Source organism: Bacillus sp. HU-1818 (assembly GCF_022695965.1).
GTDB classification, from domain to species: domain Bacteria; phylum Bacillota; class Bacilli; order Bacillales; family Bacillaceae; genus Bacillus; species Bacillus atrophaeus.
Map to the genome: position 1 here is coordinate 230,687 of NZ_JAAPBE010000003.1, position 57,671 is coordinate 288,357.

Annotated in this window: 56 protein-coding genes, 2 pseudogenes and 2 other annotated features (2 of these 60 running past the window's edge); of the genes and pseudogenes, 46 read left to right on the top strand and 12 right to left on the bottom strand. The window is 44.4% G+C overall.

Annotated features, from left to right (window positions below):
- The 6 genes from ddcA to yihA all read left to right on the top strand — a co-directional run.
- Positions 1-655, top strand: partial view of a DNA damage checkpoint antagonist DdcA gene (ddcA, locus tag GXP75_RS11585; protein WP_242556854.1) — the 3' portion only. Its footprint begins 350 nt before the window's first position; the window shows 655 of its 1,005 coding nt (coding positions 351-1,005); the start codon falls outside the window, past its left edge; its stop codon occupies positions 653-655.
- Between the two features lie 216 nt (positions 656-871).
- Entirely contained in the window at positions 872-2,146 is a 1,275-nt protein-coding gene (gene tig, locus GXP75_RS11590) for a trigger factor (RefSeq protein WP_150223065.1), read from the top strand.
- A 272-nt stretch (positions 2,147-2,418) separates the two neighbouring features.
- Positions 2,419-3,684, top strand: a complete 1,266-nt coding sequence (gene clpX / locus GXP75_RS11595; RefSeq protein WP_061572642.1) for an ATP-dependent protease ATP-binding subunit ClpX — start codon at positions 2,419-2,421, stop codon at positions 3,682-3,684.
- A gap of 152 nt (positions 3,685-3,836) precedes the next feature.
- Positions 3,837-5,495: an ATP-dependent protease LonB gene (gene lonB / locus GXP75_RS11600; protein WP_242556855.1), complete on the top strand. Its 1,659-nt coding sequence runs from the start codon at positions 3,837-3,839 to the stop codon at positions 5,493-5,495.
- 213 nt (positions 5,496-5,708) lie between these two features.
- Positions 5,709-8,033 (top strand): endopeptidase La, encoded by a 2,325-nt coding sequence (gene lon / locus GXP75_RS11605; protein ID WP_242556856.1) that lies wholly within the window; start codon positions 5,709-5,711, stop codon positions 8,031-8,033.
- Positions 8,030-8,617: a ribosome biogenesis GTP-binding protein YihA/YsxC gene (gene yihA, locus GXP75_RS11610; RefSeq protein WP_010789392.1), complete on the top strand. Its 588-nt coding sequence runs from the start codon at positions 8,030-8,032 to the stop codon at positions 8,615-8,617. Before lon ends, yihA begins: the two co-directional genes overlap by 4 nt.
- Before the next feature lie 20 nt (positions 8,618-8,637).
- Here the strand turns inward: yihA and GXP75_RS11615 are convergent, their stop codons facing one another.
- Entirely contained in the window at positions 8,638-9,132 is a 495-nt protein-coding gene (locus GXP75_RS11615; RefSeq protein WP_214913792.1) for a hypothetical protein, read from the bottom strand.
- Positions 9,133-9,360: 228 nt separating this feature from the next.
- Between GXP75_RS11615 and hemA the strand changes: the two genes are divergently transcribed.
- The 8 genes from hemA (at position 9,361) to ysxE (ending at position 19,114) form a co-directional block, all read left to right on the top strand.
- Complete coding sequence (hemA, locus tag GXP75_RS11620; protein WP_214913790.1) at positions 9,361-10,728, top strand: glutamyl-tRNA reductase; 1,368 nt, start codon at positions 9,361-9,363, stop codon at positions 10,726-10,728.
- 7 nt (positions 10,729-10,735) lie between these two features.
- Complete coding sequence (locus GXP75_RS11625) at positions 10,736-11,566, top strand: cytochrome c biogenesis protein (RefSeq protein WP_061572647.1); 831 nt, start codon at positions 10,736-10,738, stop codon at positions 11,564-11,566.
- A gap of 37 nt (positions 11,567-11,603) precedes the next feature.
- On the top strand, positions 11,604-12,545 hold the full coding sequence (hemC, locus tag GXP75_RS11630) for a hydroxymethylbilane synthase (protein WP_242556857.1): 942 nt from the start codon (positions 11,604-11,606) through the stop codon (positions 12,543-12,545).
- Positions 12,535-13,326: a uroporphyrinogen-III synthase gene (locus tag GXP75_RS11635; protein WP_242556858.1), complete on the top strand. Its 792-nt coding sequence runs from the start codon at positions 12,535-12,537 to the stop codon at positions 13,324-13,326. The genes hemC and GXP75_RS11635 overlap by 11 nt, the downstream gene beginning before the upstream one ends.
- Positions 13,323-14,297: a porphobilinogen synthase gene (hemB, locus tag GXP75_RS11640; RefSeq protein ID WP_242556859.1), complete on the top strand. Its 975-nt coding sequence runs from the start codon at positions 13,323-13,325 to the stop codon at positions 14,295-14,297. Before GXP75_RS11635 ends, hemB begins: the two co-directional genes overlap by 4 nt.
- Before the next feature lie 28 nt (positions 14,298-14,325).
- Positions 14,326-15,618 (top strand): glutamate-1-semialdehyde 2,1-aminomutase, encoded by a 1,293-nt coding sequence (hemL, locus tag GXP75_RS11645; protein WP_106043966.1) that lies wholly within the window; start codon positions 14,326-14,328, stop codon positions 15,616-15,618.
- Positions 15,619-15,750: 132 nt separating this feature from the next.
- Positions 15,751-18,054, top strand: coding sequence for a LysM peptidoglycan-binding domain-containing protein (locus tag GXP75_RS11650; protein ID WP_396022463.1), 2,304 nt, complete (start codon positions 15,751-15,753; stop codon positions 18,052-18,054).
- 31 nt (positions 18,055-18,085) lie between these two features.
- A complete protein-coding gene (gene ysxE / locus GXP75_RS11655) occupies positions 18,086-19,114 on the top strand; it encodes a spore coat protein YsxE (protein ID WP_242556861.1) in 1,029 nt (342 codons plus the stop codon).
- A gap of 19 nt (positions 19,115-19,133) precedes the next feature.
- Here the strand turns inward: ysxE and GXP75_RS11660 are convergent, their stop codons facing one another.
- Positions 19,134-19,325: a hypothetical protein gene (locus GXP75_RS11660; RefSeq protein ID WP_061572654.1), complete on the bottom strand. Its 192-nt coding sequence runs from the start codon at positions 19,323-19,325 to the stop codon at positions 19,134-19,136.
- 167 nt (positions 19,326-19,492) lie between these two features.
- Positions 19,493-19,712: a binding site (T-box leader), on the top strand.
- Positions 19,713-19,771: 59 nt separating this feature from the next.
- On the opposite strand from GXP75_RS11660, the gene valS reads away from it, so the two are divergent.
- The 20 genes from valS (at position 19,772) to pheA (ending at position 37,852) form a co-directional block, all read left to right on the top strand.
- Positions 19,772-22,414 carry a valine--tRNA ligase gene (gene valS / locus GXP75_RS11665; RefSeq protein WP_242556862.1) on the top strand — a complete coding sequence of 881 codons (2,643 nt, stop codon included), beginning with the start codon at positions 19,772-19,774 and terminating at the stop codon, positions 22,412-22,414.
- A 58-nt stretch (positions 22,415-22,472) separates the two neighbouring features.
- Positions 22,473-23,771 (top strand): bifunctional folylpolyglutamate synthase/dihydrofolate synthase, encoded by a 1,299-nt coding sequence (locus GXP75_RS11670; RefSeq protein WP_242556863.1) that lies wholly within the window; start codon positions 22,473-22,475, stop codon positions 23,769-23,771.
- Between the two features lie 153 nt (positions 23,772-23,924).
- Complete coding sequence (locus GXP75_RS11675) at positions 23,925-24,671, top strand: prepilin peptidase (RefSeq protein WP_242556864.1); 747 nt, start codon at positions 23,925-23,927, stop codon at positions 24,669-24,671.
- 133 nt (positions 24,672-24,804) lie between these two features.
- On the top strand, positions 24,805-25,821 hold the full coding sequence (locus GXP75_RS11680; RefSeq protein ID WP_242556865.1) for an SPOR domain-containing protein: 1,017 nt from the start codon (positions 24,805-24,807) through the stop codon (positions 25,819-25,821).
- A gap of 146 nt (positions 25,822-25,967) precedes the next feature.
- On the top strand, positions 25,968-26,537 hold the full coding sequence (locus GXP75_RS11685; protein WP_061572659.1) for a Maf family protein: 570 nt from the start codon (positions 25,968-25,970) through the stop codon (positions 26,535-26,537).
- Positions 26,538-26,571: 34 nt separating this feature from the next.
- Positions 26,572-27,267, top strand: coding sequence for a RadC family protein (gene radC, locus GXP75_RS11690; protein WP_003325238.1), 696 nt, complete (start codon positions 26,572-26,574; stop codon positions 27,265-27,267).
- Between the two features lie 91 nt (positions 27,268-27,358).
- The gene (gene mreB / locus GXP75_RS11695) at positions 27,359-28,372 is read left to right on the top strand and encodes a cell shape-determining protein MreB (protein WP_003325239.1); all 1,014 of its coding nucleotides are present in this window, start codon (positions 27,359-27,361) and stop codon (positions 28,370-28,372) included.
- Between the two features lie 30 nt (positions 28,373-28,402).
- Complete coding sequence (mreC, locus tag GXP75_RS11700) at positions 28,403-29,275, top strand: rod shape-determining protein MreC (protein ID WP_010789375.1); 873 nt, start codon at positions 28,403-28,405, stop codon at positions 29,273-29,275.
- On the top strand, positions 29,272-29,790 hold the full coding sequence (gene mreD, locus GXP75_RS11705; RefSeq protein ID WP_061572661.1) for a rod shape-determining protein MreD: 519 nt from the start codon (positions 29,272-29,274) through the stop codon (positions 29,788-29,790). Before mreC ends, mreD begins: the two co-directional genes overlap by 4 nt.
- A 53-nt stretch (positions 29,791-29,843) precedes the next feature.
- Positions 29,844-30,524, top strand: a complete 681-nt coding sequence (minC, locus tag GXP75_RS11710) for a septum site-determining protein MinC (protein ID WP_061572662.1) — start codon at positions 29,844-29,846, stop codon at positions 30,522-30,524.
- A gap of 2 nt (positions 30,525-30,526) precedes the next feature.
- Positions 30,527-31,333, top strand: coding sequence for a septum site-determining protein MinD (minD, locus tag GXP75_RS11715; protein ID WP_061572663.1), 807 nt, complete (start codon positions 30,527-30,529; stop codon positions 31,331-31,333).
- Between the two features lie 167 nt (positions 31,334-31,500).
- Positions 31,501-32,295 carry a peptidoglycan DD-metalloendopeptidase family protein gene (locus tag GXP75_RS11720; protein WP_242556866.1) on the top strand — a complete coding sequence of 265 codons (795 nt, stop codon included), beginning with the start codon at positions 31,501-31,503 and terminating at the stop codon, positions 32,293-32,295.
- Complete coding sequence (locus GXP75_RS11725) at positions 32,288-33,154, top strand: M50 family metallopeptidase (RefSeq protein WP_061572665.1); 867 nt, start codon at positions 32,288-32,290, stop codon at positions 33,152-33,154. Before GXP75_RS11720 ends, GXP75_RS11725 begins: the two co-directional genes overlap by 8 nt.
- A 63-nt stretch (positions 33,155-33,217) precedes the next feature.
- Positions 33,218-33,290, top strand: a sequence feature (ribosomal protein L21 leader region).
- Between the two features lie 13 nt (positions 33,291-33,303).
- Positions 33,304-33,612 (top strand): 50S ribosomal protein L21, encoded by a 309-nt coding sequence (gene rplU, locus GXP75_RS11730; RefSeq protein WP_003325249.1) that lies wholly within the window; start codon positions 33,304-33,306, stop codon positions 33,610-33,612.
- A gap of 12 nt (positions 33,613-33,624) precedes the next feature.
- A complete protein-coding gene (locus GXP75_RS11735) occupies positions 33,625-33,966 on the top strand; it encodes a ribosomal-processing cysteine protease Prp (RefSeq protein WP_003325250.1) in 342 nt (113 codons plus the stop codon).
- 12 nt (positions 33,967-33,978) lie between these two features.
- Positions 33,979-34,263, top strand: coding sequence for a 50S ribosomal protein L27 (rpmA, locus tag GXP75_RS11740; protein ID WP_003325251.1), 285 nt, complete (start codon positions 33,979-33,981; stop codon positions 34,261-34,263).
- A gap of 317 nt (positions 34,264-34,580) precedes the next feature.
- Positions 34,581-35,159 carry a sporulation initiation phosphotransferase B gene (locus tag GXP75_RS11745; protein ID WP_106044021.1) on the top strand — a complete coding sequence of 193 codons (579 nt, stop codon included), beginning with the start codon at positions 34,581-34,583 and terminating at the stop codon, positions 35,157-35,159.
- Between the two features lie 33 nt (positions 35,160-35,192).
- Positions 35,193-36,479, top strand: coding sequence for a GTPase ObgE (gene obgE / locus GXP75_RS11750; RefSeq protein WP_061572667.1), 1,287 nt, complete (start codon positions 35,193-35,195; stop codon positions 36,477-36,479).
- A gap of 54 nt (positions 36,480-36,533) precedes the next feature.
- Positions 36,534-36,977, top strand: a complete 444-nt coding sequence (gene thrR / locus GXP75_RS11755) for a transcriptional regulator ThrR (RefSeq protein ID WP_082786787.1) — start codon at positions 36,534-36,536, stop codon at positions 36,975-36,977.
- 17 nt (positions 36,978-36,994) lie between these two features.
- Positions 36,995-37,852 (top strand): prephenate dehydratase, encoded by an 858-nt coding sequence (gene pheA, locus GXP75_RS11760; RefSeq protein WP_242556867.1) that lies wholly within the window; start codon positions 36,995-36,997, stop codon positions 37,850-37,852.
- Positions 37,853-37,878: 26 nt separating this feature from the next.
- Here the strand turns inward: pheA and GXP75_RS11765 are convergent, their stop codons facing one another.
- Together GXP75_RS11765 and GXP75_RS11770 are read right to left on the bottom strand one after the other, a co-directional pair.
- Positions 37,879-38,418, bottom strand: a complete 540-nt coding sequence (locus GXP75_RS11765) for a transcription repressor NadR (RefSeq protein ID WP_010789366.1) — start codon at positions 38,416-38,418, stop codon at positions 37,879-37,881.
- Positions 38,378-39,565, bottom strand: coding sequence for an IscS subfamily cysteine desulfurase (locus tag GXP75_RS11770; RefSeq protein WP_242556868.1), 1,188 nt, complete (start codon positions 39,563-39,565; stop codon positions 38,378-38,380). The genes GXP75_RS11765 and GXP75_RS11770 overlap by 41 nt, the downstream gene beginning before the upstream one ends.
- A 103-nt stretch (positions 39,566-39,668) precedes the next feature.
- Here GXP75_RS11770 and nadB point away from each other — a divergent pair, with 103 nt between their 5' ends.
- The 5 genes from nadB (at position 39,669) to GXP75_RS11795 (ending at position 45,266) form a co-directional block, all read left to right on the top strand.
- Positions 39,669-41,237, top strand: coding sequence for an L-aspartate oxidase (gene nadB / locus GXP75_RS11775; protein ID WP_242556869.1), 1,569 nt, complete (start codon positions 39,669-39,671; stop codon positions 41,235-41,237).
- Complete coding sequence (gene nadC, locus GXP75_RS11780) at positions 41,219-42,079, top strand: carboxylating nicotinate-nucleotide diphosphorylase (protein ID WP_061572672.1); 861 nt, start codon at positions 41,219-41,221, stop codon at positions 42,077-42,079. The genes nadB and nadC overlap by 19 nt, the downstream gene beginning before the upstream one ends.
- Positions 42,066-43,172 carry a quinolinate synthase NadA gene (gene nadA, locus GXP75_RS11785; RefSeq protein ID WP_242556870.1) on the top strand — a complete coding sequence of 369 codons (1,107 nt, stop codon included), beginning with the start codon at positions 42,066-42,068 and terminating at the stop codon, positions 43,170-43,172. The genes nadC and nadA overlap by 14 nt, the downstream gene beginning before the upstream one ends.
- A 133-nt stretch (positions 43,173-43,305) precedes the next feature.
- The gene (gene safA, locus GXP75_RS11790) at positions 43,306-44,523 is read left to right on the top strand and encodes a spore coat assembly protein SafA (RefSeq protein WP_242556871.1); all 1,218 of its coding nucleotides are present in this window, start codon (positions 43,306-43,308) and stop codon (positions 44,521-44,523) included.
- Between the two features lie 152 nt (positions 44,524-44,675).
- Positions 44,676-45,266, top strand: a complete 591-nt coding sequence (locus GXP75_RS11795; RefSeq protein ID WP_242556872.1) for a YhcN/YlaJ family sporulation lipoprotein — start codon at positions 44,676-44,678, stop codon at positions 45,264-45,266.
- Positions 45,267-45,400: 134 nt separating this feature from the next.
- On the opposite strand, the pseudogene GXP75_RS11800 reads toward GXP75_RS11795, so the two are convergent.
- The 5 genes and pseudogenes from GXP75_RS11800 to GXP75_RS11820 form a co-directional block, all read right to left on the bottom strand.
- A pseudogene (locus GXP75_RS11800) lies at positions 45,401-45,562 on the bottom strand (transposase); the annotation flags it as partial.
- 133 nt (positions 45,563-45,695) lie between these two features.
- On the bottom strand, positions 45,696-45,998 hold the full coding sequence (locus GXP75_RS11805) for a PTS sugar transporter subunit IIB (protein WP_003325264.1): 303 nt from the start codon (positions 45,996-45,998) through the stop codon (positions 45,696-45,698).
- A complete protein-coding gene (locus GXP75_RS11810) occupies positions 45,995-46,327 on the bottom strand; it encodes a PTS sugar transporter subunit IIA (RefSeq protein ID WP_003325265.1) in 333 nt (110 codons plus the stop codon). The genes GXP75_RS11805 and GXP75_RS11810 overlap by 4 nt, the downstream gene beginning before the upstream one ends.
- Before the next feature lie 20 nt (positions 46,328-46,347).
- Complete coding sequence (gene celB / locus GXP75_RS11815) at positions 46,348-47,631, bottom strand: PTS cellobiose transporter subunit IIC (protein ID WP_035175516.1); 1,284 nt, start codon at positions 47,629-47,631, stop codon at positions 46,348-46,350.
- Positions 47,618-48,952, bottom strand: coding sequence for a 6-phospho-beta-glucosidase (locus GXP75_RS11820; RefSeq protein WP_010789358.1), 1,335 nt, complete (start codon positions 48,950-48,952; stop codon positions 47,618-47,620). The genes celB and GXP75_RS11820 overlap by 14 nt, the downstream gene beginning before the upstream one ends.
- A gap of 163 nt (positions 48,953-49,115) precedes the next feature.
- On the opposite strand from GXP75_RS11820, the gene GXP75_RS11825 reads away from it, so the two are divergent.
- The 4 genes from GXP75_RS11825 (at position 49,116) to GXP75_RS11840 (ending at position 54,966) form a co-directional block, all read left to right on the top strand.
- Positions 49,116-49,850 carry a GntR family transcriptional regulator gene (locus GXP75_RS11825; RefSeq protein ID WP_061669859.1) on the top strand — a complete coding sequence of 245 codons (735 nt, stop codon included), beginning with the start codon at positions 49,116-49,118 and terminating at the stop codon, positions 49,848-49,850.
- A complete protein-coding gene (chbG, locus tag GXP75_RS11830) occupies positions 49,847-50,581 on the top strand; it encodes a chitin disaccharide deacetylase (RefSeq protein WP_003325269.1) in 735 nt (244 codons plus the stop codon). Before GXP75_RS11825 ends, chbG begins: the two co-directional genes overlap by 4 nt.
- Positions 50,582-51,020: 439 nt before the next feature.
- The gene (locus GXP75_RS11835) at positions 51,021-52,811 is read left to right on the top strand and encodes a glycosyl hydrolase family 18 protein (RefSeq protein ID WP_242556873.1); all 1,791 of its coding nucleotides are present in this window, start codon (positions 51,021-51,023) and stop codon (positions 52,809-52,811) included.
- Between the two features lie 64 nt (positions 52,812-52,875).
- A complete protein-coding gene (locus tag GXP75_RS11840; RefSeq protein WP_242556874.1) occupies positions 52,876-54,966 on the top strand; it encodes a glycosyl hydrolase family 18 protein in 2,091 nt (696 codons plus the stop codon).
- Between the two features lie 103 nt (positions 54,967-55,069).
- Here the strand turns inward: GXP75_RS11840 and GXP75_RS11845 are convergent.
- A pseudogene (locus GXP75_RS11845) lies at positions 55,070-55,412 on the bottom strand (trypsin-like serine peptidase); the annotation flags it as partial.
- Between the two features lie 119 nt (positions 55,413-55,531).
- On the opposite strand from GXP75_RS11845, the gene GXP75_RS11850 reads away from it, so the two are divergent.
- Positions 55,532-56,269 carry a YebC/PmpR family DNA-binding transcriptional regulator gene (locus tag GXP75_RS11850; RefSeq protein ID WP_242557146.1) on the top strand — a complete coding sequence of 246 codons (738 nt, stop codon included), beginning with the start codon at positions 55,532-55,534 and terminating at the stop codon, positions 56,267-56,269.
- Positions 56,270-56,433: 164 nt separating this feature from the next.
- Here GXP75_RS11850 and GXP75_RS11855 read toward each other — a convergent pair whose 3' ends face one another.
- Positions 56,434-56,835, bottom strand: coding sequence for a DUF5412 family protein (locus GXP75_RS11855; protein WP_242556875.1), 402 nt, complete (start codon positions 56,833-56,835; stop codon positions 56,434-56,436).
- Positions 56,836-56,961: 126 nt separating this feature from the next.
- Here GXP75_RS11855 and GXP75_RS11860 point away from each other — a divergent pair, with 126 nt between their 5' ends.
- Both GXP75_RS11860 and GXP75_RS11865 read left to right on the top strand, forming a co-directional pair.
- Entirely contained in the window at positions 56,962-57,093 is a 132-nt protein-coding gene (locus tag GXP75_RS11860) for a hypothetical protein (protein WP_395939638.1), read from the top strand.
- Positions 57,094-57,201: 108 nt separating this feature from the next.
- Entirely contained in the window at positions 57,202-57,384 is a 183-nt protein-coding gene (locus GXP75_RS11865; RefSeq protein ID WP_003325275.1) for a hypothetical protein, read from the top strand.
- A 37-nt stretch (positions 57,385-57,421) separates the two neighbouring features.
- Here GXP75_RS11865 and GXP75_RS11870 read toward each other — a convergent pair whose 3' ends face one another.
- A protein-coding gene (locus GXP75_RS11870) for a hypothetical protein (RefSeq protein WP_061572679.1) crosses the window boundary here: on the bottom strand, positions 57,422-57,671 show its 3' portion. 401 nt of this gene lie beyond the right edge of the window; 250 of the gene's 651 nt are visible here — the last part of the coding sequence; the start codon falls outside the window, past its right edge — the gene reads right to left on this strand; its stop codon occupies positions 57,422-57,424.

The window sequence follows — 57,671 nt, forward strand, 5'->3', positions numbered from 1 at the left end:
GCTTCCGGCGGAGAGCGCAGAACAATTTTATAAGCTGCTTGATTTCAGCCGGAAAATGACTGATCCGGAGCGTCAGGATGAAGCCTGGGCTGAAGAAGACGAGGACGGCCTGGACACAGAGAAACTGTTATCAAGCCCTGAGGAACAAATGAATTTGATCCATTCATTAAAAGACCGCAATTTGGCCAGCCATACAGGGCTGCTAAAAACAATCCTTCAGGATCCCGCCGCGCATCCGGTCATCAAAACAATGATTCTCCATTTAATGGCGGAGCATGACTATAACAAACCGGTCCATATCACAAAGTTCGGCGAATCCATGACGACTCTCCCAAGCGAAGCTGTACAGCCTGAAGCCGCGCCTATTTTACACCGTGTGCTCCGCTTGCTTGATAAGACGCTCGGAAATGAGAACCCGACCCTGTACGCTGCCGTTGAGGAGCTGTGGAGAAGGCATCTGTACGTCTTATATCCGTTTCAGCCCCAATTGCTTAGTGCCGAGCTGTGGGCGGCTGCTCTGCATAAAGTCGGTTATGAGATGCACGGAATTGAAATTGACAGAGAAGAACTGCACATGATGTATGAGTTCACCGACAGGGAACTTGAAGAAGCGTGTACGATGATCAAAAATATTGAAGAAATTTCTTATTTGTAAATCGCACCATATAGTTGAAAGCGTTATGTGTTATGTTATAATATAATGGTTGTATTTGTGTATAACGGGTTAAAGAATAGGAAATATGGTTGGACAGGCTTTCATTGTACATAATGATTCTGATCTTTAGCAGCTTTGTTTTTGTTGGACGAAGCCGTTACATTGCTTTAGAATGGAAAACCGACACAACCTGAATAGATTTTTGGAGGGAAACGCATGTCAGTAAAATGGGAAAAACAAGAAGGAAACGAAGGCGTTTTAACGGTTGAAGTAGATGCTGAAACGTTTAAAACAGCTCTTGATGATGCATTTAAAAAAGTAGTGAAGCAAGTATCAATTCCAGGCTTCCGTAAAGGAAAAATTCCTCGCGGATTATTCGAACAGCGCTTTGGCGTTGAAGCTCTTTACCAAGATGCTTTGGATATTTTACTTCCTGTAGAATACCCGAAAGCAATTGAAGAAGCGGGTATCGAGCCTGTAGACCGTCCGGAAATCGACGTTGAAAAAATCGAAAAAGGCGAAAGCTTGATCTTCACTGCTAAAGTAACTGTTAAACCTGAAGTGAAGCTTGGCGATTACAAAGGCCTAAACGTTGAAAAAGACGAAACGGCTGTAACTGACGAAGACGTCCAAAACGAATTGAAAGCACTTCAAGAGCGTCAAGCTGAGCTTGTCGTAAAAGAAGAAGGCACTGTAGAAGAAGGAAACACAGTTGTTCTTGATTTCGAAGGATTCGTAGACGGAGAAGCATTCGAAGGCGGAAAAGCTGAGAACTACTCACTTGAAGTTGGTTCAGGCTCATTCATTCCTGGCTTCGAAGAGCAGCTTACAGGCCTTGAAGCTGGCGCTGAAAAGGATGTTGAAGTGACATTCCCTGAAGAGTACCATGCTGAAGACCTTGCCGGAAAGCCTGCTGTTTTCAAAGTGAAAATCCATGAAATCAAAGCAAAAGAACTTCCTGAGCTTGATGACGAATTCGCAAAAGACGTAGATGAAGAAGTTGAAACTCTTGCTGAATTGACTGAAAAAACAAAGAAACGTTTAGAAGAAGCGAAAGAAAACGAAGCTGACGCTAAATTGCGTGAAGAGCTTGTTCTGAAAGCTTCTGAAAATGCTGAAGCTGACGTGCCTCAGGCTATGATTGACACTGAGCTTGACCGCATGATGAAAGAATTCGAACAGCGTCTGCAAATGCAAGGTATGAACCTTGAGCTTTACACTCAATTCTCAGGACAAGACGAAAACGCGTTAAAAGAGCAAATGAAAGAAGATGCTGCAAAACGCGTAAAATCTAACCTGACTCTTGAAGCAATCGCTCAAGCGGAAAATCTTGAAGTAACAGATGAGGAAGTAGATGCCGAGCTTTCTAAAATGGCTGAAGCATACAACATGCCTGTTGAAAACATCAAACAAGCGATCGGTTCAACTGACGCAATGAAAGAAGATTTAAAAGTTCGCAAAGCAATTGATTTTCTTGTAGAAAACCGTTAAGATGGTGCATAATAATAGTTATAACAAAACAGGGCGCGAATAATTCGTGCCTTGTTTTGTACAATTATGATATATCTCTTTTTCTTGGGGCAAGATAGATAATGCCGGGCTGATTTTTGTCATACATATAGAATGTGCAAGTAAGAAACACATCGTTACCGTCTTTTTGGAAAGTATGGTAAAATGCAATACATACTCGATCGTTTCAAGAATCATTTTCTTTTGCTCTGCCGGTAAAAGAAAAAAGTGAGACAAGATTAAGGGGTGAAAGAATGTTTAAATTCAACGAGGAAAAAGGACAATTAAAATGCTCGTTCTGCGGAAAAACACAGGACCAGGTTCGTAAGCTGGTTGCCGGACCTGGTGTTTATATATGCGATGAATGTATCGAGCTCTGCACGGAGATTGTAGAAGAGGAACTCGGAACAGAAGAAGAAGTAGAATTTAAGGACGTTCCGAAGCCGCAGGAAATTCGTGAAATTCTCAACGAATATGTTATCGGACAGGAACAAGCGAAAAAATCACTGGCTGTTGCCGTTTATAACCACTATAAGCGTATCAACTCCAACAGCAAAGTGGACGATGTTGAGCTGTCAAAAAGTAACATTTCAATGATCGGACCGACGGGAAGCGGTAAAACCCTTCTTGCCCAAACTCTGGCCCGTATATTAAATGTACCGTTTGCCATTGCTGACGCTACATCATTAACGGAAGCCGGATATGTCGGTGAAGATGTTGAAAACATCCTATTAAAGCTCATCCAAGCAGCCGATTATGATGTGGAAAAAGCGGAAAAAGGCATTATCTATATTGACGAAATCGATAAAGTTGCAAGAAAATCTGAGAATCCGTCTATTACACGCGATGTGTCCGGTGAAGGTGTGCAGCAGGCATTGCTGAAAATTCTTGAAGGCACAGTGGCAAGCGTGCCGCCTCAAGGCGGACGTAAGCACCCGCATCAGGAGTTTATCCAAATCGACACAACAAACATTCTGTTTATTTGCGGCGGCGCCTTTGACGGGATCGAACAGATCATTAAACGCCGTTTAGGCCAAAAAGTGATCGGATTTGGATCAGATAACAAAGTTGCAGATCTGGAAAAAGAAGAGCTTCTCTCAAAAGTACTTCCTGAAGATTTGCTTCGTTTCGGGTTAATTCCTGAATTTATCGGTCGTCTTCCAGTCATTGCAAGCCTTGAACAGCTTGACGAAACAGCGTTGGTTGAAATTTTAACTAAACCGAAAAACGCTCTTGTCAAACAATATAAGAAAATGCTTGAGCTTGATGACGTTGAGCTTGAGTTTGAAGAAGACGCTTTAGCTGAAATTGCCAAAAAAGCGATCGAGCGCAAAACAGGCGCGCGTGGACTTCGTTCTATTATTGAAGGCATCATGCTTGATGTAATGTTTGATCTGCCTTCCCGTGATGATATCGAAAAATGTGTCATTACTGGAGCAACAGTGGCAGACGGTGAAGCGCCGCGTCTTGTGTTAAAAGACGGCACAGTTATCAATAATGAAGATAAAACATCTGCATAATGCGTCTAAAAAGCCTCCTGAGTGGTGACATTCAGGAGGCTTTTTTCTCGTGTAAACTCTTCTCAAAAACGTTTATTCAGCTCTTGTCTGGGAGATACTAGCAGGCAGAGGAATAAATTGATACATAAATCGTTTTTTCAGGAGGGACCATCATGAGTTGGACAGGGATCGCATTATTTATTCAGCTGTTTTTTGGGATTGTCATCGGATTATATTTTTGGAATTTGCTGAAAAACCAAAGGACACAGAAGGTTACAATAGATAAAGAATCGAAAAAGGAGATGGAGCAGCTGCGTAAAATGCGCTCTATCCGCTTATCAGAGCCTTTATCAGAAAAAGTTCGGCCTAAAAGCTTTCAGGACATTGTCGGACAGGAAGATGGGATTAAAGCTTTAAAAGCCGCATTGTGCGGGCCTAATCCGCAGCACGTTATCGTCTACGGGCCTCCGGGCGTCGGCAAAACAGCTGCGGCCCGTCTTGTGCTGGAAGAAGCAAAAAAACATAAACAATCACCCTTTAATGAACAAGCTGTTTTTGTAGAATTGGATGCGACGACAGCCCGTTTTGACGAAAGGGGAATTGCAGATCCGCTCATCGGCTCAGTGCATGATCCGATTTATCAAGGAGCTGGTGCAATGGGGCAGGCCGGAATTCCGCAGCCGAAGCAGGGGGCTGTGACGCATGCCCACGGAGGGGTGCTGTTTATTGATGAAATCGGAGAGCTGCACCCTATTCAAATGAATAAAATGCTCAAGGTGCTAGAGGATCGCAAAGTGTTCTTGGACAGCGCTTATTACAGTGAAGAGAATACGCAAATCCCCAATCACATCCATGATATTTTTCAAAACGGGCTTCCGGCTGATTTTCGCCTTATTGGGGCGACAACGAGAATGCCGAACGAGATTCCGCCGGCGATTCGTTCCCGCTGTTTAGAAGTGTTTTTCCGGGAGCTTGAGAAAGACGAGCTGAAAGCAGTTGCGAAAACAGCGGCAGATAAGATTCAAAAAGACATTTCTGACGAGGGGCTTGATTTATTAACGAGCTATACACGAAACGGGCGAGAAGTTGTCAATATGATTCAAATCGCTGCCGGTATGGCAGTCACTGAAGAACGAAAGGACATTACCATTGAAGATGTTGAATGGGTCGTCCATTCCAGTCAGCTGACTCCTAAACACGAACAGAAAATCGGTTCCGCCCCGCAAGTCGGGATCGTAAACGGACTTGCTGTTTACGGGCCTAACAGCGGCTCATTGCTCGAAATTGAAGTGAATGTAACGGCTGCTCAGGATAAGGGGTCAATTAACATCACCGGGATTGCGGAAGAAGAGAGCATCGGCAGCCAATCCAAATCAATTCGCCGGAAAAGCATGGCGAAAGGCTCAGTGGAAAACGTGTTAACCGTTCTCCGCACAATGGGAATCAAACCGACGGATTATGATATTCATATCAATTTTCCCGGCGGCATTCCGATTGACGGACCTTCCGCGGGTATAGCGATGGCGGCGGGGATTTTTTCTGCGATTCATAAGATTCCGATTGACAATAAGGTTGCGATGACAGGAGAAATCAGCTTAAACGGGCTTGTAAAGCCAATCGGCGGTGTAATTCCTAAGATTAAAGCGGCGAAACACTCCGGTGCACAGAAGGTCATCATTCCTTATGACAATAAGCAGTCGATTCTCAAACAAATTGATGGCATCACTATTATAACGGTCAAAACGTTCCAAGAGGTGCTGGATGCGGTGTTAATTGATCCGCCTTCTGAGCAAAAACCATTTCCCATCGAAATCAATCAAGAATCCGTTTAACCCTATTATAATAATAGGGTTTTTTTCATGAAGGTCATCTTTTCCTTTTTCAGATTAGAAAGAAAGGGTATACTACGAGGAGACTGCTTTTTAGAAAATCGAACCGGATGGATACATGTTGTCAATTTCGGAACTATGAAATCCTGGAATTGTACAAGGATGAAAAAGTTGTATTATAATGGTTCATACTAAAGTCACGGAGGTGTCAGTCACATGGCAGAAGAATTAAAACGCAGCATCCCGCTCCTCCCTTTAAGAGGCTTATTGGTGTACCCGACGATGGTTTTGCATTTAGATGTGGGCCGTGATAAGTCGGTTCAGGCTCTTGAACAGGCAATGATGCATGATCATATGATATTTTTAGCCACTCAGCAGGATATTTCTATAGACGAACCGGGTGAAAATGAAATTTTTACTGTCGGCACCTATACAAAAATCAAACAGATGCTGAAACTTCCGAACGGAACAATCCGAGTTCTGGTTGAGGGGATACAACGCGCGCAAATCACTGAATACACGGAACTGGAAGAGTATACAACAGTTGATATTCAGCTCATTCACGAAGATGATTCGAAAGACGTAGAAGACGAAGCGCTGATGCGTACCTTGTTGGACCATTTTGACCAGTACATAAAAATTTCTAAAAAAATATCGGCTGAAACCTATGCCGCTGTTACTGATATTGAAGAGCCCGGCAGAATGGCGGACATCGTCGCTTCGCATCTTCCGCTGAAATTAAAGGACAAACAGGATATTTTAGAAACGGCTGCTGTAAAAGACAGGCTGAACAAAGTAATTGATTTGATCAATAATGAAAAAGAAGTGCTTGAAATTGAGAAGAAAATCGGCCAGCGCGTCAAACGGTCGATGGAGCGCACGCAAAAGGAATATTATTTGCGCGAACAGATGAAGGCGATTCAAAAAGAGCTTGGCGATAAAGAAGGGAAAACGGGCGAGGTCCAAACCTTGACAGAAAAAATCGAACAAGCGGGCATGCCGGACCATGTCAAAGAAACGGCGCTGAAAGAATTAAGCCGTTACGAAAAAGTCCCGTCCAGTTCCGCGGAAAGCTCTGTGATCCGCAATTATATCGACTGGCTTATTGCGCTCCCTTGGACGGATGCGACAGAAGATAAGCTTGACATAAAAGCAGCCGGTGATCTTTTAGATGAAGAGCATCACGGACTGGAGAAAGTAAAAGAACGGATTTTGGAATACTTAGCCGTTCAGCAGCTGACAAAATCATTAAAAGGTCCGATTCTTTGTCTGGCGGGGCCTCCGGGAGTCGGGAAAACATCTCTGGCAAAATCCATTGCGAAAAGCATGGGCCGCAGCTTTGTGAGAATCTCGCTTGGCGGTGTTCGTGATGAATCAGAAATCCGCGGACACAGACGAACCTATGTCGGTGCGATGCCGGGGCGTATTATTCAGGGAATGAAAAAAGCCGGCAAGCTGAATCCGGTTTTCTTGTTAGATGAAATTGATAAGATGTCTTCGGATTTCAGAGGCGACCCTTCGTCTGCTATGCTTGAAGTGCTGGATCCGGAACAAAACAGCACATTCAGTGATCACTACATTGAAGAAAACTTTGATTTATCGAAAGTTCTTTTTATCGCAACGGCTAATAATCTGGCAACGATTCCGGGCCCTCTCAGAGACAGAATGGAAATCATCAATATATCAGGATATACTGAAATAGAGAAGCTTGAAATTGTAAAAGATCATTTACTGCCGAAACAGCTTAAAGAGCACGGTCTGAAAAAAGGAAACTTGCAATTACGCGATCAGGCGATTCTTGATATCATCCGTTACTATACGAGAGAAGCAGGGGTCAGAAGCCTTGAACGCCAGCTTGCCGCAATTTGCCGTAAAGCTGCCAAATCAATCGTAGCAAAGGAAAGAAAGCGGATTACGGTGACTGAAAAAAATCTTCAGGATTTTATCGGCAAACGGATTTTCAGATACGGCCAAGCGGAAACGGAAGATCAGGTGGGGGTCGTCACGGGATTGGCCTACACGACGGTCGGAGGAGACACGCTGTCCATTGAAGTATCGTTATCACCTGGGAAAGGCAAGCTCATTTTGACCGGAAAGCTTGGGGATGTGATGAGAGAATCGGCACAGGCGGCATTCAGTTATGTCCGTTCAAAAGCTGAAGAGCTCGGAATCAAACCTGATTTTCATGAGAAATATGATATTCACATCCATGTTCCGGAAGGAGCGGTCCCTAAAGACGGGCCGTCAGCGGGAATAACAATGGCCACAGCACTTGTTTCCGCTTTAACAGGGCGCCCGGTATCCCGGGAAGTCGGGATGACAGGAGAAATTACGCTGAGAGGCCGCGTGCTGCCGATCGGCGGACTGAAAGAAAAAGCGCTCGGCGCACATCGTGCGGGTCTAACCACAATTATTGCGCCGAAGGACAACGAAAAAGATATAGAAGACATACCCGAAAGCGTCAGAGAAGGGTTAACCTTTGTGTTAGCGTCACATCTAGACGAAGTCTTGGAGTATGCTTTAGTGGGAGAGAAAACATGAAAGTAACAAAGTCAGATATCGTGATCAGCGCAGTAAAACCGGAACAGTACCCTGAGGGGGGCCTGCCGGAAATTGCGCTGGCCGGAAGATCAAATGTAGGAAAGTCATCTTTTATCAATTCATTAATCAATCGTAAAAATCTTGCCAGAACATCATCTAAACCGGGAAAAACACAAACCTTGAATTTTTATATCATAAACGATGAACTTCATTTCGTGGATGTACCTGGTTATGGCTTTGCCAAAGTCTCAAAAACAGAGCGTGAAGCGTGGGGCAGGATGATTGAAACCTATATCACCACACGTGAGGAATTGAAAGCCGTGGTGCAGATCGTTGATTTGAGGCACGCCCCGTCAGCAGATGATGTGTCAATGTATGATTTCTTAAAGCATTATGGCATTCCTGTCATTATTATCGCTACGAAAGCGGACAAGATTCCGAAAGGGAAATGGGATAAACACGCAAAAGTGGTCAGACAAACGCTTAATATCGAGCCGGAAGACGAGCTGATTCTGTTTTCCTCTGAAACGAAAAAGGGGAAAGATGAAGCGTGGGGAGCCATTAAAAAAATGATAAACCGGTAGAGACTTTCTCTGCCGGTTTTTTATCGTATAGTTTTTTTTCTTTTTATCAATAATAACAATAAACTGATCGCAATAAACACAAACGGCCAGTACTCTTTAAAAAGCGCCGTCGGGATATGCGCAGAATCAAGCCAAGCTGTAATCTGTTTGAAAAAGTACAGAAACAGGGAAAAACAAATCATCGAAATGGCTTCAAATACATATTCTTTTTTTTGAATAGTTGACGCAAGCAGAGAGAAGCCAATAACGAATATAATCATTTCAAAATCATCCGGCCACCAATCTAATGACAGTTTCGCGAAAAAGTGCAAACCCATTCCGAAAAGAACCATGCCAATAAAGAAATGAGAGGCTGCCGCTTCTTTTTTACCTTGATAAATAAACGCGGCGCCTAAAAGCATAAGAAGAACGGGCCATTGATCTTGGCCTGAAAATAATTCTAATTGACCGCTTTGAAGCCATGCGTATAATGACGAGGCCAGCAGCAGACAAGGAAATAAAATTGATTTTTTCATTGGATCACCTTCTTGTTTGATGAGCGGATTTTTGGTAAATCTCTGCTGTTTTTGGTATTTTCAATAGGAACCTGCTTCCTTCGTGAAGCTTTTTATAATATAGCATAACATTTTTGAAATCTGTTCACATTTTCTAAAAGAAACTATGTTATAATCATTATAAATAATGAATTCTATGTTAGAATGATTATAAATAAAAGTTGGGTGTTGGGGGTGCAATAAAAGGCTATGCATATTCTTGTTGTGGGAGTAGATTATAAATCAGCCCCAATTGAAATACGTGAAAAAGTAAGTTTTCAGCCGGATGAGCTGGCAGAAGCGATGCTTCAATTAAAAGAAGAAAAGAGCATTCTAGAAAATATCATTGTGTCGACCTGCAACCGCACTGAAATTTATGCGGTCGTGGACCAGCTTCATACCGGCCGTTATTATATAAAAAGATTTTTAGCCGAGTGGTTTGGGCTAAGCAAAGAAGATCTATCGCCGTTTTTAACCTTTTATGAAAGCGATGCGGCTGTAGAGCATTTATTCCGGGTGGCCTGCGGACTTGATTCCATGATCATCGGCGAAACACAGATTCTCGGTCAAGTTCGTGCGAGTTTTAAGGCGGCCCAAGAAGAGAAAACGATTGGCACCGTTTTCAATGCGCTGTTTAAACAGGCTGTAACGGTGGGCAAACGGACACATGCTGAAACAGACATCGGCTCAAACGCGGTTTCAGTCAGTTATGCTGCCGTTGAACTTGCAAAGAAAATCTTCGGCACTCTTTCCGGGAAGCACATTTTAATTCTCGGTGCGGGAAAAATGGGCGAGCTGGCCGCTGAAAATCTTCACGGGCAAGGAATCGGCAAGGTGACTGTCATTAACCGAACTTATATGAAAGCAAAAGAACTTGCAGACCGTTTTTCCGGAGAAGCGCAAAGCTTGAACCAGCTTGAAAGCGCGCTGTCAAAAGCCGATATTTTAATCAGTTCTACTGGGGCGAATGATTTTGTCGTGTCAAAAGAAATGATGGAACGGGCGAATAAACTTCGAAAAGGGCGTCCGTTATTTATGGTGGATATCGCTGTGCCGAGAGACCTTGATCCTGCTTTAAGCGATGTCGAGGGCGTTTTCCTTTATGACATTGACGACCTTGAAGGAATCGTCGAAGCCAACTTGAAGGAGCGCCGTGAAACAGCTGAAAAGGTTGAACTGTTTATTGAAGCGGAGATTGTTGAGTTTAAACAATGGCTGAATACACTCGGTGTGGTTCCGGTCATTTCGGCGTTGCGAGAAAAGGCGCTTTCCATTCAATCAGATACAATGAACAGCATTGAACGAAAACTGCCCCATTTGAGCACGAGAGAGAAGAAATTGCTGAATAAACATACAAAAAGCATTATTAATCAAATGCTCCGTGATCCGATTTTGAAAGCGAAAGAGATTGCGGCTGAGGCTGATTCAGAGGAAAAGCTTGCTTTGTTCATGCAAATTTTTGATATTGAAGAAGCATCAGGGCGGCAAACGGAGAAAAGCGCGGATGGCCGTCAACCGGTCCATACGTTTAAACAGGCTGAATCAAAAGCGGGCTTTGCCCCACTTGTAAGTGAGTGAAGGCTCAATGATTGATACAGCAATGGCAAGACTTAATGAGGGCACCATTGTCATTTATGCACTTAGCGTACTCTTTTATTTTATAGACTTTCTTCAACACAACCGGAAGGCTGGGAAAATGGCCTTCTGGTTGCTTTCTATTGTCTGGACTCTTCAAACTGTCTATCTATCCTACTTTATGTGGGTGACAGGAAGGTTCCCGGTCTTAAATGTGACAGAAGCCCTTTATTTTTATGCGTGGGTGCTTGTCACCTTGTCTCTTGTGCTGACAAAGCTTTTGCGTGTGGACTTTATTGTGTTTTTTACTAACGTTATCGGGTTTTCTATGATAGCCATTCATACGTTTTCACCGACGGAGCAGCATTCTGCGGCTTTTTCCGGACAGCTTGTCTCGGAGCTTTTGGTTATCCATATTACAATGGCGATCCTCTCATACGGGGCCTTTTCGCTTTCCTTTGTGTTTTCAGTGCTTTACCTATTTCAATACAATTTGTTGAAAAAGAAAAAGTGGGGAAAATGGCTGCTGAGGATTGAGGATTTATCAAAGCTCGATTATATGGCATATGTTCTGAATGTCATCGGGGTTCCGATGCTTTTGCTGAGCTTGATTCTCGGCGTAATTTGGGCGTATGTCTCGATTGAAACGCTGTATTGGTTTGACGCCAAGGTGATGGGCTCGTTTATCGTGCTGCTTTTATACAGCTACTACTTATATATCAGATTGATTAAAGAGCTTCAGGGAAAAGTAGCAGCGCTGTGGAATACTGCTTGTTTTCTCGTGCTGATGATTAATTACTTTCTGCTCGGAAGCCTGTCGCAATTCCATTGGTTCAGCTAAAATAACGGTTCCCAAACAGATTCGGGAGGAAAGATAAATGAGAACGATTAAGGTAGGTTCCAGACGGAGCAAACTCGCGATGACCCAAACTAAATGGGTGATTAAAAAACTGGAGGAAATAGATCCCTCCTATACATTTGAAATTAAAGAAATTGTGACGAAAGGCGACCGTATCCTTGATGTCACATTGTCAAAAGTGGGCGGCAAAGGGCTGTTTGTGAAAGAAATCGAGCAGGCGCTTTTGAACGAAGACATTGATATGGCGGTCCACAGCATGAAGGACATGCCGGCTTCATTGCCGGAAGGTCTTACTATCGGGTGTATCCCGAAACGGGAGGACCCGCGTGATGCGCTGATATCAAAACGTCATCAAAAACTTTCTGACATTAAGGAAGGCGGAGTGATCGGCACAAGCAGTCTGAGAAGAAGCGCTCAGCTGTTAGTCGAGCGTCCGGATCTTACAATTAAGTGGATTAGAGGCAACATAGATACGAGGCTTCATAAGCTGGAAACAGAGGATTACGATGCGATCATTTTAGCGGCCGCCGGTCTGTCCAGAATGGGCTGGAAGGATGATGTCGTCACGGAATTTCTCGAGCCGGAGCGCTGTCTCCCTGCTGTCGGCCAAGGCGCGCTTGCGATTGAGTGCAGAGAATCGGATGAAGCGCTGCTGCGGCTGTTCTCTCAATTTACCGACGAATATACAAAACGCACTGTATTAGCCGAAAGAGCCTTTCTGAATGCAATGGAAGGCGGCTGTCAGGTACCGATCGCCGGTTATGCGACAATAAATGATCAAGATGAAGTCCAGTTAACAGGGCTTGTCGCTTCACCTGACGGAAAAACGATTTTCAAAGAGAAGGTGGCTGGGAACGATCCTGAAGAAATCGGCAAACGCTGTGCGGCGCTTATGTCGGATAAAGGAGCCAAAGCATTAATCGATCGTGTCAAACAGGAGCTTGATCAGGATGCGGAGTGATGATCTTCCTTTAGAAGGAAAGACCGTACTTGTCACCCGCAACAAAGCGCAGGCGGCTTCGTTTCAACAGAAAGTGGAGGCGCTCGGCGGATCGGCTGTTTCAGCTTCGCTTATTACATTTCAGAAAGCTTTACCCAATGAATATGCAAACAAGCTTCAAAAGGATCTTTCTGAACCGGGATGGCTTGTCTTTACCAGTGTAAACGGCGCTCAATTCTTTTTTTCCTACCTGAAGGAAAACGGACTGCCTCATCCGGTGCAGAAAAAGATTGCCGCTGTCGGGGAGAAGACAGCCAGGTACTTGCAAACCCGTCATGTAACGGTGGATGCAATGCCGGATACATATATTGCGGAGTGCTTGGCTGACACATTAAAGCAGCATGCATTAATAAGTGAGCGGGTCACGGTCATAAAAGGCAATTTATCACGGGGTGTGATAAAAACAGAGCTGGAGCCTCTTGGTTTTCAGGTCAGAGAATGGGTGTTGTATAATACCGTTCCCGATGAACAAGGCATAGCTGAGCTGAGACAAGCTGCTGGCCGTTCTTCATTTGATTATATTACATTTACAAGCTCATCCTCTGTGCATACATTTATGCACGCGCTGGGAAATGGAGAAAGAGTCTGGGAGAATGACAGGACGAATTATATCAGCATCGGCCCTTTAACACAGGAGGCACTGATGCAGTATGGCATTTCGTCTCATATCCCCGAGACATTCACGGTAGAAGGAATGCTGACATTGATGTGCAGCATGTCAAGAAAGGAAGGATTAAGATGAACCAAACGTTTAACAGACACCGCCGTTTGCGCGCAAACGCAAGTATGAGAGAATTAGTAAAGGAAACACGTTTGCATCCGTCGGATTTTATTTATCCGATTTTTGTCGTGGAAGGGCTTGAGGGAAAAAAAGCCGTCCCTTCAATGCCGGACGTTTATCATGTATCATTAGATATACTGAAGGACGAAATGGCTGAGCTTGTCAATCTCGGCATTAAGTCTGTCATCGTATTCGGAATCCCTGAAGAAAAAGACAGCTGCGGCACTCAGGCTTTCCATGATCACGGAATTGTGCAAAAAGCCATTGCTGAAATCAAAAAGCATTTCCCTGAGCTTATCGTCATCGCTGATACTTGTTTATGTGAGTATACGGACCACGGGCATTGCGGCCTTGTCAAAGAGGGGGAAATTCTGAATGATGAATCACTTGAGCTGTTAGCGCAAACCGCGGTAAGCCAAGCTAAAGCGGGTGCGGACATTATTGCGCCATCAAACATGATGGACGGCTTTGTCGCAGCTATCAGAGAAGCGCTCGATCAAGAAGGATTCGTCAATATTCCGATTATGTCTTATGCTGTAAAATATTCAAGTGAATTTTACGGCCCGTTTCGTGATGCGGCTGACAGCACACCGCAATTCGGCGACCGTAAAACGTATCAAATGGATCCTTCCAACCGTCTGGAAGCGCTTCGTGAAGCGGAGTCAGACGTTGCCGAAGGCGCAGACTTTTTAATCGTCAAGCCGTCTATGTCTTATTTAGACATCATGCGTGACGTGAAAAATCAATATAACCTTCCGCTTGTGGCTTATAATGTAAGCGGGGAGTATTCGATGGTGAAGGCTGCGGCACAAAACGGCTGGATCAAAGAAAGAGAAATGGTGTTAGAAATTTTAACAAGCATGAAGCGTGCAGGAGCGGACCTTATTATGACGTACCATGCAAAAGACGCAGCCAAATGGCTTGCGGAGTAATTATTTCATTTGACGGGAGTTGAGGCAGATGAGAAGCTATGAAAAATCAAAAGCCGCTTTTAAGGAAGCTCTAAAACTAATGCCGGGCGGGGTGAACAGCCCTGTGCGCGCCTTTAAATCAGTAGATATGGACCCTATCTTTATGGAGCGTGGAAAAGGATCAAAAATCTTTGACATTGATGGAAACGAATATATTGATTATGTCCTGTCTTGGGGTCCTTTAATTCTGGGGCACACAAACGATCAGGTTGTGGAAAGCCTCAAAAAAGTCGCTGAATATGGGACGAGCTTCGGCGCTTCGACAGAGGTGGAAAATGAGCTTGCGAAGCTGGTCATAGACCGTGTGCCTTCATTGGAAATTGTTCGGATGGTCAGCTCGGGAACCGAAGCGACTATGAGTGCACTCCGTTTGGCAAGGGGTTATACGGGAAGAAATAAAATTCTCAAATTTGAAGGCTGCTACCACGGGCACGGCGATTCTCTGCTTATTAAAGCGGGTTCCGGTGTAGCGACGCTCGGTCTGCCTGACAGCCCGGGGGTTCCGGAAGGCGTGGCAAAAAATACAATTACTGTGCCGTACAATGATATGGAAAGTGTTAAACTTGCTTTTCAAGAGTACGGTGAAGATATCGCCGGTGTCATCGTTGAGCCGGTAGCCGGAAATATGGGAGTTGTTCCTCCGCGTGAAGGCTTCCTTCAAGGGTTGCGCGATATCACTGAACAGCACGGCTCGCTGTTGATCTTTGATGAAGTCATGACCGGATTTAGAGTGGACTACCAGTGCGCGCAAGGCTATTTTGGAGTGACGCCCGATTTGACATGTTTAGGCAAGGTCATTGGCGGCGGGCTTCCTGTCGGCGCGTATGGCGGAAAAGCGGAAATCATGGAGCAGATTGCACCAAGCGGTCCGATTTATCAGGCCGGCACGTTATCAGGCAACCCGCTCGCTATGACCGCGGGGCTTGAAACGTTAAAGCAGCTCACTCCTGACTCCTATAAAGCATTTATCAAAAAAGGCGACAGATTGGAAGAAGGCATTTCAAAAGCGGCTGAAACTTACGGGATTCCGCATACGTTTAACCGCGCCGGTTCGATGATCGGTTTCTTCTTTACTAACGACCCTGTCGTTAACTATGAGGCAGCCAAATCATCTGATTTGAAGCTGTTCGCCAAGTATTATAAAGGAATGGCAAACGAAGGTGTGTTCCTCCCGCCATCACAGTTTGAGGGACTCTTCCTGTCGACTGCGCATTCTGATGAAGACATTGAAAAAACAATCCAAGCGGCTGAAAAAGTATTTGCTGAAATCAGTCGGGCGTAATCTATGCATAACCGGTATAAGGCCTTCCTTGTACCGGTTTTTTCTGTATTCCCCATTCATATTTCCCCCCCTTCAGACATACACCTTTAGTGACATCTAATTTTAAGGATTAGGTGAAAGGAGGATATGAACTTGCCGCATAATCATCGTTTGCAATTTTCTGTAGAAGAATCAATCTGTTTCCAAAAAGGACAGGAAGTTTCTGAATTACTTTCTATTTCATTAGATCCTGATATTAGGGTGCAGGAAGTAAATGATTACGTATCAATCAGAGGATCGCTAGAACTTACAGGTGAGTACAACATAGATCAAAGCAGAGATTTTGAAGAACTGATTACGGAAAAGCGGTTTGTAGAGGAAGTCAGGACAAGAGAGGACGGAACGGCAGAGCTGACCCATTGCTTCCCTGTTGACATCACCATTCCAAAAAATAAAGTGAGCCATTTAAATGATGTGTTTGTGTTTATTGATGCGTTTGATTATCAATTATCAGAGTCACGCCTTTTAACCATCCAAGCTGATTTAGCCATTGAGGGTCTGCTTGATGAAAATGAGATCAGGCAGCCTGAAGCTCCTCTGTATGCTGCGCCGGAATTTTTGCAGGACAAAGATGAGGATAACCATACATCTGAGTCGCCGTCACTAAATAATCGAGAGCCAGAAACTGATGAAAATCAAGCGGAAGACTCCGCCCCGCCGGATCCAGAAGCTGTACTTCGTCAAGAGTCGGAAGAAGCAGAAGAGAATGCAGCGGAAGATTTCGCATCGCTCGCCCCAGAAGCGGGTCTGCGCCAACAGTCGGAAGAGGGTACGGAAAATTCCTTATCCCCGTCCCCAGAGATTGAATTGCGTCAAGAGGTCAAAGAAAAAGAGAGGGCAGCAGAAATCTCTTCCTCGCCGCCTGAACCAGCACTGCGTCAAGAGACGGAAGAAACAGCGGAAATGAGTGCAGCAGAAGAAGCTGCGCCGCCGGTTAGAGAAGCAGAGCTGCACCAAGAGGCCGAAGCAGAAAAGCAAGCAGGAGAAATCACTGCCACGCCGCCTGAAACAGTACTGCGTCAAGAGACTGAAGAAAAAGCGAAAATGAGTGCAGCGGAAGAGGCCACGCCGCCGGTTCGAGAAGCAGAGCTGCGCCAAGAGGCCGAAACAGAAAAGCAAGCAGGAGAAATCACTGCCACGCCGCCTGAACCAGCACTGCGTCAAGAGCCGGAAGAAACAGCGGAAATGAGTGCAGCGGAAGAGTCCTCGCCGCCGGTGCCAGAAACAGAGCTGCGTCAAGAAGCCGAAGCAGAAAAGCAAGCAGGAGAAATCACTGCCCCGCCGTCTGAACCAGCACTGCGTCAAGAGTCGGAAGAAACAGCGGAAATGAGTGCAGCGGAAAATGTTGCGCCGTCGGTGCCAGAAGCAGAGCTCCGTCAAGAGGCCGAAATAGAAAAGCAAGCAGGAGAAATCACTGCCACGCCGCCTGAACCAACACTGCGCCAAGAGCCGGAAGAAACAGCGGAAATGAGTGCAGCGGAAGAGGCTGCGCCAGTGCCAGAAGCAGAGCTGCGCCAAGAACCGGAGGAAAAAGAAGAGAAGGCTGCGGAAGTTTACTCCGCGCCGCTGCCTGAGACTGTACTGCGTCAAGAGGCGGAAGAAGAAGCAAGTGTAGCGAAAATCACTGCCCCGCCGCTGCCTGAGGCTGCGCTACGCCAAGAATCGAAAGAAGAAGCGGAAGCGTCTGCTCAGCCGGCTTCTGAGCCAGTGCTTCGCCAAGAGGAAAAGAAGGAGCTTGAACCGCTTCTGCGCGTCGGCACGAAAAAACGTTCGGAGGAAAAGACTGATTCGGAATCTGAACCTAGTCTGCATGCCGAACAGGAACCATCTGATAAAGCGGGTGAGAATAGCTTTGCGGAAAATCAGTCATTGACTGAAGAGCCTGAGGCAGACCTGACACCTGCTTATCGCGCATTTTTACCTGAACATGAACCAGAGGAACACTCACTCTACTCAGCGCCTAAGCTATTAGAGGAGAAAGAGGAAGAACGAGAGGAAGCCGGTTTTGAAATCGAAGTGAGAAAAACATCATCAGCTGAAAAGGCCGATGAAGAGTTTCATCCTGAATTTTCCTTTCAGCTGTCCCATACGCCAGAATCGGGAAGTAAAGAACCGGCGGCTCATACAAAAAGAGTGCCAACAGCTGAAACGGAGGAACCGCAAGCTAGAGAAAATAATAATTCTCTCTATTTAACAAAACTTTTCACAAGAGAAGAAGAAGAGTTTTCAAGAATGAAAATATGCATTGTTCAGCAGCAGGATACGATTGAACGTGTGTGTGAACGGTATGATATCAGCTCACAGCAGCTGATCAGAATGAATGCTTTATCATTGGATGCAGATTTAGAAGAAGGGCAGATTCTCTATATACCGGAATACAACAACAGCCATGCATAAATCCGAGTGATTTGAAAATGTGGTGAATGGAATGGAAGATGTCCAAACGGTTCTTGCGGAATATGGGCTGACAGCGGAATTTATAGAACCTGTCAGTCCGCGTGTATGTAAAGTGTATACAAATTACGGGATTTTTGCGCTGAAACAGCTCGAAGTGAAACGAAGCAGGCTTTTTACAGATCAAATGCTGGCGCTGGAGGAAAAAGGTTTTCGTTCTTTTGTACCTATATACAGAACGAATTCGGGTGAATTTTTTTCAGGCGGTATGCAGACTCGGAATGTTTATTATTATTTGATGCCTTGGCTCCAATATGATCAAGCGGAAGAACGGGATCAAAAGCATGAATATCTGTTTAGAGAAACTGCGCGTCTTCATGAGAGGACTGTGCAGGAAATCAAAATCAGCGGCGAGGATATTAGACACCATTATGAGAACACGAAGAAAAAGTGGGAGAATGAAAAGCTAAGTTATGAGCAGTTTGTAGATCAGGCAGAAAAAGAATGGTACCTTTCACCGTTTGAACTGCAGGCTGTCACATGTTTTTCCGAAACGATCTCTGCTGTGAACTTTGCGATTGACCGGCTTGGAGACTGGTATGAAGCCATGAAGGAAAAGAGTGATTACAGAATTGTCATGAATCATGGGAGCCTGTCAATCCATCATTTTTTGTATAACGATGCGGGATCAGGCTTTTTTACAAATTTCGAGAAAGCCTCTGTCGGTCCGCCTCAAAATGATTTGATCGGCTTTTATGAGAGAACGTTCAGAAGCTATCCTAAATCTTGTCCGGAGTGTCTTGACTGGTTTTATACGTATCATAAAGCTTTTCCTCTATATGAATCAGAAACCAGCCTTTTTCTCAGTTATATGGCTTACCCCGCTGCTTTATATAAAGTGCTGAACCGCTACCAAACCAATCAAAGGCTTCATGAAAAAGAGGAATGCGCCCATTTGCTGAGGGCTTATTGGCAGATGAAAAATACGGAACCCTTCGTTATGAAGGTTCATCAGATTGAACAAGAGAAAAAATTTCAAACTGAAAACGGGTCTGCGTCTTAATGGCGCGGACCCGTTTTGATTACAGCCACTCCAAATGAAACGCGCAAGCGAAAAATATTAATATCCCGAGCAGCAAAACATCAAAAGTTGTCGGAAAGATGATAGTCCTGATTGCTTGAAAGACTGCTATCGGAATAATGACTTGCGCGGAGGCGTGACGTATCTGTCTGACCCACGGCGGCAACGAATATGAGTTGATTTTTTTTCTCACAATGTATCCCCCTCTTCGTATATGCAAGCATCATATGTAACCTTGGGCGATGGGTGCATGCCCATTTTTGTATAGGCAGACGGGTTTTTGGAAAAGATGATTGACGAATAGAAAACACTTTTACTATAATAAAGAGCATAAATGAAGTATATAACGAGCTGATATATACACCTGCTTGGAACGGGAAGAGTACAAAAAAGACGCATGCAGAGAGAGAAGCCGCTTGCTGAAAGGCTTCTTATGACAGTCTTATTGGAAGGTCGCCCGGGAGCAAAATTTCTTGAACTCGAGTAGAGAAATTCGGGGCGCACCCGTTATCCGTTTAAGTGCATGAATGTATTGTTCATGAAAAAAGGTGGTACCGCGAAAGAGCTTTTCGTCCTTTACAGGGATGAAGGGCTCTTTTTTAGTTGCTCAGCCATTTCTAAACATGCTGGAGGGTTACGATGGAAACGAATGAACAAACAATGCCGACGAAATATGATCCGGCGGCAGTTGAAAAGGACAGATATGATTTTTGGTTAAAGGGAAAATTCTTTGAAGCAAAAAACGATAAAACAAAAGAGCCTTACTCTGTGGTTATCCCGCCGCCAAACGTAACAGGCCGGCTTCACTTGGGTCATGCGTGGGATACGACGCTGCAGGACATTGTGACACGGATGAAACGGATGCAGGGCTATGACGTTCTGTGGCTTCCGGGGATGGATCATGCCGGGATCGCCACTCAGGCTAAGGTTGAGGCAAAGCTGCGTGAAGAGGGCACAAGCCGCTATGATTTAGGCCGTGAGAAATTCCTTGAAGAAACGTGGAAGTGGAAAGAAGAGTACGCTGAATTCATCCGCAGCCAGTGGGCGAAAATGGGCCTTGGCCTTGATTATTCACGTGAGCGCTTTACGCTAGATGAAGGCTTAAATAAAGCTGTGCGAGAAGTATTTGTGAAGCTTTATGAAAAAGGCTTGATCTACAGAGGGGAATACATCATCAACTGGGACCCTGCGACAAAGACTGCGCTATCCGATATTGAAGTCATTTACAAAGACGTTCAAGGCGCTTTCTATCATATGAGCTATCCGCTGTCTGACGGATCAGGAACAATTGAAATCGCCACAACCCGCCCTGAAACGATGCTTGGCGATACGGCAGTGGCGGTCCACCCTGAAGATGAACGCTACAAACATCTTATCGGGAAAACGGTCATTCTGCCGATCACAAACCGAGAAATTCCGATCGTCGGAGATGATTATGTCGATATGGACTTTGGTTCAGGCGCCGTTAAAATTACGCCTGCGCATGATCCGAATGATTTCGAACTCGGCAATCGACACAATTTAGAACGAATTCTTGTTATGAATGAAGACGGCACGATGAACGAAAACGCTTTACAATATAACGGCATGGACCGTTTCGACTGCCGCAAAACGCTAGTTAAGGATTTGCAGGAGGCCGGCGTCCTGTTTAAAATCGAGGACCATATGCATTCTGTGGGACATAGTGAACGGAGCGGCGCAGTTGTCGAGCCATACCTATCAACCCAATGGTTTGTACATATGCAGCCCCTTGCCGATGCAGCAATTAACTTGCAGGAAAAAGAAGAAAAAGTGAACTTTGTTCCTGACCGCTTTGAAAAAACGTATTTGCACTGGATGGAAAATATCCGCGATTGGTGCATATCCCGTCAATTATGGTGGGGACACCGCATTCCAGCTTGGTATCATAAAGAAACCGGAGAAGTGTATGTCGGTCTGGAAGCGCCGGAAGACAGACAAAATTGGGAGCAGGACAATGATGTGCTTGATACGTGGTTCAGCTCAGCGCTATGGCCGTTCTCGACAATGGGCTGGCCTGATATCACTGCGGAAGACTTCAAACGATATTACCCGACGGACGTTCTTGTAACAGGGTACGATATCATTTTCTTCTGGGTGTCTCGTATGATTTTCCAAGGAATTGAATTTACTGGTGAGCGTCCGTTTAAAGATGTCTTAATTCATGGTTTAATCCGCGATGAACAAGGCAGAAAAATGAGTAAATCGCTTGGCAACGGTGTCGATCCGATGGATGTCATTGATCAATACGGCGCTGATTCACTGCGTTATTTCTTAGCGACCGGAAGTTCACCGGGCCAGGATCTTCGTTTCAGCTATGAAAAAGTGGAATCAACATGGAATTTCGCCAATAAAATTTGGAACGCCTCCCGTTTTGCTTTAATGAACATGGATGGCATGACTTACGATGAGCTTGATCTCTCTGGCGAAAAAACTGTGGCAGATAAATGGATATTAACGCGTTTGAATGAAACGATCGAGAGCGTGACTCAACTCGCTGACAAATATGAATTCGGTGAAGTCGGACGCCATTTGTACAACTTCATATGGGACGACTTCTGCGATTGGTACATTGAAATGGCGAAGCTTCCGCTGTACGGTGAAGATGAAGCCGCTAAGAAGACAACCCGTTCAATTCTTGCTTATGTGCTAGATCAGACGATGCGTCTGCTTCACCCGTTTATGCCGTTTTTAACGGAGGAAATTTGGCAGCACCTTCCTCACGAAGGGGAATCCATTACAGTCAGCGCATGGCCTGTTTCAGTACCGGAACATACCGACACAGAAGCGGCAGCGGATATGAAGCTTCTCGTAGAGCTTATCCGTTCTGTGCGTAATATCAGAAGCGAAGTCAATACGCCGATGAGCAAGCAAGTCGAGCTGTATATTAAAACAAGCACAGAAGAAATCGCAGCACGCCTTGAAGCGAATCGCTCATACGTTGAGCGTTTTACGAATCCGAGTATGCTGAAAATCGGCATTGATATCGAGTCTGCCGATAAAGCAATGACAGCTGTAGTGACTGGTGCAGAGGTCATTCTCCCGTTAGAAGGGCTGATTAACATAGATGAAGAAATCGCCCGTCTGCAAAAGGAATTCGATAAGCTGACAAAAGAAGTCGAACGTGTCCAAAAGAAACTTGGAAATGAAGGCTTTATCAAAAAAGCTCCTGCACACGTCATTGAAGAAGAACGTGAAAAAGAAAAAGATTATGTGACAAAACGCGATGCTGTTCAAGCAAGAATGGCTGAGCTGAAAGGCTGATAAAAGCCGGGGCGGTTTCTTCGGAAGCCGCCTTGTCCTATAAAAAGAGGGGATTTAAGTGTTTACTACCTATGAGGAAGCGATAAGCTGGATTCACGGGCGCCTGAAATTCGGCGTAAAGCCCGGAATTGAGCGAATGAAACGGCTGATGAAAGGCCTGGAGCATCCTGAAAAAAAGATCCGCGCTCTGCATGTGGCGGGGACAAATGGAAAAGGGTCCACCGTGGCGTTTATCCGTTCATTTTTACAGGAAGCAGGTTATTCAGTCGGAACTTTTACATCACCGTTTATCATCACATTTAATGAACGGATCAGTGTGAACGGCGCACCGATTTCTGACGGGGAATGGACTATGCTTGTCAATGAAATAAAACCCCTTGTCGATGAGCTTGACCAAACAGAACTTGGGCCTCCTACAGAATTTGAAATCATTACGGCCTGTGCGTTCCTATATTTTGCAAAGCACAGCTCTGTTGATTTCGTTATTTTTGAAACCGGTCTGGGGGGAAGATACGACTCCACGAACATTGTCGAGCCGATTTTAACTGCCATTACGAGCATCGGGCATGACCATATGAATATTTTAGGAAACTCTATAGAAGAAATCGCCGGCGAAAAAGCGGGGATTATTAAAACAGGGATTCCGATCATTACGGCCGTTGCGCAGCGGGAAGCCTTGCGGGTGATCCAAGACGAAGCCGCTGAAAAATCAGCCCCGTTTCAGTCTTTGCATGAGACTTGCACTCTTTTTGACGAAGAAGCACTGTCTTCAGGCGAACGCTTTTCATTGAAGACCGGCGAAAAGCTGTATGAAGAGATGCAGACATCCTTAATCGGGACACATCAAAGACAAAACGCCTCTTTAGCGATATTGGCTGCCGAGTGGCTTAACAGACAAAAACAGGCAAGCATCAGTGACGCGGCATTACGGCAAGGATTAAGGAAAGCAGCATGGCCGGGCAGATTTGAGCTCGTGAAGGAAAATCCTTCTGTGTATCTGGACGGCGCACATAACAAAGAAGGAATCGATAAACTGATTGAGACGGTTAAGCAGCGGTTTAGCGATAAAAAGGTAAACATCGTATTCAGTGCTTTAAAGGATAAGCCTTTTTACGAAATGATCAAAGCTATGGAAGAGGTTGCACATTCCATCCATTTTGCGTCCTTTGATTTTCCGCGGGCATCCCTTGCCAAAGACCTTTATGATGCAAGCGATATATGTAATAAAACCTGGGATGAGGATCCTGACCATGTGATCAAATGGATAGAAAGCAAAAAAGAAGATCCAAATGAAATTATCATTGTCACCGGTTCCTTGTATTTTATCTCTGACATTAGGAAAAGAATAATATCATAGCGGTTATTCTTATGAACCGGCAGAACAGACAGGCTATCTGTCTATTTTGCCGGTTTTTTCATGGTGAAATTCTCATTTTGTACATGAAGGGTAAAGTGGCTTTCTATGCTACAATCCACACCAGAACTAAAGACAGAAAAGGTGTGTTGTTTAATGGTTTTTGTCATGTTTATCCTTGGTCTCATATTCGGGTCCTTTTTCTATGCGGCAGGCTGCCGTATCCCCTTACAAATCTCCATTATAAAACCGCGCTCATCCTGTTCATTTTGCCGCCATCCGTTGTCTTATGCTGAATTAATCCCGGTTTTCTCTTTCTTTCTGCAAAAAGGCAGATGTAAAAGCTGTTCACAAAAACTGTCGTTGATGTATCCGGCAGCAGAGCTTTGGACAGCATGTTTGTTTACGGCAGCTTATCTGCGTTTCGGTTTATCCGGGGAACTTGTTGTTGCGCTGCTGCTCATATCCTTGCTGAGCATTATCGTGGCTTCAGATATTCACTATATGCTGATCCCCGACAGCGTTCTGGTGTTTTTTCTCCCTTTTTTGATAGCAGGAAGAATGATTGCACCGCTTCATAATTGGTATGATAGTTTATCAGGAGCCGCAGCCGGTTTTTTCATGTTGGTCTTGATTGCCATACTCAGTAAAGGAGGAATCGGGGGCGGCGATATTAAGTTATTTGCCGTTTTGGGGATCGCACTTGGTGTTAAAATGCTGATCGCAGCCTTTATCCTTGCTGTCTTTATAGGTATGCTGTACGGTGCATGCGGTACGCTGTCAGGAAAGCTCGATCGTAAACAGCCGATCCCCTTCGCCCCTGCGATAGCTGCCGGAAGCTTGGTGAGTTATCTGTACGGTGAAGAAATATTATCACTCTATGTCAAAATCGCCATGTTCTGACCCCGCTGAAAAATTTGACGAACGGTTTTTGGACAAGGCGACAAAAGTCTTGTTCTTTTTTTTTTCGCCTATGCTAAAGTGTGAAGCATGAAAAGTCCATAGAACGGTCAAAGAAAGCGAGGGGGAAGTGAAAATGAGAAAACGGAAAAGCAAAAAAAACGGAAAAGCTTCAGAAAAAGCCCTTAAGGTGACGATTAACGGAAAAGAAGAAACTGTGTTTGAAGATGATCATTCAGAAGAAAAGCAGGACAAATCCGTAACTTTTTCTAATTGGGAGGAAAGAAGGAAGGCAGAACAAGAGATCGCGGCTTCCCAGGAAGAGACATCAAAGATTGACGAAGATGAATTCAACTGGGATTCTCAAGAGGATGAAGTGTTTAAAGAAGACCCGAAAGTTGTTCCGCCGTATAAAAAGAAGAAAAAAGCAGGGGCTCCCTTGCAATCTAAAAAGAAAACAGGAACGGGCAAGCCTGTGAAAAGACTGGTCACAACTGTCGCGTTTGCAGCGGTGTTAGGAACAGGGCTGGGTCTTTTTGCTTTAAATCTTTCTGGAAATAAAGAAGCGTCGGCACCCGCGGCGGCAAGCCAAGGTTCACAAGGGCAAACAGCGAAAGCGGGAGATGCGGCGGCAGATAGTCAAACTGGCAGCGGTGCAGAGCAAACGGGCCAGGCGGACGGTACATACAAAACATATGCTGTGCAAGCAGGTAAATTCTCTTCTGAAACAGGGGCCGAAACGTTAGCCAAGCAGCTGACCGAAAAAGGGTACTCAGCCGTTTCTTTATCAAAAGATGACGGGTATACCTATGTGATAGCCGGTCTAGCAGCGGAAAAAGATATGTCGCAAAAATTAGGACAATCGTTAATTGATAATGATTTTGAAGCATGGGGAGGAAAAGAACTGTCCTTGTCCATAGATCAGGGTATGACGGATTCCTTCAAGGAAACATCAGAACTCTCAGCGAAAGCCATTATTGGCAGTGAAGTGCCAAAATCGAGTGTGGAGAAAATAGAAAAATCGCTCAGCAAAACAGATGCGGATAAAACAGAACAAAAAGAAGCGATCCTTCAGGCTTTAAAGGAATTAGAAGACCCAAGTGCGGAATCCGGCTGGAAAGCCCAGCAGCTTTTGTTGGGACTAATCAAATAAATGAATGCCAGAGCTGCGTCCTTGTGACGGGCTTTTTTCATTTTGTCATGAAAAAGTTATTTTTCTGAAATTGTGGTTAACTCTATCATTTGGTAGTATAAACAAGTATCTTTTTTTCTTAAGCAAACCCTGAAAGGATGACTATCATGACAAAGCGGCTTATTCTGGCATCACAATCTCCGCGAAGAAAAGAACTCCTCAATCTTCTCCAGCTGTCCTACAGCATTATCGTCAGCCAAGTGGAGGAAAAATTAAACCGAAACCTTTCACCGGAAGAAAACGTCCAATGGTTGGCAAAACAAAAAGCTGAAGCTGTAGCTAAGGATTATCCGGATGCTGTCGTTATCGGCGCCGACACGATTGTCTGCCTGGACGGCGAGTGCCTCGGCAAACCTCGAGATAAAGAAGATGCGGCCGATATGCTGCGGAGGCTTTCGGGCCGAAACCATGTTGTATTGACAGCCGTCAGTATCCAATCTCATGATCACAGCGAAACTTTCTATGAAACAACTGAAGTAACGTTCTGGCCGCTTAGCGAAGAGGACATATGGACTTATATTGAAACGAAAGAACCGATGGATAAAGCAGGTGCGTACGGCATTCAAGGAAAAGGCGCGCTTTTTGTAAAAAAAATAGACGGGGATTATTATTCAGTCGTAGGGCTTCCAATATCGAAAACGATGAGGGTCCTGAAAGATTTTGATATAGAGGCCTGATTTTCAAAACGAGAAGGGGAAGACAAAGGGGGGCTTGATCATTCATGATCTGCCGTTAAAACTCAGAGATTTCCCGGAAAAAGAAAAACCAAGAGAACGGCTGCTCCAATACGGGGCTGAAAACTTAGCCAACAATGAATTGCTCGCCATTTTGTTAAGAACAGGTACAAAAAAAGAATCTGTCATGGACCTTTCAAATCGGCTTCTGCACTCATTTGAAGGTTTGCGTCTGCTAAAGGAAGCCTCTGTTGAAGAGCTTTCCGGCATCTCAGGAATCGGCTTAGTGAAGGCTGTTCAAATTTTGGCAGCCATGGAGCTGGGCAGCCGCATCCATAAACTTGCCAATGAAGAAAAATACGTCGTCCGTTCCCCGGAAGACGGGGCAAACTTCGTGATGGAGGACATGCGTTTCTTAACCCAAGAGCATTTTGTCTGTTTATATTTAAATACAAAAAATGAAGTCATCCATAAACGCACTATATTTATCGGAAGTCTGAATTCATCTATTGTCCATCCCCGGGAGGTGTTTAAAGAAGCTTTCAAACGCTCAGCCGCTTCCTTCATCTGCATTCATAATCATCCTTCCGGCGATCCTACTCCGAGCAGGGAAGATATTGAAGTCACAAGACGGCTGTTTGAATGCGGAAATTTAATCGGCATTGAACTGCTTGACCATTTAGTCATCGGCGACAAAAAATTTGTGAGTTTAAAGGAAAAAGGATATTTGTAACACTTTTTTTTTCGTTAAATTAAGCTATAATAGAGTTTATGAGTTTTTCCCTTTAGGGTATTTTTGCTTTAAGAAAGGAAGATACATACATATGTTTGGAATTGGTACAAGAGACCTTGGTATAGATCTTGGAACAGCGAATACGCTTGTGTTTGTAAAAGGTAAAGGAATTGTTGTGAGAGAGCCGTCAGTTGTGGCGCTGCAGACGGATACGAAGTCAATCGTCGCCGTCGGGAATGACGCGAAAAACATGATCGGGAGAACGCCGGGAAATGTTGTGGCCCTTCGTCCTATGAAAGACGGCGTTATCGCTGACTATGAAACAACGGCAACAATGATGAAATATTACATCAATCAGGCCATTAAAAATAAAGGCATGTTTGCGAGAAAACCCTATGTCATGGTTTGTGTCCCTTCAGGCATTACAGCGGTCGAGGAACGCGCTGTCATTGATGCAACAAGACAAGCCGGAGCTCGCGACGCTTACCCGATTGAAGAGCCGTTTGCTGCTGCGATCGGTGCGAATCTTCCTGTTTGGGAACCTACAGGAAGCATGGTCGTTGATATCGGAGGCGGCACGACGGAAGTGGCGATTATCTCCCTCGGAGGCATCGTAACGTCACAATCCATCCGTGTCGCAGGTGATGAAATGGATGACGCGATTATTAGCTACATCAGAAAAACATACAACCTGATGATCGGAGACCGCACCGCTGAAGCGATTAAAATGGAAATCGGATCTGCTGAATCTGCCGAAGAATCAGACAAAATGGAAATTCGCGGCCGCGACTTGCTGACTGGCCTGCCGAAAACGATCGAAATTACAGGAAAAGAAATTTCTAATGCATTGCGGGATACCGTATCTACCATTGTTGAAGCGGTGAAAAGCACGCTTGAAAAAACACCGCCGGAGCTTGCTGCCGACATCATGGACAGAGGAATTGTATTAACCGGAGGCGGGGCCCTTCTCCGCAACCTTGACAAAATTATCAGTGAAGAAACAAAAATGCCGGTTCTGATCGCCGAAGACCCGCTTGATTGTGTTGCAATCGGCACAGGAAAAGCACTGGAGCATATCCATCTTTTCAAAGGGAAAACAAGATAATCGGGAGTTAAATAGAAGAGGTGTAACACGATGCCGAATAAACGGTTAATGCTATTACTTCTGTGTATTATCATATTGGTGGCTATGATTGGATTCTCGCTGAAGGACGGCCGAAAGACCACCTGGCCCGAAAAACTTATCGGTGATACGACGGGAGTATTTCAAAATATTTTTCACACGCCTGCCGAATTTTTCGCAGGAATATTTGAAGACATTGATGATCTGAAAAACACATATGAAGAAAATGAACGGCTGAGAAAGAAGCTTGACGGACAGACGCAATATGAAGCCAAACTTCAGGCGCTCAAGGATGAAAATAAATCCCTGCGTGACGAACTCGGCCATGTAAAATCAATTAAAGATTACGATCCGATTTTAGCAACAGTCATCGCGCGAAATCCGGATAAATGGTACACGCAGATTACGATTAATAAGGGCACTCAGCAAAAAGTGGCAAAAGATATGGCTGTCACTAATGAAAAAGGTGCTTTAGTCGGTAAAATTAAAAGCTCGGGGCTGAATAACTTTACTTCTGCGGTGCAGCTTTTAAGCGATACTGACCGAAATAATCGGGTTGCGACAAAAATTTCAGGGAAAAAAGGCAGCAAAGGCTACGGTTTAATCGAAGGCTATGATACGAAGAAAAAAACGCTCACGATGAAAATCCTTGATCCTGACGAAAAACGAGAAGTGAAAAAAGGCGACCTTGTGGAAACATCAGGAACAGGGGGAGTATTCCCTGAAGGGCTGACAGTCGGAGAAGTGACTGAGGTAGAGCCTGATGCCTATGGTTTAACAAAAATTGCACACGTGAAACCTGCTGCAGATATATATGACCTGAACAATGTCATCGTGGTAAAACGTGATGTGCCGGCTGTTGATTCAAAGGAGGAAGGATCGTGAAACGTTTCCTTCTGCCTTTGATTATGCTGGTGGTTTTTTCTGCAGAAAGCATCTATACCGATCTGGTGAAACTTCCTTTTGTCACGGATGATCAAATGGCCGTTCCGCATTTTCTTATGATCGTGCTGATCTTTATGTCTGCATATATAAACAAAAAGCATGCAGTTGTCTATGGTTTCATTTTCGGCCTTCTATATGATATAAATTATACAGGGCTGCTTGGGGTTTATATGTTTGGATTTGCGGGCCTATGCTACTTAGCTGCAAAAGCCTTTAAAGTGCTGCAAACAAATGCATTTGTTGTGATGCTGGTGGCAGTGGTGGCCGTTTGTGTGCTTGAATTTTATGTGTATGGCATTCAGTCGTTAATAAATAAAGACATTATGTCATTTAATGACTTTGTCATTCAGCGGTTTTTACCGACAGCTATACTGAATATTGCAGGTGCGATCGTTCTTATTGTACCTTTTAGATTATTTTATATGAGTCTAAAGAAAGAATTGCGAGACGAGTAAAAAAGGATTTTAGCTTTTTTTGACGAAATGAGTATGTTGTTGAGGTGAACATTGTGAAGACCAGAAAGCAGCAATATGTAACAATAAAAGGAACAAAGAATGGTTTGACATTGCATCTGGATGATTCGTGTTCTTTTGATGAGCTTCTGGACGGTCTTCAGAATATGCTGTCAATCGAACAATATACCGATGGTAAAGGTCAGAAAATCAGTGTTCATATTAAACTCGGAAATCGTTATTTACATCAGGAGCAAGAAGAACAGCTGATTGAATTAATAGCGTCAAAGAAAGATTTATTTGTTCATTCTATTGTCAGTGAAGTTATCACTAAAAAAGAAGCACGGCGTATGAAAGAGGAAGCGGAGATTATTTCCGTTTCTAGAATTGTCCGTTCTGGCCAAGTGCTTCACGTGACGGGTGATTTGCTGCTGATCGGAGACGTGAATCCGGGCGGAACGGTTCAGGCCGGGGGAAATATCTTTGTTCTTGGATCTTTAAAAGGAATAGCCCACGCCGGATATAACGGGAACAAACAGGCTGTGATCGCCGCTTCTGAAATGCTGCCGACACAATTGAGAATCAGTCACGTATTAAATCGCTCCCCAGACCACATTCAACAAGGGAACGACATGGAATGTGCTTATTTAGATACAGACGGAAATATGGTCATTGAACGCCTTCAACATTTGGCTCATTTAAGACCTGATCTAACAAGGCTTGAGGGAGGAATGTGAAATTGGGTGAGGCTATCGTAATAACTTCGGGAAAAGGCGGAGTAGGTAAAACAACAACATCTGCAAACCTCGGTACCGCCTTAGCCATTTTAGGGAAGCGCGTATGTTTGGTAGATACAGATATAGGGCTGCGCAACCTTGATGTCGTAATGGGTCTTGAAAATAGAATCATATACGACTTAGTAGACGTTGTAGAGGGCAGATGCAAAATGCATCAGGCGCTTGTGAAAGACAAGCGTTTTGATGACCTGCTTTATTTAATGCCGGCAGCGCAAACGAGCGACAAGACAGCTGTTGTTCCTGACCAAATAAAGACGCTGATTCAGCAGCTCAAGCAAGAATTTGACTACGTGATTATAGACTGTCCTGCGGGTATCGAGCAGGGATATAAAAACGCGGTCTCCGGAGCTGACAAAGCAATTGTCGTAACGACACCTGAAATTTCAGCGGTCAGAGATGCTGATCGTATTATAGGTTTACTGGAGCAAGAGGAAAATATCGAGCCGCCTCGTCTCATTGTGAATAGAATCAGGAGTCACCTGATGAAAAACGGAGACACCATGGATGTTGATGAAGTCGTTCATCACTTGTCGATTGATTTGATTGGAATCGTTGCCGATGATGATGAAGTCATTAAAGCCTCGAATATAGGCGAGCCGATTGCAATGGATTCAAAAAATCGCGCTTCTATCGCATACCGCAACATTGCCCGCCGTATTCTAGGAGAATCTGTTCCTTTACAGGTGCTTGAAGAGCAAAACAAAGGAATGATGGCTAAGATTAAATCCTTTTTCGGAGTGCGGTCTTAATTTTATTTTTCATAGAATGGCAGAAAAAGATCTGACATGAAAGCGATGGCTTTGTCAGATCTTTTTTTTGTTTTGAGTTAACGTTTTTCATCCTTGGGTTTAAACGAATATTTGCTGTGGACAAGACATATTATGTACAAACCCAACGAATGCAAAGGATGATGGCTATGACTCACAGAGCAGATGAGATTAGAAAAAGATTGGCGAAAAAAAGAAAACAGCAGGCTGGATCAAAGCGTCCCTCTATTCAGACGGTTTCCGAAAAAAAGAAGCCGCCGTCTTGGGTAATGATGCCGGAGCATGAAAAACATGGGGCACTTCCGGCGTACGAGGATGAAATCCCGCCATTCAACGGAAAACACCCTTTGTTCAAAACTGATTCAATCATATTAAAATGCCTGCTGTCGGCTTGTCTTGTCCTTGTATCTGCTATAGCCTATAAAGCAAACTTTGAACCGTTACACCAGATCAAGCCGGCTATTGCCCAAACCTTTGGGAAAGAATTTCAATTTGCATCAGCAAGCAATTGGTTTGAAGCGAAATTCGGAGACCCTCTTGCTTTTCTCACTCCTGAAACGAAGAAAGAAGATAGCCAGGTAGAAGTGGGCCAAGACCTTGCTGTACCGGCTTCAGGGAAAATCCAGCAAGATTTTCAGGATAATGGCGAGGGGATAACAGTTGAAACAAGCAGTGATACGATAGACAGTATGAAAGAAGGCTACATCATCGAAGTGAATAAAGACAGTGAGACAGGTTTGACCGTTAAGGTGCAGCACGCCGACAATACATACAGCATATACGGACAGCTAAAAGATGTTGATGTAGCTTTGTATGATTTTGTCGATAAAGGCAGCAAACTCGGCACGATTAAGCTGGATGAGAAAAATAAAGGGCTCTATTATTTTGCCATCAAAGAAGGAGACACATTTGTCGATCCGATTCAGGTGATTACATTTGAATAAATGGCTGGACCTTATCATGAGAATTCATGTTCACCCTTTTCTTTGGATCATCATAGGGATTGGGCTGGTGACGGGACGGATTAAAGAAATATTGTGTCTGCTTGTCATAGTATTGATCCATGAGCTGGGGCACGCTGCTTTGGCGGTTTTTTATTCATGGCGGATCAAACGTGTTTTTTTGCTGCCGTTTGGAGGAGCCGTGGAGGTTGAAGAGCATGGAAACAGGCCGCTGAAAGAAGAATTTGCGGTGATCATCGCCGGCCCCTTACAGCACATATGGCTCCAACTCGCCGCTTGGATACTCGCGAGCTTCGAGATCATAGAGCCGCACACGTTTGAGATGTTTACATTCTATAACCTGACGATTCTTTTCGTGAATCTGCTGCCGATTTGGCCGCTTGATGGCGGGAAAATCGTATTTCTTTTGTTATCTAAGCGATTTGCCTTTCAAAAAGCGCATTGGCTCTGTTTAAGAACTTCGCTGGGCTGTGGTTTGCTTCTTGGCTGCTGGATTTTATTTGCGGTCCCCATGCAAATCAGTGCATGGGTGCTGTTTGTTTTTCTCGCGGCTTCATTATTTGATGAACATCGGCAGCGGCATTATACACACGTAAGGTTTCTGTTAGAAAGATATTACGGAAAAAAGCGTGATGTCGAAAAATTAATTCCGCTTACGGTAAAGGCTGAGGACAAAGTGTATCATGTGATGGCTAAATTTAAACGCGGCTGCAAACATCCGATTATTATTGAAAAAGCCGGCGAGAAGGTCAGTGAGCTGGATGAAAACGAAGTGCTTCACGCTTATTTTGCGGATAAACGGACAAATTCCTCAATGGAAGATCTTTTGCTTCCTTATTAGTGAGGAAATAGATTGACATAAGCCCTCTATTTTGATATATTTTTTAATGTTATGGATGTAGCACCATTGCTACAACCGCTCAGCGCAGGTGATAAGTGCTTATGCCCCCTGCTGTCTGGCGAGTCTTAGTCTAATAGGAGGTGCAGAGAATGTACGCAATCATTAAAACAGGCGGAAAACAAATCAAAGTTGAAGAAGGTCAATCTGTTTATATCGAAAAACTTGCTGCTGAAGCAGGCGATACAGTGACTTTTGAAGACGTTTTGTTTGTTGGCGGAGACAATGTGAAAGTCGGCAACCCTACAGTTGAAGGCGCAACAGTTACAGCTAAAGTTGAAAAACAAGGCCGTGCTAAAAAGATCACTGTTTTCAGATACAAAGCAAAGAAAAATGTGCATAAAAAACAAGGTCATCGTCAGCCTTATTCTAAAGTTACGATCGAAAAAATCAACGCGTAAGGCGTGTGTGATATGATTCAGGCAACAATCAGAAGGTCCGGCTCAGAAAAAGGCATATTGTCCTTTGAAATGACGGGCCACGCGAATTTTGCTGAACATGGACAAGATCTCGTATGTGCAGGAGTCACTGCTGTCGTATTTGGAGCGGTCAACGCGGTTATTGCGCTCACCGGCATAGAGCCGGTTCTTGATATAGGGGACGACGGAGGATATTTCTACTTTGAATTCCCTGAAGCCCCTGATCAGGAGGCCCTTCAAAAAGCTCAGCTGCTGATTGAAGGCATGATTGTTTCACTTGAGACAATTGAACGGGATTATAATGGTTACTTGCGGGTAACCACAAACAAAATATAGGAGGTGAGCTACATGCTTAGATTAGATCTTCAGTTTTTCGCTTCTAAAAAAGGGGTAGGTTCTACAAAGAACGGACGTGACTCTGAGTCTAAACGTTTAGGTGCTAAACGTGCAGACGGTCAATTCGTATCTGGTGGTTCTATCCTTTACCGTCAACGCGGAACAAAGATTTACCCAGGTGAAAACGTGGGCCGCGGAGGAGATGACACTCTTTTCGCTAAAATCGACGGAACTGTTAAATTCGAACGTTTCGGACGTGACCGCAAAAAAGTGAGCGTATATCCTGCAGCTCAATAATGACACAAAAACTCCGGTCGATGGACTGGAGTTTTTTTTGCAATACGCGGAGTAACATCAAGAATGATGAGCAGAGTATGTGCGAAGTGAACCCCGGCTTGAGCGAGAATTTGGTTTCTCATACCCACTGGAATGTTCCCCAAGCAGTAATACACAAAATGTTTCTGCCTGGCTGCAAAAGAAGCATGCTCAGAAAAAAGGAACATGATTTTCTAGGAAAAACAAGTGTTTTTCTAACATTGCCTTCTCTGTTATAATTCATAGTACACACTTATACAGACTCCTAAATAGAAATTCAAATGATTGGGAGTGCGAAAATGAAGGATGTATCAAGAAAACAAGAAGAAAATCTCAGCGAAACGGCTTTAACAAACGAACTTATCCATCTGCTCAGCCATTCAAGGCATGATTGGATGAATAAGCTGCAGCTCATTAAAGGAAACTTAAGCTTGCAGAAATATGACCGTGTTTTTGAAATCATTGATGAAATGGTCATTGATGCAAAGCATGAATCAAAGCTCTCAAATCTGAAAACACCGCATTTAGCATTTGATTTTCTCACGTTTAATTGGAAAGCCCAATATATGACGCTTGAATATGAAGTGCTCGGAGATATTAAGGATATGTCTGCCTATGATGTGAAATTGGCAAAACTGATGAGGAAGCTTTTTCATATATTTGATCAGGCGGTTAGTAAAGAAAGTGAAAATCATCTGACCGTATCGCTGCAAACAGACCATCCTGACAAACAGCTTATCCTGTATCTTGACTTTCACGGAGCTTTTGCCAATGCAGGCGCATTTGACGAGTTTCGGAAGGCCGGGTACGAGGATTTTGACGTCATGCGTTTTGAGATGACCAATCACGAGTGTTTGGTTGAAATTGGGATGAATTAGCGGTGTTTTTTACGGTTTAGAACGGAGGACATTATGTTTGTAGATCAGGTGAAAGTGTATGTAAAGGGCGGCGACGGCGGCAACGGTATGGTTGCGTTTCGCCGTGAAAAATATGTTCCGAAAGGCGGACCTGCCGGCGGTGACGGGGGAAAAGGCGGCGACGTCGTTTTTCAAGTGGATGAAGGTCTCCGGACGTTAATGGATTTCAGATATCAAAGGCACTTTAAAGCGATTCGCGGAGAGCATGGCATGTCTAAAAATCAGCATGGCCGCAACGCTGATGACATGGTAATTAAAGTTCCGCCGGGCACTGTCGTTACAGATGATGATACAAAGCAGGTCATTGCTGATTTGACAGAGCACGGACAAATAGCGGTGATCGCAAGAGGCGGAAGAGGCGGAAGAGGAAATACACGTTTCGCGACGCCGGCCAATCCCGCTCCGCAGCTTTCAGAGCAAGGCGAGCCGGGGAAAGAGCGGTATATCGTGCTTGAATTAAAAGTGCTCGCTGATGTCGGGCTTGTCGGCTTCCCAAGTGTCGGAAAATCGACGTTGCTGTCCGTTGTATCTTCAGCAAAGCCGAAAATCGCGGATTATCATTTTACAACGCTTGTGCCGAATCTAGGCATGGTTGAAACTGATGATGGCCGCAGTTTTGTTATGGCAGATTTGCCGGGATTAATCGAAGGAGCCCATGAAGGCGTCGGACTTGGACACCAATTTTTGCGTCATATTGAGCGGACTCGCGTAATTGTACATGTCATTGATATGTCAGGCTTGGAAGGCCGGGACCCTTACGAGGATTATCTGACCATTAATCAGGAGCTGAGCCAGTATAACCTTCGGCTGACAGAGCGTCCCCAAATTATTGTTGCCAATAAAATGGACGTGCCCGAGGCGGAAGAACATCTGGCGGCTTTTAAAGAAAAGCTGACAGATGACTATCCCGTTTATCCAATTAGTGCGGTGACAAGAAGCGGTCTTCGTGATCTTCTGTTTGAAATCGCCAACCAATTGGAAACAACGCCTGAATTCCCTCTTTACAATGAGGAAGAGCTGGCGGAAAATCGCGTTATGTACACAATGGAAGATGAGGAATCGCCATTTGAAATCACCCGAGACCCTGACGGTGTATTTGTGCTTTCAGGAGACAGCCTTGAGCGGTTATTCAAAATGACGGACTTCTCCAGAGACGAATCAGTCAAACGTTTCGCCAGACAGATGCGCGGAATGGGTGTGGATGAAGCACTGAGAGAACGCGGGGCAAAAGACGGAGATATTATCAGGCTCCTCGAATTTGAGTTTGAATTTATTGATTAATAAACGTAGAGAGCCTGCAAGCCGGGCTCTCTTATGTAAAAAGGAGGGATGCAAGTGAAAGAGGAAACGTTTTATCTTGTCCGTGAAGACGTTTTGCCTGAAGCTATGAGAAAAACCCTCGAAGTCAAAAAACTAATTGACAGAAAAAAGGCGGAATCTGTTGCGGACGCCGTTCAAAAGGTAGATTTAAGCAGAAGCGCGTTCTATAAATACAGAGATGCGGTTTTTCCTTTTTACACAATGGTGAAAGAACAAATTATCACGCTTTTTTTCCATTTAGAGGATAGGTCAGGCGCGTTATCACAGCTGCTTCAAGCTGTAGCTGACTCCGGAAGCAACGTTCTTTCCATTCACCAAACCATCCCGCTTCAGGGAAGAGCAAATGTAACGCTGTCAATCAGTACATCGGCAATGGAAGATGACATTCATACCTTAATGAATAAACTGAGAAAGTTTGATTTTGTAGAAAAAGTCGAAATCTTAGGTTCAGGTGCGTAAGGGGAGAGAGTTTACATATGAAAGTCGGTTACTTAGGTCCAGAAGCTACATTCACACATTTAGCAGTCAGTTCTTGTTTTCAAAACGACGTCACTCATGTTGCGTACCACACGATCCCGGAATGCATGGATGCGGCAGTAGCGGGAGAAATTGATTTCGCCTTTGTGCCTTTAGAAAATGCATTAGAGGGTTCTGTCAACTTAACGATAGACTACTTAATACATGAGCAGCCATTACCCATTGTGGGTGAAATGACGCTGCCGATTCATCAGCATTTGCTCGTTCATCCCTCCAGAGAGAACAAATGGGAGAGCCTGGAGCAAATATACTCGCATTCTCATGCCATTGCACAATGCCACAAGTTTCTTCACAAGCATTTTAAAACAGTGCCATATGAATATGCCAAATCGACCGGAGCGGCGGCAAAGTATGTCAGTGAAAATCCGCAGCTAAATATTGGTGTCATTGCCAATGAAATGGCGGCTGCTACATATGGATTAAAAATCGTAAAGCATGATATTCAGGATTACAGAGATAATCATACCAGATTTGTTATCTTGTCTCCTGAGGAAAACGCGGGGTATGAAGTCAACCCTCATTTAGTCTCCAGACCAAAAACGACGCTTATGGTCACGCTGCCTCAGGATGACCATTCAGGAGCGCTTCACAGAGTGTTATCGGCTTTTTCATGGAGAAATTTAAACCTTTCAAAAATAGAATCCCGTCCGACAAAGACAGGGTTAGGCCATTATTTCTTTATTATTGATATCGAAATGGCGCTTGATGCTGTATTGATTCCGGGAGCCATTCAAGAGCTTGAAACGCTGGGATGCAGTGTGAAGGTTCTTGGAAACTATCAGTCATACAAGCTGTAGAAAAAAAGCCCTCAGAAGGGCTTTTTTTAGTCTGTGATTAAAATGCCGGCTGCTTCAAGCGCCTGGCAAGCCTGTTGAATCCGGTGCTCATCAGAAGCCGTTAAAGTGTGAAGGTGAACGCCATTGGTCAGCTGCGACAAATACGAGGCATTAGTTGAATTGATTTTTTTCATGAAATGCTGTACTTCTTTCCGGGTGCCGACCCGTAAGGAAGCGGTTAAATCTCCGTACACAGGGTGTTCAATGATCACGTCTTTCACCGTTACGCCCTCATCTACAATAAGCTGTAGCTCTTCTTCAGTCCGTTCCGGGCCATGCAGGCATGCTACGATTTTTTCCGCCGCCTGCTGCTGTCCGGTTGAATCTATATATACATATCCTTGGCTGGTGGCAATGATCGGTTCATTTTTAGCTTTTAAAAGCGAAATATCCTGAACAATCACTTGTCTTGAAACATTCGCTTGTTTTGCCAGTTGTCCTCCCGTTAGCGGTGATGTGGATTCTTTAAGCCAAAGAAGAAGCTTGTCACGCCTGCTGGCGCCCGTAAGCTTTACTCTTTCTGTCAAAATCATGATCTCCTTTCTTTTGCTCTTGCAGCAATATAAACGTATGTAATAATAAGTCCAGCTGTTCGGTTGTTGTCGTGTTCCCGAAAGAAATGCGAATAAATTGGAGCGCTTCCTGTTCCGTCTTTTTCAAAGCTTTCATTGTTTGAGAAGGCCCATGGTATCCGGCAGAACAAGCGCTTCCGGTTGAAATGCAAATATTATTACGATTACATTCTAACATAACATATTGTCCTTCAAAGGAGTGAAAAAAACACCCGACAATATGGGGGAGGCAGTAGGCTTTTGAGTCTTCCAATGCAAGCGTCACTGGAAGAGAGCGTATCTTGATCTGTTGCAGGAAATAACGCCGTAAGTTTTGATAATGCGTGTTGTTTTGAGACAAGTGGTTTACTGTGTGCTCCGCTGCTTCAGCAAAAGCTCCTATTCCAGGCACATTCACTGTTCCGGCCCTAAATCCATTTTCATGCAGAGTATACGGATACACAGGCTTCCAATTGATACCCGGCCGAATATAAACGGCGCCGACTCCTTTTGGGCCGTAAACTTTATGGCTTGAAACAGAAAGAGCGTCAATCCCTGAATCATCTGCATCAATCGGAATTTTCCCGAAGGTTTGGACAGCATCGCAATGAAGCAGGATATCTTTTTCATGGAGGAGTGCTGAAATGCTCCGAATATCTTGGACAATCCCTGTTTCTGAATTGGCATGCTGAATCGATACCAATCCCGTCTCGGGGCGGAGGTGGGATTCTAATATTTCCCTGGTAATATGTCCATATTCGTCAGGCTCAATGATTGTAATATCAAAGCCCTGATTAGCGAGAAAGGCGGCAGTATTATGAATAGATTGATGCTCCATAGCAGTCGTAATAAAGTGTCTTTTTTGCTCAGGCAGCCCGTTTAATAAAGACTGTATGGCCAGCATATTAGCTTCCGTCCCGCCGCTAGTAAAATAAATCCCTTCAGCCGATCCCCCGATCAGTTCCGCTATTTTTCTCCGGCTGTAATCTACTATAAGTTTCGCTTTTCCGCCCGCATCGTGAAGACTGCTCGCATTCCCGTAAATATCGGTGCTCAGCTGGTTGAACACCAGAAGGGCCTCACTGCATATCGGTGTTGACGCTGCAAAATCCAAATAGATCATGATGTCAGTCTCCTATCCGTTCAAAATAAAAAACTCTTGAGTTTATTTTATCTCTGTGTAAATATAGGTGTCAAGACAGGTGTAAATAACAGGAGGGCGGTTTATGTCTGGAAAGAAGGTTATAGTCATTGGTTCTGGGGCAGCGGCACTTTTCTTAGCTTCCGCCTTACTGCCCGCAAACAATGTGACGGTCATAACGAAAAAAAGTAAAAAAAACAGCAATTCTGCATTTGCCCAAGGAGGCATCGCCGCTTCTCATTTGGAAGGAGATTCGGTAGAAGCTCATACCGAAGATACTTTGTATGCCGGATGTGGCCATAATGATGGAAAACTGACGGCAGAGATTATAAGCGAGGGAAAGACGATTATTCATGAATTGCTGGAGAATGGTTTTCCATTTGATCGGGACGGAGATGGAGAATATCGTCTCGGCAAGGAGGGCGCACACTCATTCAACCGCATTTTTCACGCGGGCGGGGATGCCACAGGCAGGCTGTTAATTGATTATTTGCTTGAGAACATACAAAAAGGCAATCAAGTAAAGGAGTATGAAACGGCAGTCGATTTATTGATCGAGGACGGCCGCTGTGCGGGTGTCATAACCAAAGATAGCGGCGGCCGCATTAAGGCTAGGCGGGCGGATCATGTGGTGCTTGCCGCAGGAGGATGCGGCAGCCTGTTCCGATATCATACGAATGACCAAACAATTACTGGTGACGGGCTTTCACTCGCTTACCGGGCGGGGGCTGAATTAACAGATTTAGAATTTACACAGTTTCATCCGACGCTGCTTGTGAAAAACGGAGTTTCTTACGGTCTCGTTTCAGAGGCAGTCAGAGGTGAAGGGGGATTTTTAACCGATGAAAATGGGAGACGCATCATGGCAGGAAGACATCCGTTAGAAGATCTTGCGCCAAGAGACGTGGTTTCAAGAGTCATCCATGAAGAGATGATAAAAGGCAGCCGAATTTATATAGACAGAAGTCGCATCCTTCTTTTCGAAACACGTTTTCCTACAATCACAAGCATTTGCCACAAGGCGGGAATTTCTGTTAACGAGGATAGAATCCCCGTGGCTCCGGGCATGCATTTTTTAATGGGCGGCGTCTCAGTCAACAAATGGGGAGAAACATCAGTCCCTGATCTATATGCAATAGGCGAAACAGCGTGCACCGGCTTTCACGGAGCTAACCGATTAGCAAGCAATTCATTACTTGAAGCGCTTGTGTTTGGAAAAAGAGCTGCTGAACATATCAACAAAAAACCAGCAGGCCGTTGGAATAAAAAAACAGACAGTCCGATAAACGCCTTCTATCACGTGCCGGAAATTCCGCTTCATCAGCTGCAGGAAAGAATGACGATCGACATGTCGATCACAAGAAGAAGAGACGGGCTGATGAGTTTGTCAGACTGGCTTAACACCTTGCCTTCGCAGGAAATTAATGTGAAGGATATCACAATTGAACAATTGGAGCGTTCTCATTTATGGCAGGTCGCAAAATTGATGACCTCATCTGCTTTATTACGAGAAGAAAGCAGGGGCGCGCATTTTCGCTCCGATTTTCCTGAAACCGACAACAATTGGCGGGGAAAACAAGTAATTCAATCAAAGCATGGAGTAGTTATAAGACAAAATGAAGGGATTTGGAAACCATGGACCGTTTGCAGCTGAAGAAAATGCTGAAATATTTCTTTCAAGAAGATATTGGAACAGGGGATCTCACGTCTCAGGCGATCTTTTCAGGACACTCCTGCGAGGCTTTTATCATTGCCAAATCGAACGGAATCTTCGCGGGAGGCTCAATTATTAAAGAAGGATATGCCCTTATAGATAAGGAAGTGCGAACCGTCCTGAAAAAAGAAGATGGAGATACGGTGCGAAAAGGAGACGCCATCGCTGCATTAAGCGGCCCGGCGGCAGCCTTGCTTACTGGAGAACGAGTGATCTTAAATCTGATTCAAAGGCTTTCCGGAATTGCGACGATGACAAAGCAGGCAGTTGATAGGCTTGATGATCCGAGCATTAAGCTGTGTGACACAAGAAAAACGACACCGGGGCTAAGAATGTTGGAAAAGTATGCTGTCCGGGTTGGCGGCGGCTATAATCATCGGTTTGGCTTATATGACGGAATGATGATTAAAGATAATCATATTGCCGCCTGCGGTTCCATCCAGAAGGCTTGTGAAAGAGCGCGCCGGGCGGCCGGACACATGGTAAATATTGAAGTGGAAATTGAATCTGAAGAGCAGCTGCGAGAGGCGATTTTGGCTGGTGCAGATGTCATCATGTTTGATAACTGCCCGCCGGACACTGTAAGGCATTTTGCGGAAATCACACCTCATCATATCAAAACGGAAGCTTCAGGCGGGATTTCATTAGAAACACTGCCATCTTATAAAGGCACCGGTGTACAGTTTATTTCATTAGGGTGTCTGACTCATTCTGTGCAAAGCCTGGATATCAGCATGGATGTACAAATTAAAAACGGAGGGATTCATCATGTCAATTCTTGATGCCATCAAACAAGTTGAAGGGATGATGCCGGATCGCTATAAGAAGCTGTCCAGAGAGGAAATGGAGAAGCGTGTGGCACATATCAAGCAAAAATTCGGCAAAAGGCTGTTTATTCCCGGACACCATTATCAAAAGGACGAAGTCATCCAATTCGCTGATGAAACAGGCGATTCTCTTCAGCTTGCCCAAATTGCTGAAAAGAATAAGGACGCAGATTATATTGTATTTTGCGGCGTTCATTTTATGGCTGAAACCGCAGATATGCTGACTAAAAAACATCAAACGGTCATTCTGCCTGACATGCGGGCGGGATGTTCCATGGCGGACATGGCTAATATGCAGCAGACGAACAGGGCGTGGGAAAAACTTCAGCATATATACGGCGATACGATCATACCTTTAACTTATGTCAATTCCACAGCCGAAATTAAAGCTTTTGTCGGGAAGCATGGGGGAGCGACCGTAACTTCTTCCAATGCCAAAAAAGTGCTGGAATGGGCTTTTGCGCAAAAAGAAAGAATTATGTTTTTGCCTGACCAGCATTTAGGCAGAAATACCGCATTTGACCTCGGAATTCCTCTTGAAGACATGGCAGTCTGGGATCCGATTCAAGATGAATTACAAACTGGATACAACCATGAGCAAATGAAAGTGATTCTGTGGAAAGGGCATTGCTCAGTCCACGAAAAATTCACAGTAAAAAACATTGCTGATCTGAGAGAGCGTGATCCTGATATTCAAATTATCGTTCACCCCGAATGTTCACACGAAGTGGTGGCTCTTAGTGATGACAGCGGATCAACCAAATATATTATCGAAGCGATCAATAGGGCAGAGCCGGGAACGAAATGGGCGATCGGCACAGAAATGAACCTAGTGCAGCGCATCATTCAGGAGCACCCTGATAAACAAATTATGTCATTGAACCCGGACATGTGTCCGTGCCTTACAATGAACAGAATTGATCTGCCGCATTTGCTTTGGTCTTTGGAACAAATTGAAAAAGGAGAGCCTGCCGGAGTTATTAAAGTTTCAGAAACCATTCAAAAAGATGCGCTTCTAGCTTTAAACCGAATGCTGAAAAACACATAAGGACTAAAAAGAAAAAAGTTCCCCTCCTGAAAACAAGTTTTGATCATAACTCTAAACGTTTGAACATACATTGTGAAGAAACATATTGTAATGACAGATGAACTGTTCACGTTTTGCATAGGAGGGGAAAACGTTGAAAATTCATATCGTTCAAAAAGGCGATTCGCTCTGGAAGATAGCTGAAAAATACGGAGTAGATTTTGAAGAAGTGAAAAAATTGAATACACAGCTCAGCAATCCGGACTTAATCATGCCTGGAATGAAAATAAAAGTGCCTTCAGGAGGTGTTCCGGTAAGGAAGGAGCCGACTGGCCAAGGGCCGGCATCACAGGCTTCACCGAAACATGAGCATCCTTATTCAAAGGAGAAACCGAAATCAGTTGTGGACATAGAAGACACAAAGCCAAAAGAAAAACAGTCCGTGCCATATGTGCCGCCAATGCCTCAGCAGCATGAAGATGGGTATCCGGAAGCTGATACCAACGATTATTATAATGTCAATCAGCTGTTTCAGCCTTGGTCGCCTCCAAAACCGGAGGAACCTGAAAAGTATCATTTTGAGAACACTGAAAATGAGCATTATCAGCAAGATCAATTTCCACATCAGGAGGCAATGAATAATATGGAAAATGCTAATTATCCGAATATGCCTAACATGCCAAAGGCGCCCGATGTTGGGGGCTTAGAAGAAGAAAATATTCATCACGCAGTTCCGAATATGCCAGGGCCGGAGCCGTATTACCATCATCATCCGGTTCATTTCGCGCCTTGTCCTGTTCCTATTTCGCCGGTGCTGCCGGGTTCGGGTTTATGTTACCCGTGTTATCCTGCACCGCATGCATATCCGGTACATCAGCCATACGGATATCAGCCGGGCTTTGTCTCGCCAGCCGGGTACGGCCATGGGGGATATGAAAATAAGCACCATGAAAATGATGACCACCATCATTATGCTCAGCATCATTATCCGTCATATGGCGCTCCGTACGCGCCTCAATATGGAGCACATGCCCACGGAGCTCCTTATGGCCAAATGCCATATGCACCGCACTATGGCGGACATATGGGAGGATACGGCGGCCCTCAAGCCCAAAGCCCTTATCATTTTCAGCCGAATTTGGCTCATGGTTATGATAATGCACCGCAATTTAAGGACCATGATGATTGCGGATGTGACGATGATCATCAGCACTATCCATATCCCCAAGGACCGGGTTACCCGGGAGCCGGAGCTTATGGAGCGCCGCAGATGCCTTACGGCGGAGCAAATCCGTATGGCGCAGGGGCGTTTGGACCAAATCAGCCCGCGCCAAACCAGATGTTCGGCCGGCCGGATGAGGAAGAAGATTGATCCTTTTGGGACGATGTAAATCGTTCCTTTTTTTATTGTTTTCCATTTCACTGGTCATAACTGACAAGCTTAACATGACCCTTTCACGCACATGATAAAATAGAGCGCAAACGCTCAGGAGAGAAAATCTTGTCATGCGGGGGGTTTTTCCTTTGGGTAAAAAGGTAAGCATAGCGGGTCTCATGTTGTTAACAGCAGGTCTGACAGCTTGTGGTACTAACGACGCCTTGAATGATTCTGGAAATAATAATAACGGCGCCCGGCCGATAGGCTACTACTCCAATGAAAATGATGCCGACAGACGGGGAGACGGAATGGATCACGACGGCCCTGTTTCGGAGCTGATGGAAGATGCGGACGGCCGAAACAATATAACGAATGTGGCCGACCGTAACGGTAATCAAGAGAATGGCCGTTTGCCTATAGCAACTGACGGGACATACAGCCATGGAGACATGAACTACCATAATCACATGACTTTTAATGGTTATGAAAAAGAAGAGAACAAAAGGCTGGCTGCAAAGATCGCAAACCGTGTTAAACAAGTGAATGATGTCAGTGACAGCCAAGTAATGGTAACAGATGACAGAGTCATTATTGCAGTCAGAAGCGCCAATGCTTTTTCGAAAGACGACAAAAACCAAGTAGAAAAAGCGGCGCAGAACTTTGCTGACGGCCGGTCCGTTCAAGTGCTCACAGATAACGGGACGTTTACTAGGCTTCGCAATATGCACAACCGCTAAATAAAAAACTGCCGGAATTATCCGGCAGTCAGCTTGTAGAGAAACCTATGTTTTTCTACAAGCTTTTTTGTTTTAAATGGTTTTAATGTGTTTTTCATCTTTATGAAAGAAACAGAAAAAGGCCTCCCACACCCCTAGTCTAGCTTCGCTAGGTGTGTGGCAATCTTCTTCATATTCTGGCAAGCGGCTGTGAGGAAAACTTGTTCGTTCACATTTCGTTTTCCCCTCAACCGGCAGTAGCGAAGTCCATGCAGCTGTTTTGAATTTGCAAAGCTTCGCTCTATCTTTTCCTTTTTTGTAGAGGATTTTTCCCGAGTCAGGATTTGTCAACAATCAGAAACGACGATTTCTAACGAAACCGTCGTTTATTTATTAAAAACAACCCGTTTTCAAAAGAAAATGGGTTGTTTTTAGTGTGAAGAGAAGACATTATTGTGTCAGCTCGATCGCTTGGTCCAGAACTTTTGCTCCGTTCATCATTCCATATGCCATTTGGTCAATGATATCGACCGGTATCTGGTATTGTTTCGCTCGTTCTGCAATTTGTGTTTTTAAATAGCGGACTTGAGGTCCGATCAATATGACATCAATATCATTCATATGGCTTTGTAAATCCGCTTCAGCATAAGCGTTGATTTCAGCGACTATTTCACGGTTTTCCGCTTCTTCTCTCATTTTTTTCACCAGCATGCTGGTCGACATGCCGGCAGAACATACAAGTGCTATCTTCATTTTTGTTTTCCACTCCTCAGCTCTTGATATAAATGAATCATTTCTTTCGCTACATCTTTTACAGTCATTGACGTCATCAAATGGTCTTGTGCATGGATTAACAATAGATTGGGTGAAAGGCCTTCGCCTTGTGCTTCTTTTTGCAATAAGCGGGTTTGCGCCTGATGCGCTTGAAGCAGTTCCGCTTCTGCTTCTTGGATCTTTTGATTCCCTGAATCGTACTCGTTATTTTTCACATGCTGTAATGCTTCCATTGCAGATGAACGCGCATTTCCAGCATGCAAGATGATTTCAAAAGAGACCTGTTCTAAATGGAGTGTGTCCGCCATGAAATGACCCCCTTGTTTAGTTATTTTGTTGCCTGATGCAGAGCGGCTCGTTCTGCTGCTTTAATGAATGGCAGGTAGAGCAAGACAGCCAGCACCAAGTTGAAGATTTGCAGAAAGACTCCCCGGATTGATCCTCCGGTTACGAGATAACCGCTGACAATCGGCGGCGTCGTCCACGGGAGAATGGCTACAGTTTTCGGAACGAGTCCACAGGCTAAAGCGATGTACGACGTAACCGTTAAAACTAATGGAATCAATAAAAATGGAATGAACATAATCGGATTTAATACGATAGGAAGTCCGAACAGAATAGGTTCATTAATGTTAAAAAGGCCGGGTGCGAAGGATACCTTTCCGATTGTTTTGTAGTGTTTCGATTTCACGCCGATGAAAATAGCAGCGAGCAAAGCCAATGTCGTCCCCGATCCTCCCATAAACACATAAGAATCAAAGAAGGGCTTGGTCACGATATAAGGCACTTCAAAAGCGCTCATTCCTTGCGAGAATAAATGTTGATTTTCCTGAATGAGCGGAAGATAGATGGATTCCATGATCGGTCCCAGAATATTTGTTCCGTGCAATCCGAAAAACCAAAGCAAATGATTCAAAAAAGTGAAAATCAAAGCGGATCCAATCGTGTTGGAAAGGCCTTGCAGCGGCTCCTGGATCGAGCTGAAGACTAGCTCGTGGATGCTTTGCCCGAAAAAATAAACGATCAGGGTGTTAAGTAATCCTGCTGTCGCCAATATCACAGCAGCCGGCAATAAAGCGTTCAAGGATTTTGTAACGCCATCAGGTACACCATCAGGCATTTTGATTTTAAGTTTCTCATTTTGAGAGAAGAGCCTGAATGCTTCCGTTGATAGCAAAGCCACAATTAATCCAACGAAAAGACCTTGAGCCCCCAGCCAAGTCATTGAAAAACCAAAGTCTTCTGTCGTCGGCGTAAGTACGGCGAATGCCCCGACCCCGATTAATGCGGCAGAAAGACCATCAGTTTTATAAGACTCTGCAAGCTTGAAACTGATAGCTGCAACAGCCAGCAAACTTAAAATAGCAAATGATCCATTCCATATAGCTCCGCCGGCAGCCGTCCATCCTTCTCCAAAAAGACCCGTCATGAAATCTTGAAATGCCGGTATAGGGAAATGATTGATCAGTATGGCAAGAGAGCCGATGATGATTAAAGGCATAATGGCAATGAATCCATCGCGTATGGCAATTAAGTGCCTTTGGGAGCCGATTCTTCCAGCGATTGGCATGATTTTAGATTCGATGAACGCCATGGTTTTATTTTGTTTCATCATGTACAGCCTCCTTAAAGAACTGCGGGAGATAACGTTTATGAGCCTCAAGCATTTCATTCATCACCGATTGGGCTTTATGATCAGAGGGAATCAGTGGATTCATGATCATAGCGGAATACAATATGTTGTCATCACCCGTGATCGCTGCTTCGATGACTAATTGTTCGAATTTTTTTATAGAGATCACCGCCCCGCTGATTGAATCTGGCAGTTTTCCGACTGTCAGCGGTATGGGGCCGCTTTTTGTGATGACACTGTTGACTTCGATCACCGCATCATGTGGAAGATCTGGTATGCTTCCTCTATTCAATGTGTTGACGGTCTGAATATCCATCGAATGATGATAAAGCGAGTTCATTAATGAGCAGGCTGCTTCACTATAATAAGCCCCGCCGCGTTCTTCCAATTCTTTAGGCTTTTCATGGATGTCTGCGTCATTGTATTTTTCAAACAGCTGCTTTTCTACGTCCATGACGGCTTCTGCGCGTGTCCCTTTGTTCTTGTATGCTTCGATATCTTTTGCGAGTACATCTTCATACTGATAATAGTACTGATGATACGGATTCGGAAGCATGCGCAAAGAACGTAAAAATTGGCGATTCCAAGGCAGCATCGCAATATTGGAAGGAGAATAGTCTATGGTGTCATTCAATAGATGACCTATTGCCTCTTCTGTGCGGTCTACCCCATCAATCCATACCTTTTGTCCGAAGACAAAATGGTTAAGCCCTGCGAATTCAATCATGACACGGTTCACATTCACGTCGAAAATTTCTGCAATGCTGTTTTTCATGTTATAAGGAATATTGCAAACCCCGATGACTTTTTGATGGGATCCATGTTTCAATAAAGCTTCAGTTACGATGCCTGCTGGATTTGTAAAATTGATCAGCCACGCTTCTGGACAAATCTCCTTTATATCGCGAGCGATATCCAGCATGACGGGAATGGTCCGCAAAGCTTTAAAAATACCGCCGGCTCCATTTGTTTCTTGGCCGATAAGACCATGGCTGAGCGGGATTCTTTCATCCAGCGATCTGGCATTCAATCCTCCGACTCTTATTTGAACCGTGACGAAATCCGCATGTTTAAGCGCTCTCGCACGATCTTTTGTATAGCTCAATTCAATCGGAACATCAGCATGTTTGATCATTCGCTTCGCGAGTTCTGAAGTGATGCGTACTTTTTCTTCCCCTTCCTCAATGTCGACGAGGACAACCTCTTTCACTGGAAAATGCTGATACCGTTTGATGATACCTTCAATGATTTCTGGTGTGTAGCTTGATCCCCCGCCTATAATGACTAACTTCAGCGCCATAATCCCCCTCCTCAAGTCTCAATTTTTGAAAGCGCTTCACACATTTGGAATTTAACATGTAGTAACAAATTTGTCCATACATATTTGTTATGATAAATTATTTTTTTTGAGAACTTTTTGTGTTATTCTATAGTTAATAATTTCACTCCAAAGGAGAAAATGAATGGCAAAGCAACCACAACTCCACAGTCGAATTAAACAAGATATTGTAGATAAAATAGAGAGCGGCTATTACCCGTCTGGCAGTCTGCTTCCGACGGAATCCGAATTTTGTAAAATGTACGATGTCAGCCGAACAACGCTGCGGACCGCCTTGAACCATTTGCTTATGGAAGGAGCTATTTACCGCAAACAGGGGAAAGGGACATTTGTCGCAAAAGGAAAAGTAAAGCAGATATTAAGTTCCAGCAATCTTCGCTATGCAGATCAATTAAAAGCGCAAGGTATGAAACCGAAAATCAAAGTTGTCGATTTGCAAAAATTAAAACCAGCCAAAAAGATCCAAAATCGCCTTGGAATTGATGATGAACAAATGGTCTATCAGGTGAAGCGGATTCGGTATGCGGATGAGGAAGAAATCCAGTTCGAAATGGCCTTTATCAGAGCCGATCTCGTGCCGGAGATAACGGAAGAAATGGCCAATACTTCACTGTACCAGTGTATTAACAGTCAAGGAAATACGATTAAAAGAACGGAAGAGCAAATCAAAATCTTTATTTCGGATGAAGAAATTGCACAGCATTTGAATATCACACAAGGCACGCCTTGCTTTCAGATTGCAACACAAACATTTTTGGCTTCTGAAGAAGTCGTGGAGTTTTCTCTGGCTTATTTCCGCGGAGATCGCGTTGAATTCTTCATAGAACGCGACTATGAAGAAAGAGGGGATGAAGGATGAAATCTTTGATCATAAACGCCGATGATTTTGGATTTTCACGGGGCGTCAACCTCGGCATCATTGATGCGTTTCAGCGCGGGGTGCTCACATCGACTACGCTCATGACCAATATGCTAGAAATGGAACATGCCGTCTTACTTGCAAGGGGAAATCATGAACTTGGGGTCGGCGTTCACTTAACATTGACAGCAGGACGTCCGCTTCTCAGCGGCCTGCAAACGGTTACGGATGAGGATGGGAATTTTCGCAAGCTTTCATACTATCAAGGTTTTTTCGACATCGATCTTGATGAAGTGTATCAGGAATGGAGAGCACAGATAGAAAAAGCCCTCTCCTGCGGCTTGCATCCGACGCATATCGACAGCCACCATCATATCCATACATACGGAAATCTTCCTGAGGTGTTTGTGAAGCTGGCGAAAGAGTATGATCTGCCCTGCAGAAAGGTGAACGATCATCATCCTTCCTTGTGGAAGAATGTGAGATCAAATGATGCCTTTGAGTTGAAAGTAGACAGACTGAAAGACTTATCATCCTTCCTTGATCTTCATCAAGACGCGGAAGTCATTGAAGTCATGTGCCACCCGGCTTATGTTGATAAATTACTGCTCGAAAAATCTTCATTCCATTATCCTCGGGTTTATGAGCTTTCATTGCTGACAGACCCTTTGTTGAAAGCGGCTTTCATACAATGTTCGGATATTCGCCTTATTTCTTATGCCGGTCTTTAAATCTACAATTCTTGTAAAAATATGAAAAGCGCTCATAGTTATCATCAGCTCGCCGTTCTCCAAGTCTTGATGCTGGAAATGTCCAAGGCATTTCCAGCATGTAATGCAAAAACAGCATTGACAATCCTGAATATTCTAATTATCATAAATTTGTCATAACAAATTTATGCGTCATCAAACTTTTGCTTGAAGCTATTCTTACCAAATAAGGTCTAGACATCCATACCTGTTATTCAAAATGTCATTCTAATGTTTGCTCTCCACCCACACATACGGTTTGAAGAGGCGTATGAAAACCAAAAATGTAAGCGTTTTCCCCTTGTTGTCTTCAATGTCATCAGCTGCTATGTCAGGACAAGGTGAATATAAACCTATTGAAAAGGGGGTGAACAAAATAGAGTTTCATTGATGAACAGCCAAAAAAATTGATGAAAAGGAGATGAAAAAAGTGTTTTCAAACAAAAAGTTTCTCGTTTTTTCTTTCATTTTTGCGATGATTTTAAGTCTGTCTTTTTTTAATGGGGAAAGTGCAAAAGCCAGTTCTGACAAAAGTTATAAAATCATCGGCTACTATCCGTCCTGGGCCGCTTATGGAAGGGATTTTCAAGTATGGGATATGGATGCTTCTAAAGTCAGCCATATTAATTATGCATTTGCTGATATTTGCTGGGAGGGGAGGCATGGAAACCCTGATCCGACAGGCCCGAATCCCCAGACATGGTCTTGCCAGGATGAAAACGGAGTGATTGATGTTCCAAATGGATCAATCGTTATGGGGGACCCATGGATCGATGTGCAAAAGTCAAATGCCGGAGATACTTGGGATGAGCCGATTCGGGGCAACTTTAAACAACTATTGAAGCTGAAAAAGAACCATCCTCATTTGAAAACATTCATATCAGTTGGCGGATGGACTTGGTCAAATCGCTTTTCAGATGTTGCGGCAGATCCTGCGGCAAGAGAGAATTTTGCTGCTTCAGCAGTAAATTTTTTAAGAAAATATGGGTTTGATGGGGTCGACCTTGACTGGGAATACCCGGTTAGTGGAGGGCTGCCGGGAAACAGCACCCGTCCGGAGGATAAGAGAAACTACACGCTACTCTTGCAGGATGTGCGAGAAAAGCTTGACGCCGCAGAAGCGAAGGATGGCAAGAAATACTTGCTGACGATCGCCTCCGGCGCCAGTCCTGAATATGTAAGCAACACTGAATTAGATAAGATTGCTGAAACCGTTGATTGGATTAACATTATGACCTATGACTTTAATGGCGGATGGCAAAGTATAAGCGCTCATAATGCCCCATTATTCTATGATCCAAAAGCGAAAGAAGCCGGCGTCCCAAACGCTGAGACATTTAACATTGAAAGCACCGTGAAGCGCTACAAGGAAGCCGGTGTCAAAGCGGACAAATTAGTGCTTGGCACACCGTTCTATGGCAGAGGCTGGAGCAATTGTGAGCCTGCAGACAACGGAGAATATCAAAAATGCGGACCGGCTAAAGAAGGGACGTGGGAAAACGGGGTATTTGATTTTTCAGATCTTGAAAAGAACTACATCAATAAAAACGGATATAAAAGATATTGGAATGATCGAGCAAAAGTGCCGTTTTTGTATAATGCGGAGAATGGAAACTTCATTACCTACGATGATGAAGAATCATATGGATACAAAACCGATTTAATTCAATCAAACGGATTAAGCGGGGCTATGTTTTGGGATTTCAGCGGTGATTCAAATCAGACTTTGCTCAACAAATTAGCAGCCGATTTAGGGTTCGCTCCGGGTGGGGGTAATCCAGAGCCGCCTTCATCTGTACCGGGTAATTTGCGTGTGACCGAAAAAACCGCAACCAGTATCAGTCTGGCGTGGGATGCACCGAGCGACGGAGCAAACATCGCAGAGTATGTGCTGTCATATGAAGGCGGGGCCGTATCGGTCAAGGATACATCGGCGACAATCGGGCAATTAAAGCCGAATACGACATACTCATTTACAGTATCGGCAAAGGATGCGGACGGAAAGCTCCATACCGGGCCAACGATAGAAGCAACAACAAACTCTGATCAAACATGTGGGTATAACGAATGGAAAGATACAGCCGTCTACACAGGCGGAGACCGAGTCGTCTTTAACGGCAAAATGTATGAAGCGAAATGGTGGACGAAAGGAGAGCAGCCGGATCAGGCTGGTGAGTCGGGTGTATGGAAATTAATTGGTGATTGCAAATAAATCAGTTTGATAGAAAACGATAAAGAGAGAGTGGGCTCCCCATCTCTCTTTATGAGAAAGGAGTATGAATGAAGTGAAAAGAACCGCTTTATTTACTTTGTCATCGATGCTGCTCCTGTCACTTTTGACCCCGTTCCACAACATTTCCGCAGAGTCTCCAAGCAAAAAACAGACTTGCCGTCCAGAAGGGCTGTGGGACTCTGGTGTTGCCAATATTCCATATTGTGATGTATACGATCTGGAGGGACGCGAAAAGCTGGCCAATGATTTAGACCGCAGAATGATCGGCTATTTTACGGGCTGGCGTACGGGAAAAGGCAATCAAGATCGTTATTTAGTAAACGATATCCCATGGAAGTACTTAAGCCACATTAATTATGCATTTGCTCATATCGGGGAGGATCATCGGGTTTCAATCGGGAGCGAGGCGGATGCGAACAACCCATCTCTAGGGATGACCTGGCCGGAGTATCCGGATGTAAAGATGGATCAAACATTGCCGTATAAAGGCCATTTTAACCTTCTTCACCAGTTTAAAAAGAAACACCCTGATGTAAAAGTGTTGGCGGCAGTCGGTGGCTGGGCTGAAACCGGCGGTTATGTTAATAAGGATGGGAACCGAATACCAAGCGGAGGCTTTTACTCTATGACAACGAATGGTGATGGTTCTGTGAACCATAAGGCAATCAACACCTTTGCCGAATCTGTCGTAGCGTTTCTCAGAAAATATGAATTGGATGGAATTGATATTGACTACGAATATCCCACAACCATGCAAGATGCCGGCAATCCGCTAGATTGGAGCATATCCAACCCGAGACGCAAGGGATTAAACCAAAGCTTCGATGTATTGATGAAAACATTAAGAGAAAAACTTGATCAAGCATCTGCTGAAGATGAACAATATTACATGCTCACCATTGCGGCGCCATCATCAGCCTATTTGCTGAGGGGCATGGAAACCTTTAAACCGCTCCGATATGTCGATTATGTCAACATTATGTCCTATGATCTCCATGGAGCCTGGAATGAGTTTGTCGGACCTAACGCATCCTTATATGATAACGGCGAGGATGCGGAGTTAAAGCAGTCCAACATATACGGCACGCCGGAATATGAGGGGATCGGATATTTAAATACAGACTGGGCTTACCATTATTTTAGGGGAGCGATGGAGGCAGGCAGAATCAATATCGGTGTTCCTTATTATACGAGGGGATGGAAAAACGTGAGCGGAGGAGTTAACGGTTTGTGGGGGAGCGCTAAAGGTTCAAATTGTCCTCAAGGCCTTACCAAATGCGGCGACGGGGCAGTCGGGATCGATAATATTTGGCATGATCAAGATGAACAGGGAAATGAACTGGGGGCAGGAGCAAATCCGATGTGGCATGCCAAAAATCTCGAAAAAGGCATTGCCGGTTCTTATTTAGAAAGGTATGGACTAAGCAAAGCCGATTTAAAAGGCGCTTACACTAGATATTATGACTCAGCGCTTGCGGCACCTTGGCTATGGAATGACGAAAAGAAAGTGTTTCTATCTACTGAAGACGAGGAATCAATAGAAACAAAGGCCGATTATGTCATTGAAAAAGGGATCGGCGGTGTCATGTTTTGGGACTTAAGCGGTGACTATGACTGGTATCCCGACAGAAATGGCAACAATGGAGAGTATGGTATCGGCAGGACATTAACGAGAACCTTATATCATAAATTTGCGGACACGACACCATACGATAATTGGCTCAGTACGTCACCTTTACCTGGCGAATCACTAGATATCAATATAGAGTTTACCGATTATCCGTTAGGAGATCAAAATTACCCCATCCATCCGAAAATGAGACTGACGAATAACAGTGATGTCACAATAACAGGAGGATCTGTGATTGAATTTGATGTGCCTACCTCTACTTCACCCCGATTTGGAAGCTGGAGCGGTGACCAGGTTGAAGTCATTTCTAAAGGGCATACAGGGCCGAACATTGGCGGGCTGACAGGAGATTTCCACCGCATCGGTGTGACCCTATCAAATTGGAAGTCAATTAAACCAGGTGAGACAGAGGAGTTTCAGCTTGTCTATTACTTGCCTATCAGCGGACCATCTCATTTCACCATCACCATAGATGGTAAAAAGTACAGTCTGAAAGGCCAGTGAGGGCGGCTCCTATTCCGGCAAGCACTGCTGTAGCAAAAAACGAAGACAAGCCCGTTCCCGAGGGAAGCGGGCTGTCTTCATGTCCTTATCGCGCGCTGTTTTTCTAGTTTATGGAATTATCAAAGACTCTTTTTGTGATACGGGTGCCTCTGTTGTATGAAGAACCTCCGTATACTCCATTCGCATAACCGCAAGAGAGCATGGGCCGCGTGAACTGCTTTGCCAAATACAGGTGAACCGCTTTGCCTTCCGTAAGTGTCCATTGCATATTGCAGTTTGTAAGTTTCTGATACGGCGATCGATCCTGAATGCTGCCACTGTGCGCCCGATGGTGTGTCACCTGGATATCTGCTGCCGGTCACGCATGTCCCAACGAGGGATGAAGTGGTGTATGATGATCCAAAATAACCGGCAGTGTTGCCAATTGGCTCACTGAGTTCGATGGCTCAATTTTCTCGACAGCCTGACTGCCGGAATTATCCGGCAGTTTTTTTGCCTTTACAAGCTTGCAGCAGATCATTTACAGTGTACATAGAAAATTCAGGTTTCAATGGAGGGAGAAGAAATGGCCGGACATTCTAAATGGAAAAACATCCAAAAACGAAAAAACGCACAGGATTCAAAACGCGGAAAGATTTTTATGAAGCTCGCCAAAGAATTATATGTAGCGGCCAAGCAAGGAGGAACAGATCCGGAGTCCAACGCAAACTTGCGGCTGGTTATTGATAAAGCAAAAGGGGCGAATATGCCAAATGACAATATAGACCGGGCTATAAAAAAAGCAGCTGGAAATCATGACGGAAACAACTATGAGGACATCACCTATGAAGGGTACGGCCCCTCAGGAATTGCCGTCATGGTTACATGTTTAACAGATAATAAAAACCGTACAGCGACAAACGTCAGAACCGCCTTTAACAAAAACGGAGGCAGCCTGGGGGAAAGCGGCTGCGTTTCGTACATGTTTGACCGAAAAGGATTTATCGCGATTGACCGTACAGGCCTGAAAACGGTTGAAGACGAGATGATGCTGGAAGCGATAGAAGCAGGAGCGGAAGATCTTCAAACAAGCGACAATTTATTCGAGATCTTTACCGAGCCGGAAAAATTTGAAGAAGTGAGAAAAGCCTTAGAAGGAAAATACCCAATCGTTTCAGCCGAAATCACCATGGTTCCCCAAACATTTGCAGAAGTCGATCAAGCTGCGGCGGAAAAATTGGAAAAGCTGATTGACATGCTTGAGGATGATGACGATGTGCAAGAAGTGTACACGAACTTTACATCCGGTGCCGAAGAAGATTAAGCGCAGCGATCCATCGGGGCCATGACAGATGAATCAGTTAGGTGAAAACTTTGTAAAAAACGGCCGGCAGAATATGTCCTTCCAAGCCTGCCGTTTTTTTCATTTACATTGTTTAGCAAGTCTTCCTCGCTAATTGTGTTTATCCATTTATGTGAGGAATCCATTCATATCATAACCTCAGGGCCGTTTGGCGATTCTCTTACCCAGCTCTCATCCCGCCGCCAATCGTAAGTTTCATCAGTGTCCAAATACAAGGTTCGATTGCCGATTCTCACTTTGCGGCTGTCAAGCCATTTTACATAAGGATTGCTGTCCGGATAATTCCAGTAAATTGATTTTTTTACAAGCGTTTCATTATTTATTAGTTCTCCTCTTGCTGCGTCAGCGCTTAATGAATTTTTTAAAGAATAGATCTTTACCGCATAGCGGCCGTTTGGAGACTCGGCGGTCTGAACGAGAGTCCCTTTTGGAACGCCGTTTAGTGAAAAAAGCTTCCAATGCACAAGCCAAGTGAACATAAAAAGAGGGACCGAGAAGGAGAGAAGGATTTTACTTCGTGTGTTCATCGTGTTCCCTCCTAAGTTTTAACATTGTTTTACCATACTTTCACAAACACTTTACATTTCTTTAAAACGGTCTCCACATTACCTTGTTATGATGAAAATATCAACCAAAGGGATGGGGGGAAAAACGTGCCGATCAAAACAGAAGGGCGATCCGATAAAAACAACGAACCATCTGACGTGGAATACCTGACTGTCAGAGGATACTGCATCAAACTGACTCCCGAACAAATGAAACTTATTTCCGCTAATCGCAAATAACAAGTAAAAATCAGCCTCCGGGCTGATTTTTTGTTTTTAATGCTTTTTTTTCTGTTAAAGATGCCGTAAATAAGGGTATTAGTGTAACAGAATAAAAGGAGGAGAATGATGAAAACCTATCGACTCACATTTCATATGAACAATGGGGAAGAGCTGACATTCGAAATTACCCGTCCTGCCACGTATGATTTCTTTAAAAAGATTGATGAAGCAAACAGCTGGTTTAAAATGAACGATGACATCATCAATTTGCGGAATGTGAACAGTATTAAAACAGAAGAGTTCGCGTGAAAAGCAAAAAAGGCAGCCGTATAACTGGCTGCCTTTTTTATGAGGAATATTTCTTTTTGCGTTCTGAAAAGGATTTTTGAAACCAGTTTTTTTTATATAAAAAGGCGATGGCTTCCAGCCAGAAGGCCGGGATTTTTTTAGGGAAGACCGGTTTTTTATACAGGGTATTATAGGCGGCTTTTAAATCATCCCACTGGGTGCATGTTTTTGACTGATTAAATCTGGCGACGTCAATAACTCTTACGGCCCCGCTCTTTGTTAAAATCAGATTACGCAAATGAATATCG

Bases quoted from the DNA above. Each gene is read 5' to 3' on its own strand.
- celB (WP_035175516.1), bottom strand. From the start codon at position 47,631: ATGAAACAAAATAAAACCATGGCGTTCATCGAATCTAAAATCATGCCA.
- GXP75_RS11820 (WP_010789358.1), bottom strand. From the start codon at position 48,952: ATGGCGCTGAAGTTAGTCATTATAGGCGGGGGATCAAGCTACACACCA.
- hemC (WP_242556857.1), top strand. From the start codon at position 11,604: ATGAGAACGATTAAGGTAGGTTCCAGACGGAGCAAACTCGCGATGACC.
- GXP75_RS11770 (WP_242556868.1), bottom strand. From the start codon at position 39,565: ATGATCTATTTGGATTTTGCAGCGTCAACACCGATATGCAGTGAGGCC.
- mreB (WP_003325239.1), top strand. From the start codon at position 27,359: ATGTTTGGAATTGGTACAAGAGACCTTGGTATAGATCTTGGAACAGCG.
- hemL (WP_106043966.1), top strand. From the start codon at position 14,326: ATGAGAAGCTATGAAAAATCAAAAGCCGCTTTTAAGGAAGCTCTAAAA.
- nadB (WP_242556869.1), top strand. From the start codon at position 39,669: ATGTCTGGAAAGAAGGTTATAGTCATTGGTTCTGGGGCAGCGGCACTT.
- lon (WP_242556856.1), top strand. From the start codon at position 5,709: ATGGCAGAAGAATTAAAACGCAGCATCCCGCTCCTCCCTTTAAGAGGC.
- GXP75_RS11675 (WP_242556864.1), top strand. From the start codon at position 23,925: ATGGTTTTTGTCATGTTTATCCTTGGTCTCATATTCGGGTCCTTTTTC.
- GXP75_RS11635 (WP_242556858.1), top strand. From the start codon at position 12,535: ATGCGGAGTGATGATCTTCCTTTAGAAGGAAAGACCGTACTTGTCACC.
- lonB (WP_242556855.1), top strand. From the start codon at position 3,837: ATGAGTTGGACAGGGATCGCATTATTTATTCAGCTGTTTTTTGGGATT.
- hemA (WP_214913790.1), top strand. From the start codon at position 9,361: ATGCATATTCTTGTTGTGGGAGTAGATTATAAATCAGCCCCAATTGAA.
- GXP75_RS11615 (WP_214913792.1), bottom strand. From the start codon at position 9,132: ATGAAAAAATCAATTTTATTTCCTTGTCTGCTGCTGGCCTCGTCATTA.
- GXP75_RS11625 (WP_061572647.1), top strand. From the start codon at position 10,736: ATGATTGATACAGCAATGGCAAGACTTAATGAGGGCACCATTGTCATT.
- GXP75_RS11720 (WP_242556866.1), top strand. From the start codon at position 31,501: ATGACTCACAGAGCAGATGAGATTAGAAAAAGATTGGCGAAAAAAAGA.
- GXP75_RS11835 (WP_242556873.1), top strand. From the start codon at position 51,021: ATGAAAAAAGTGTTTTCAAACAAAAAGTTTCTCGTTTTTTCTTTCATT.
- GXP75_RS11685 (WP_061572659.1), top strand. From the start codon at position 25,968: ATGACAAAGCGGCTTATTCTGGCATCACAATCTCCGCGAAGAAAAGAA.
- GXP75_RS11850 (WP_242557146.1), top strand. From the start codon at position 55,532: ATGGCCGGACATTCTAAATGGAAAAACATCCAAAAACGAAAAAACGCA.
- rplU (WP_003325249.1), top strand. From the start codon at position 33,304: ATGTACGCAATCATTAAAACAGGCGGAAAACAAATCAAAGTTGAAGAA.
- valS (WP_242556862.1), top strand. From the start codon at position 19,772: ATGGAAACGAATGAACAAACAATGCCGACGAAATATGATCCGGCGGCA.
- tig (WP_150223065.1), top strand. From the start codon at position 872: ATGTCAGTAAAATGGGAAAAACAAGAAGGAAACGAAGGCGTTTTAACG.
- ysxE (WP_242556861.1), top strand. From the start codon at position 18,086: ATGGAAGATGTCCAAACGGTTCTTGCGGAATATGGGCTGACAGCGGAA.
- GXP75_RS11825 (WP_061669859.1), top strand. From the start codon at position 49,116: ATGGCAAAGCAACCACAACTCCACAGTCGAATTAAACAAGATATTGTA.
- GXP75_RS11735 (WP_003325250.1), top strand. From the start codon at position 33,625: ATGATTCAGGCAACAATCAGAAGGTCCGGCTCAGAAAAAGGCATATTG.
- hemB (WP_242556859.1), top strand. From the start codon at position 13,323: ATGAACCAAACGTTTAACAGACACCGCCGTTTGCGCGCAAACGCAAGT.
- GXP75_RS11745 (WP_106044021.1), top strand. From the start codon at position 34,581: ATGAAGGATGTATCAAGAAAACAAGAAGAAAATCTCAGCGAAACGGCT.
- mreC (WP_010789375.1), top strand. From the start codon at position 28,403: ATGCCGAATAAACGGTTAATGCTATTACTTCTGTGTATTATCATATTG.
- GXP75_RS11840 (WP_242556874.1), top strand. From the start codon at position 52,876: ATGAATGAAGTGAAAAGAACCGCTTTATTTACTTTGTCATCGATGCTG.
- GXP75_RS11810 (WP_003325265.1), bottom strand. From the start codon at position 46,327: ATGGCGGACACACTCCATTTAGAACAGGTCTCTTTTGAAATCATCTTG.
- chbG (WP_003325269.1), top strand. From the start codon at position 49,847: ATGAAATCTTTGATCATAAACGCCGATGATTTTGGATTTTCACGGGGC.
- nadC (WP_061572672.1), top strand. From the start codon at position 41,219: ATGGACCGTTTGCAGCTGAAGAAAATGCTGAAATATTTCTTTCAAGAA.
- GXP75_RS11805 (WP_003325264.1), bottom strand. From the start codon at position 45,998: ATGAAGATAGCACTTGTATGTTCTGCCGGCATGTCGACCAGCATGCTG.
- pheA (WP_242556867.1), top strand. From the start codon at position 36,995: ATGAAAGTCGGTTACTTAGGTCCAGAAGCTACATTCACACATTTAGCA.
- nadA (WP_242556870.1), top strand. From the start codon at position 42,066: ATGTCAATTCTTGATGCCATCAAACAAGTTGAAGGGATGATGCCGGAT.
- rpmA (WP_003325251.1), top strand. From the start codon at position 33,979: ATGCTTAGATTAGATCTTCAGTTTTTCGCTTCTAAAAAAGGGGTAGGT.
- GXP75_RS11865 (WP_003325275.1), top strand. From the start codon at position 57,202: ATGAAAACCTATCGACTCACATTTCATATGAACAATGGGGAAGAGCTG.
- GXP75_RS11855 (WP_242556875.1), bottom strand. From the start codon at position 56,835: ATGAACACACGAAGTAAAATCCTTCTCTCCTTCTCGGTCCCTCTTTTT.
- clpX (WP_061572642.1), top strand. From the start codon at position 2,419: ATGTTTAAATTCAACGAGGAAAAAGGACAATTAAAATGCTCGTTCTGC.
- GXP75_RS11680 (WP_242556865.1), top strand. From the start codon at position 24,805: ATGAGAAAACGGAAAAGCAAAAAAAACGGAAAAGCTTCAGAAAAAGCC.
- yihA (WP_010789392.1), top strand. From the start codon at position 8,030: ATGAAAGTAACAAAGTCAGATATCGTGATCAGCGCAGTAAAACCGGAA.
- obgE (WP_061572667.1), top strand. From the start codon at position 35,193: ATGTTTGTAGATCAGGTGAAAGTGTATGTAAAGGGCGGCGACGGCGGC.